Origin of the sequence: Pseudomonas sp. RGB (assembly GCF_007713445.1) — a bacterium.
Classification (GTDB): domain Bacteria; phylum Pseudomonadota; class Gammaproteobacteria; order Pseudomonadales; family Pseudomonadaceae; genus Aquipseudomonas.
The window spans coordinates 1-47650 of sequence record NZ_VMSH01000018.1 but is presented as its reverse complement, the minus strand read 5'-3'; the positions used below and the strand labels follow the sequence as shown (position 1 = coordinate 47650).

The window sequence follows — 47650 nt, the reverse complement described above, 5'->3', positions numbered from 1 at the left end:
TTTCTACCTGATGTACGCAAGGCAAAATGTGGGAGCGGGCTTGCCCGCGAAGGCGGCGGCCCCGTCGATACAGGGGTGACTGACACACCGCTATCGCAGGCAAGCCAGCTCCCACATTTGAACGGTGGCGGTCTTGACGGCTTGCGCACGACCCTAAGCCCAGCCGCCCAGCCATTGCCGCGAACCCTTACCTGGCATACGCAAGGCAAAATGTGGGAGCGGGCTTGCCCGCGAAGGCGGCGGCCCTGGCGATAAAGGGATGACTGACCCACCGCTATCGCAGGCAAACCAGCTCCCACATTTTGAACGGCGCCGCGCTTAAAGCTCGCGCACTACCCGAAAGCCAATCCAGTCGCCGCGCGTTTGCGGGTAAATATTGTTGCGGTTGCCCGAGCGTGAAAACACGGGCGCTTCGCCCCAGTCATTGCCGCGGATCTGGTAGCTCTCGCAGTTCGGTTCGACCCAGGCGCTGCCGTCGGTAGGCGCGCCGACGTAGTTGGGGTGCTCGCAGTCGGCAACCCGCTCATAGACATTGCCGTGCATGTCGTACATGCCGAACGCATTCGGCGGGTAGCTGCCCACCGGCGAGGAATAGCTGTAGCCATCCGCCGGGCCGTAAGTGTTGGCATGTTCGGCGATGCTGTAACCCTTGCCCTCATCGAAAGGAAACGGAAACGGCCCGGTGGTGCCCGCACGCGCCGCATATTCACGTTGCGCTTCGCTGACCATCTGGTACTTCTGCCCGGTCTTTTTCGACAGCCAGGCCACGTAATTTTTGATGTCGTCCATGTCCATGCACACCGCTGGCTGGCGCGGGCCTTGCGGGTAGCGTGGCTTGCTGGCGATGCATTCGCGCCCTGGGCGGGTGTCGCCGTCGGCGATCTTGACGCCGGTCTGGCGGATATAGCTGTCCCATTCACCGGCGGTGATATGGAAGCGGCTCATGGCGAAGGGTTTGGCGAAGGTCACCTCATGCATCGGGCCTTCGTCGGGCTCGCGGCCGACTTCGTCTTCCGGGGTGCCCATGGTAAAGGTGCCGGCCGGCAGCACGACCATTTCCGGGCAGTCCTTGCAGTCTTTGAATACTTTGCCCGGTTGCGCGGTGGCGGCCTGGGCCAGGCCTGGCAACAGTGCGCCGCACAGGGCGGTCAGCGCCAGGGCAGTGAGGGGCTTGAGGCGGGATGGAGTCATGTGGGCATCTCGTTCAAAGGAAAAAGGGTTCACAGCCGTTGGCTCAGCAAACTCATGAAACGCTGGATCTCATCCGAGCTGTTAAGCAGACCGGGGGAGGTGCGAATCACAGGGCCGACATCGCGGTCTACCGCATCGATCACCACGCGGTTTTTCATCATGTGGGCGACCACGGCCTCGCTGTCCTGGCCCTTGACGCGGAAGAAGGTAAAACCGGCGGAGAGATCAGGGCTGCGCGGCGTCACCAGTTCGATCTGCGAGTGAGCCAGCAAACGGCTTTTCAATTCGCTGTTGAGCGCGTGAATGCGCGCCTGCACTTGCGGCTTGCCCAACTGCAAATGCAGCTTGAACGCTTCGTCCACCGCCCAGCGATGCTCAAAAGCGTGGTAACCGCCGGGCGTCATGGTAGTGGCGAAGTTGGTGTCTTCGGAGAAGGTCGGCACCATCGGCGTCACGTATTTGTTTTCGGCGTCACGGGCGCACACCAGGCCGGTACCGCGCGGGCCGAACATCCATTTATGTGTGCCGGCGATAAAGAAGTCGCAGTGCATGTCGGGGAAGTCGAGGTTTTCCACGCCAAAACCGTGCACGCCGTCCACCACGTAGAGAATGCGGTCGTTTTCATCGCGGTGACGGTTGAGTGCATCCACCAGCCTGCCGATCTCGCCAATCGGAAGTTTCACGCCGCTGCCCGACTGCACCCAGGTCATGCCAAGCACGCGGGTGTTGGGGCGAATATTGCGCTGGATATTGCCGAGGATTTCGTCGGCAGACACGCGATTGGCGTCTTCGAACAGCCTGAACCGGCGCACCTGCGTGCCTTGCTTGAGCACGCGAAAATCCAGGACGTTCTGGGTGGCGTAATGCTCGTGCACGGTGGTGAGGATTTCCTGGTCGGGCCGCAGCTTTATCCCGCCGTAGATCATCGCCAGCCCTTCGGAGGTGCTGCCGGTGAGGGCAATTTGCGCCGGCTTGGCGTTCAAGTAGCGACCGGCCCATTCCCGTACCTGGCCTTCGCGTTTCCAGGTTTCCTCAAGACCCCAATCCATCGCCAGCCCTGGGTTACGGTCGATCTGCTGGCGGTAGCGGTCGATCGCCTCGCGCACCGGCCTGGGGTGCGAGGCCACCAGGAAGTTGGAGAAGTGCAGGTAGTTCGGGTCCTGGTTGAACAGCTGTTTCAATCCCGTCCATGGGTCGTTAGCAGCGGGTGCCGGGTTGTCGGCCAATGCTTGAGGTATCAGCGCAGCGCCCAGCGGCAGGCTGGCGGCGAAGACACCAGCCTGTTTGAGAAATGTACGGCGATCAGTCATGGACGTGCTTCTAGGTGGTTAGCGGTTAGCCAAGGGCTTGGCGGCTTTTTGTACCTGGTCCCACACCCGCAGGAAGTTGCCTCCCCACAGCTTGGCGATGTCGGCTTCGGAGTAGCCACGCTGGATCAGCTCGGCGGTGACGTTGCGCACCTCGCCGACGTTCTCCCAGCCCTGGATGCCGCCGCCGTCGTTGAAGTCCGACGAGATGCCGACGTGATCGATGCCGATCTTGCGCACGGTGTAGTCGATGGCGTCGCCCCAATCCTTGAGGGTGGCCTTGGGTTCTTCTTCGAGAATGCCGTACAGGCCCTGGGCGTACTGGCCGAACTTCTGCTCGGGCCAGGCGGCAATGATTGCGTCGCCGGGCATCAGGGCCATGGCCAGGTTGGGCAGCGGCGGCAGGTCGAACCGCGCGCGCAGGGCGTTGAGTTTGTCCTGGGTTGGCTGGCTCAGCGGACGCAAATAGGCCGGGAAGCCCACCACTTGAACCACGCCGCCGCTGTTCTTGATCAGTTGCAACTCCTTGTCGCTGAGGTTGCGCGGGATATCTACCGAGGCGCGCGGCGCCGAGTGGGACGCCACCATCGGCGTGCGGCTCAATTGCGCCACCTGCTCCAGGGCTTTGGTCGACATTTGCGACACATCGATGATCACGCCCAGGTCATTGAGGCGATGCACCGCCTGCTGGCCGATGGGCGACAGCCCTTCGAGGGCGTCGGTCGAATCATTGAAAAACGGCAATGGGCGCGACGAGTCGGACCAGGCGTTATTGCCGATATAACTGAAGCCAAACATGCGCATGCCGCGCGCCGCCCACAGGTCCAGTTGGTTCAGGTCATCGCCCAGCGGGTAGGCGTTGAGCATGCTGATAAAGATCGCGAACTTGCCTTCACCGTGCAGGCGGCGCAAATCGTCCGGGGTGTAGGCGATGCCAACCTGGTTGGGAAAGTCGCGCACCATGCCGGAGATGATCTTGTAGCGCACCTCTTGCTCGTGGCGGGCCTCCTCGACAAAACCGTCGGTGGGCTTATGCGGCGCGTTGGGGCCGTTCCAGATTTCCGGCCAGCCGAAAATCGTCAGGGCTGCGCCCGACAAGCGCCCGCGTGCTGCCTTGGCCAGGTCGAACTGGCCGCTGCCATCTTTGTCGGCCTCATTGCCGGCCGTGCCGAAATCCATCGGCACCGTGATGTGGCTGTCGAACGACAGCAGGCGGTCCTGCATTTCATTGGCTTGCTTGATCACCTCCAGCGGGTAACCGGCATTGCCGCGAAACCAGTGGTCCCAGACCAGAAAGCCGGCCCCGGCGCCGATGGCCAATGCCAGCGGCAGGCCGATCAACAGCGCCTTTTTTGAACGTGGTTTTGTCATTGCCATCTCAGTCAGTTGAGGCCTTTGCTATCAGGGAAGAACGAGCCATCGCCGGGGAAATTTAGGCCCGCGTGGCGCGGCGGTAAATTTTCGAAGGCTGCAAACGTTCTAGCTCTGATTAAGCCGTTTCCTAAGGTAGACAATGACGATCTCTCGACGTGGGTTCATCGCAGGCCTGGCGCTGACGGGCGCTGCCGTGCCGGCGGCCTTTTATGCCCATCGCGAGCTGACGCGTGAAGAAGAATTCCCCATTACCCCGGGCGAGGCCACGGTGGATTTGGCCGACACTGAAGGCCAGCACTTGGCGAACATTTTGCGCGGTGTGTGGAGCCTGCGCCTGGAAGGCCGCGACGCCGGGCTAAAGGGCTTGCCGCTGCAAGGCCTGGAACTGCTGCTGGACATCGCCCCGCGTGGCCGTGGCCTGCGCGGCTACCTGGACACTGCTGAAAACCTGCGCGCCGAAGGTGAACCGCGTTACCGCGTACTCGGTGACGTGCTGACAGGCGAGGGCGCCTTGCTTTACTGGCGCCTGATCGACCGCGAGGCGGCCGACGGCGCACCGGCCTATGAATTCAAGATGACCCTCGATGAAGTCTGGGCCGACTTCGCTAACGCCGGCAGCAGCACCCTCAGCGGGCAGATCCTCAACCTTGATCGCCCCTTGGCGTTGACCGAGCGTGACAACCGCTTTATCGCCCACAAACAATTGTTTCCCGAAGCCCGCCAACGCATCGGCCTGAACCCGACGCTGCTGGCCTGGCTGATTTCGCCGGAGCACCGCCTGTTTCACCAACTCTGGCACGCCACCCGCGACCAGTGGCACAAGCTCTCGGAAGAAAAACGCGACGCCTTGCGCGGCATCGGCTGGCAGCCCGGCCCGCGCGGCCAGGAACGCGACGCCCGTGGCAAACGCAAAGATCGCAACGGCTCGGGTATCGACTTTTTTTTCATGCACCGCCATATGCTCGGCACTGCGCGTTCCATGCAAGATTTGCCGTCGTGGCCGCAATTCCCCGAGCCGCAGCCGGCGCTGGAACGCGACCGTCTGGGCTTTGTGCGTTACTTCGATAACCACGACGGCTTCGCGTTGCCGCCCTGTTGGTCGGCGCCGGATGACAGCGAATACACCCAGTGGGTCAGCGATATCAAGGCGGCCCAGACTTACCACAGCAACTTTCAGGTCTGGGAATCCCAATACCGCGACCCGCGTTACCTGGCCAAGCTGAGCCTTGGGCAATTGGGTTCCGAGATGGAATTAGGCCTGCACGACTGGCTGCACATGCGCTGGGCCTCGGTGCCCCGTGACCCGTCCAACGGCGCGCCGGTGCCGTTCGCCCGTGACCCATCGGACTTTGCCGCGCGTTGGTATGCGGCGGAGAACGATTTTCTCGGTGATCCGTTTTCATCCCATGTAAACCCGGTGTTCTGGCATTTTCACGGCTGGATCGATGACCGCATCGAGGATTGGTTTCGCGCCCACGAGCGCTTCAACCCCGGTGAGGTCAGCCGGCTGGAAGTCAATGGCGTGAACTGGTTCGCGCAGGGGCGCTGGGTGGAGGTCGGCGATCCGTGGCTGGGGCCGGACACCCACGGCTGCAGCACCACGCCGGGTTTGCAGATGGGCAGGTCGATGGAGATGGACCCGGAGACCATGAAGCTGGCGCTGCGTATTACCTTTGCCGCTGAGGACGAAGGCTTGCAGGCATTGTTCAAGCGTGTGCCGAGGCGGCCCTGGTACGCACGGCACCTGAAGGTCAAGTAACGCCTGGGACGTTGGGCCAGAGATCGGCCACCAGGAACAGGCGTTCGGCTTCTTCCCAATCCTCGCCATTGCGAACCATGCGTACCAGAAGCTGCGCCGGCGCCATCGGGTCAAGTGCCGCCAGCCAGCCGTGCATTTGCTCCTCACTCCACACCTCGTCCTGCGGGTAATGCGCCGGCGCAAGCCAGGCATGCCTGGGCAGCGGTTGCCAGCGCCCCGGCGGGCTGGCACTGACCAGCGCCGGCCAATCACGTTGATGCAGCCAGCGCCCCCGCAGATGCTGCGGATGGGCGCCGTGAGGGGGTTCGGCCTGGCCGGGCCAGGGATAGAGCAAATACCCGCCGAGCCACAAATGCGCATCGAACTGCTGGATATCCAGCGCCGCCAATGCCTCGCGGCTTTCCGCACGCGCTGAAATCGGCAACTGATGCTGAGCGAGGTGTGCCAGTTTGCGGTCCAGCCGATCATGGCACCCCGGCCCCAGCCATTGCGCGGCGTCCAGGCCGTTGCCGTCCTGCGGCCCGAGATACAGTTTGATCGCCAGTTCCAGGTGGTGCACGCCATCGCGGTCGCGCAGCAGCATGTCCAGCTCGCCCAAGGTATGCCCGGCGCGGCGGATCGGCAGGTTGGCGGCGAGCAATTCCACGCCCGGCGCATGCTGCACGGCAAATTGCCACAGGCGCTCGTAATACAGGCCCAGGCGCCGTGTGCGGGCAAGGCTTAGCCAGTGCTGCAAGGCGCTGCTGTCTTGATCGAGCGCGCGTAACCATCGCTCCAGCAGATGCGGTGCCTGCACCCACTCGCTGCCCGCCAGCGGGTGGCGCTGCGGCCAGGGCGTTTGCGCGAGCATCGGCGGGGCAAGCATCACCCACGCCAAATCGCGCACTTCGGGGTGGCGCAGTTGGCGGGGCAGGTTGTGCAAATCCGGGAACACAGTCATGGTCCGAGCATAGCCGTTTAACGTCTGTACAGGTGGCTGAGAACCATTGTCATCAAGGGTTCGCGGCGACAAAGGATTTTGCCTGACGCGGCCTTTCGCCCATAATCGTTGTTTTTCGCCACACCCCAAACCCCGCAGGAGCCCCATGGAGCAATTTCGCAATATCGGCATTATCGGTCGCTTGGGCAGTACCCAGGTGCTGGACACCGTCCGCCGACTGAAAAAGTTTCTGCTCGAGCGCCACCTGCACGTGATCCTCGAAGACACCATCGCCGAAATCCTGCCGGGCCATGGCCTGCAAACCTCGTCGCGCAAAATGCTCGGCGAAGTCTGCGACATGGTGATTGTGGTCGGCGGTGACGGCAGCCTGCTCGGCGCAGCCCGGGCGTTGGCGCGGCATAACGTGCCGGTGCTGGGGATCAACCGCGGCAGTTTGGGGTTCCTGACCGATATCCGCCCCGATGACCTGGAAGTCGAAGTGGCCAAGGTGCTCGACGGCCATTACCTGGTCGAAAACCGCTTCCTGCTGCAGGCCGAAGTACGCCGCCACGGCGAAGCCATCGGCCAGGGCGACGCGCTCAACGACGTGGTGCTGCACCCCGGCAAGTCGACGCGGATGATCGAGTTCGAGCTGTATATCGACGGCCAGTTCGTGTGCAGCCAGAAGGCCGACGGCCTGATCGTGGCCACGCCGACCGGTTCCACGGCGTATGCGCTGTCGGCCGGCGGGCCGATCATGCACCCCAAGCTGGATGCCATTGTGATCGTGCCGATGTACCCCCATATGTTGTCCAGCCGGCCAATTGTGGTCGATGGCAACAGTGAGCTGAAAATCGTGGTGTCCAAAGACATGCAGATCTACCCGCAAGTCTCCTGTGACGGGCAGAACCATTTCACCTGCGCCCCCGGTGACACCATCACCGTGAGCAAAAAGGCGCAGAAGTTGCGGTTGATCCACCCGCTGGACCACAACTATTACGAAGTGTGCCGGACCAAGTTGGGCTGGGGCAGCCGCTTGGGGGGTGGAGGCGACTGATGCTCGATCCCGCGCGTAGCTACGACCTGATTGGTGACGTGCACGGTTGCGCTCATACCCTTGAGCACTTGCTCGACCGGTTGGGCTACCACAAACAGGGCGGCACCTGGCGCCATCCGACGCGAATGGCGGTGTTCCTCGGCGATATCATCGACCGTGGCCCACGCATTCGCGAGGCGCTGCACATCGTCCACGACATGGCCGAGGCCGGCCAGGCGCTGTGCATCATGGGTAACCACGAGTTCAATGCGCTGGGCTGGAGCACACCCGCGCCGCCGGGCAGTGGCAAGCAGTTTGTGCGCGAACACAACCCACGCCACGCGCGGTTGATCCACGAGACCCTGACCCAGTTCGAGCACCACCCGGCCGACTGGCACGACTTTCTCGGCTGGTTCTATGACATGCCGCTGTTTGTCGATGCCGGGCGTTTCCGTGTGGTGCACGCGTGTTGGGACGAGGGCTTTATCCAGCCGCTGCGCGCGACGTTCCCGGATGGCTGCATCGACCAGCACTTTCTGCAGGCCGCCGCCGTACCGGGCAGTTTTGCCTGCAACGCCTTCGACCGCCTGCTGCGCGGCACCGACATGCGCCTGCCGGATGGCCTGACGCTGACCGGTGGCGATGGGCTGACGCGCTCGTTCTTTCGCACCAAATTCTGGGAAGACGACCCGAAAACCTATGGCGACATCGTGTTCCAGCCCGATGCGCTGCCGGAGCCGGTGGCGCGTACGCCGCTGTCGTCCAGCGAAAAAAATTCCCTGCTGCGTTATGGCGTCGACGAGCCGTTGCTGTTCGTCGGCCATTACTGGCGCAGCGGCAAACCCGCGCCGATCCGCCCGAACCTGGCCTGTCTGGATTACAGCGCTGTGCTGTACGGTAAGCTGGTGGCGTATCGGCTGGACCAGGAAACCCAGCTGGATCCGCGTAAATTTGTCTGGGTCGACGTTGAGCGCCCTGAGGTTATTTCATGAGCACCGTAGCTGTTTTGCGCTTGCCGCTGAGTGTCGACCTGGCGGGTTTCGTCAAGTTGCTGCAACGCATGCAAGTGCCCCATCGTGTCAGCGAAGAGGCCGGCGAGCAGGTGCTGTGGGTGCCCGAAACCATCAGCGACGACGTGCGCGTGTTGTACCAACGCTTTCCCGACGGTGACCCGGACCAGCAACTGGACATCCCCGAGCGGGCGCCCGTTACGCGTCCCAGCTTTGTTCAGCAGGTACGCCACAGCCCGGTGACGGCGCTGGTGCTGCTGGCGAGCATCATTGTCGGCGCGGTGACGTTGCTGGGTGAAAACCTGCAAACCATGAGCTGGCTGACGTTTCTGCCGTTCCATGTGACGGGCGAGTACCTCCAGTTCACGCCATTTGCCCAGACTATGGCGTCGGGGCAATGGTGGCGGTTGGTCACGCCGATGCTGATCCACTTCGGCATCCTGCATTTGGCCATGAACGGCATGTGGTACTGGGAACTCGGCCGGCGCATTGAAGTGCGCCAGGGCAGTATCAACCTGCTGGGCCTGACCCTGCTGTTCAGCCTGGTTTCCAATTACGCGCAATACGCCTATGGCGGCCCGAGCCTGTTTGGCGGCCTGTCCGGCGTATTGTATGGCTTGCTCGGGCATTGCTGGATTTTCCAGTTGCTGTCGCCCAACCCGGCTTATCGCCTGCCTCGCGGGGTGCTGGCGATGATGCTGATATGGCTGGTGCTCTGCATGTCGGGGCTGATCTCGATGATCGGTTTCGGCGAAATCGCCAACGCGGCTCATCTGAGCGGCTTGGTCATCGGTTGCCTGACGGGTTTGCTGGGTGGGTTGTACAACCGCCGCAAAGCCTCCATTTGATAAGGAAGAGCCTTATGTCCTCTTTTGCTGAAATGATCGAAAACATCACCCCGGACATCTACGAGAGCCTCAAGCTCGCCGTGGAAATCGGCAAGTGGTCCGACGGCCGCAAGCTCACCGCCGAGCAGCGTGAGTTGTCGCTGCAAGCGGTGATCGCCTGGGAAATCCAGAACCTGCCCGAAGAGCAGCGCACCGGCTACATGGGCCCGCAGGAATGCGCATCGAAGTCGGCACCGGTGCCGAACATTCTGTTCAAGTCGGATGCGATCCATTGATTGAAATTGGTCGCGGTGCAGTCAGCAAAATGTCGGCGCAACTCGGTGAGCCGACCGTTCAATACGCGTTTCGCCTGGGCGATACCGAGGTGCCGGTCAATCCGTTGATCGGCACGCACGTGCGCCTGGAATACCTCGGCGCCATCCATTGCAGCCATTGCGGCCGCAAGACCAAAACCAGTTTCAGCCAGGGTTATTGCTACCCGTGCATGACCAAACTGGCCCAGTGCGACCTGTGCATCATGAGCCCCGAGCGTTGCCATTACGACGCCGGCACCTGCCGTGATCCGGGCTGGGGCGAGCAATTCTGCATGACCGACCACGTGGTCTACCTGGCCAATTCGTCTGGCATCAAGGTCGGCATCACCCGCGCCACCCAGCTGCCGACACGTTGGCTGGACCAGGGCGCCAGCCAGGCGCTGCCGATCATGCGCGTGGCGACCCGCCAGCAATCGGGCTTCGTCGAAGACCTGTTCCGCAGCCAGGTGGCCGACAAGACCAACTGGCGCGCGCTGCTCAAGGGCGATGCGGTGGCGGTGAACCTGACCGAAGTGCGTGATGCGCTGTTTGCCTCGTGCGCCGAAGGCCTGCTGAGTTTGCGGGAACGCTTTGGCCTGCAGGCCATCCAAACGATTGCCGACATTGAGCCGATCGAAATCCGCTACCCGGTCGAGCAGTATCCGACCAAGATCGTCAGCTTCAACCTGGACAAGAACCCGATTGCCGAAGGCACGTTGTTGGGGATCAAGGGCCAATACCTGATCTTCGACACCGGCGTTATCAACATTCGTAAGTACACGGCCTACCAGCTCGCCGTGCATCAGTAAAAGGATGCCACCCATGCGCACCGAACAACCGAAGATGATTTACCTGAAGGACTATCAGGCGCCGGACTACCTGATCGAAGAGACGCACCTGACCTTCGAGTTGTTCGAGGACCACAGCCTGGTCCACGCGCAGCTGGTGATGCGCCGCAACCCCGAGCGTGGTGCGGGCCTGCCGCCGCTGGTGCTCGATGGCCAGCAGCTTGAACTGCTGACCGTCAACCTGGGCGACCGTGAGCTGAGCGAAGCCGACTACCAGTTGACCGACAGCCACCTGACCCTGCACCCGACCCGCGAGACCTTCACGGTCGACACCAGCGTGCGCATCCACCCGGAAACCAACACCGCGCTGGAAGGCCTGTACAAATCCAGCGGCATGTTCTGCACCCAGTGCGAGGCCGAAGGCTTCCGCAAGATCACTTACTACCTCGACCGCCCTGACGTGATGAGCACCTTCACCACCACGGTGATCGCCGAGCAACACAGCTACCCGGTGCTGCTGTCCAACGGCAACCCGATTGCCAGCGGCCCGGGTGAAGATGGGCGCCACTGGGCGACCTGGGAAGACCCGTTCAAGAAACCGGCCTACCTGTTCGCGCTGGTGGCCGGTGATTTGTGGTGCGTCGAAGACACCTTCACCACCATGACCAATCGTGAAGTGGCGCTGCGCATCTACGTCGAGCCGGAAAACATCGACAAATGCCAGCACGCCATGAACAGCCTGAAAAAATCCATGCGCTGGGACGAAGAGACCTACGGCCGCGAGTACGATCTCGACATTTTCATGATCGTGGCGGTCAACGACTTCAACATGGGCGCCATGGAGAACAAGGGCCTCAATATCTTCAACTCCAGCGCCGTGCTGGCGCGCGCCGAAACCGCCACTGACGCCGCGCACCAGCGGGTTGAGGCGATCGTGGCCCACGAATACTTCCACAACTGGTCGGGTAACCGCGTGACCTGCCGCGACTGGTTCCAGCTGTCGTTGAAGGAAGGCTTCACGGTGTTCCGTGATTCCGGCTTCTCCGCCGACATGAACTCGGCCACGGTCAAGCGCATCCAGGACGTGGCGTACCTGCGCACTCACCAGTTCGCTGAAGACGCAGGCCCCATGGCCCACGCCGTGCGCCCGGACAGCTTCATCGAAATCTCCAACTTCTACACCCTGACCGTGTACGAAAAGGGCTCGGAAGTGGTCGGCATGATCCACACCTTGCTCGGCGCTGAAGGCTTCCGTAAGGGCAGTGACCTCTATTTCGAGCGCCACGACGGCCAGGCCGTGACGTGCGACGACTTCATCAAGGCCATGGAAGACGCCAACGGCGCGGACCTGAGCCAGTTCAAACGCTGGTACAGCCAGGCCGGTACACCGCGTCTGGCGGTGAGCGAGTCCTACGACGCCGCTGCCAAGACCTACAGCCTGACCTTCCGTCAAAGCTGCCCGCAAACCCCGGACAAAGTTGAAAAACTGCCGTTTGTGATCCCTGTGGCGCTGGGCCTGCTGGACGCGAAGGGCGCCGGTATTGCCTTGCGCCTGGCCGGTGAGGCCAGCGCTGGCGCCACGTCCCGAGTGATTTCGGTGACCGAAGCCGAGCAGACCTTCACTTTCGTCGATATCGCCGAACAGCCGCTGCCGTCGTTGCTGCGCGGCTTCTCGGCGCCGGTGAAACTGAGCTTCCCGTACAACCGCGACCAGCTGATGTTCCTGATGCAGCACGACAGCGACGGGTTCAATCGCTGGGATGCCGGCCAGCAACTGTCGGTGCAAGTGTTGCAGGAGCTGATCGGTCAGCATCAAGCGGGTCAGCCGCTGAAGCTGGATCAACGGCTGATCGACGCGCTGCGCACGGTGTTGAGCGATGAAAGCCTGGACCAGGCGATGGTCGCCGAGATGCTCTCGCTGCCAAGCGAGGCCTACCTGACTGAAATCAGTGAAGTGGCGGATGTGGACGCGATTCACGCCGCCCGTGAGTATGCGCGCAAGCAACTGGCCGACAACCTCTACGAGTCGCTGTGGCTGCGCTACCAGGCGAACCGCGAGCTGTCCAAGCAGACACCTTACGTGGCCGCGGCCGAGCACTTTGCCCGTCGCGCCCTGCAGAACATTGCGCTGTCGTACCTGATGCTCAGCGGCAAGCAGGAAGTGCTGGCGGCGACGCTGGACCAGTTCGACACCAGCGACAACATGACTGAGCGCCTGACGGCGCTGGCGGTGCTGGTCAACTCGCCGTTTGAGGCGGAAAAGGCGCAGGCGTTGGCGGTGTTTGCCGAGAACTTCAAGGACAACCCGCTGGTCATGGACCAATGGTTCAGCGTGCAGGCCGGCAGTACCTTGCCGGGCGGCCTGGCGCGCGTCAGGGCATTGATGGAGCACCCGGCGTTCAACATCAAGAACCCGAACAAAGTGCGGGCGCTGGTCGGCGCGTTTGCCGGGCAGAACCTGATCAACTTCCACGCCGCCGATGGCTCGGGCTATCGTTTCCTGGCCGATTTGGTGATCCAGTTGAACGGGTTCAACCCGCAGATCGCTTCGCGCCAGTTGGCGCCGTTGACGCGCTGGCGCAAATACGACGGCGCGCGCCAGGCGCTGATGAAGGCGGAACTGGAGCGCATTCGTGCCTCCGGTGAGCTGTCCAGCGACGTATTCGAGGTGGTCAGCAAGAGCCTTGCGTAAGGTCTGCGATTGAAAAAAACGGCCTGAGCAGGCCGTTTTTTTTCGCCTCAGATAACGGGTGGGCGAGGGGCGTCCAAGCCGGTGTCGGTAGGGAAACGCTCGGCAATGATTGCGTGCGGAACGCCCAGCGGCAGAGCGCTGGCGCCATCCAGGCGGGTCACTTGTTCGGCCGACAGTTGCACGTTCATCGCACCCAGGGTTGCATCGAGCTGCGCGCGGGTGCGAGAGCCGAGGATCGGGATCAGCGCTGTGGTCGAGCGGCGGGCTTTTTCGCGCAGCCAGGCAATGGCGACGTGGGTTGGGCTGGCGTTGAGTTCGCCGGCGACTGCCAGCAGGGTGTCGAGTACGGCGGTTTCGCGGGCGCTCTTTTCCGAGTGGATCAGCATGCCCAGTTTGTTGGCGCGGTTGTCGTCCTGCGTTTCACGGTATTTGCCGGTGAGGAAACCACCGCCCAACGGCGACCACAGCGTGGCGCCCAGGCCCAACGCTTCGGCCATCGGCAGCAACTCGCGGTCGGCGCTGCGCTCGGCCAGGCTGTATTCCACCTGGACGCCGATGATCGGCGCAAAGCTGCGCACTTCGGCCAACAGATCCGCGCGGGCGATACGCCAGGCTGGAAAGTTGGAGAGGCCGGCGTAGTGGATCTTGCCGGCACGCACCAAGTCATCGAAGCCGCGCAGGATCTCTTCCATCGGCGTGACGTTATCGCTCATGTGCGCCCAGAGCAGGTCGATGCGGTCGGTGTTCAAGCGCTTGAGACTCTCCTCGACGGCACGCACCATGTTTTTGCGGTTGTTACCGAGCTTGAGCGTGCCCTCATCGGACGGCTGGGTGCGCAGGCTGTATTTGGTGGCGACCACCAGGTTGTCGCGCTCGGCGGCGATAAATTCCCCCAGCAGCTTTTCGGCCTGGCCGAACTGGTAGCCGTTGGCGGTATCCAGGAAGTTGCCTCCTGCTTCGAGGTAGCCATCGAAGATCTGTTTGGCTTCGTCGCGCTCGGCGCCATGGCCCCAACCTGTGCCGAAATTACCGGTGCCCAGGGCCAGTTCCGATACCTGCAGGCCGCTGCGGCGACCAAAGACTGTATTGCGCATACAAAGACTCCTGTGGGGGTGGTTTTTTACATGTCTTGAAACATGTATTTAATATGATCCTCGTAATTTTTTCGGTCAAGGGGCTTTTTTACTGCTGACGTTTTCTGACAGGAGGCTCTGTTAAGCTTCGGTACTTGTTCCTTTCTCGATGGGTTTGACGTGTCGCGTACCACACGATTGCTGACCTTGTTGCAGGCCCTGCGGGGCAAGAAACGCCCGGTGACGGCCGCCGTACTGGCGGCGCAACTGGAGGTGTCCGAGCGCACGCTTTATCGCGATATCGCTGAATTGACAGCGCTGGGGGCACCGATTTTTGGCGAGGCCGGAGTAGGGTACGTGTTGCGCAGCGGGCTGTTTCTGCCGCCATTAATGCTGAACGCCGAGGAAACCGAAGCGATCGTGCTGGGCCTGCGTTATGTCGACCAACGTGGCGACGACGTGCTGAGCCGCGCCGCGGCCAATGCGTTGGCGAAAATCGCCGATGTGCTTGATCCCGCCGCCCAGGAGGCATTGCGCAACCCCACGCTGTTGCCCGGCCCTCCGGGGTTCGGTTACCCGGAAAATCGCGTGCCGCTGAATGTGTTTCGCGAGGCGATCCGCAACCAGGCCAAGCTGCAAATCGATTACGCCGACGCCAGCCAAACCCAGAGCCAGCGCCTGATCTGGCCGCTAGCCCTGGGTTTTCTCAATGATGTGCGCGTGATTGTGGCGTGGTGCGAGTTGCGCGGCGCTTATCGCACCTTTCGCACTGACCGAGTGGCCGCGGCCGAAGCTCAGGGTGATCGCTACCCTGGCCGACGCAGTGACCTGTTGCGAGCCTGGCGCAAGCTGATGGAGCAGAACGAGTCCGCGCCGTTTACTCCTGACAAAAACTGACACAACCCTGGCTTAGCATGGCGTCATAAATCATTAAAAAGGAGCTGCGCCATGTCCATTCCTGAGTTGGCACCCGCGATTGTGGCCTACATCGCCGCGACCAATACTCGCAACACCTCAACCATTGCCGAGTGTTTTGCCGACGATGCCAATGTGTTTGATGAGGGTGAGCATCAAGTCGGCACCGCCGCGATTGCGCGCTGGATGGAAGACACCGGGCGTCGTTATCAGCCTCGGGTTGAAGTGCTGAACGTGCAGCATCGCACCGGCAAAGTGTTGGTCAGCAATGCAGTTTCCGGTAATTTCCCCGGCAGCCCGCTGGAGCTGCGCTACACCTTTCGACTGAACGAGCAGGGCAAGATTTCGCGGCTGGATATCTCTGTGTAAGTCATACTGGCGCGCATGACTTTCGACTCGCCTCTCGCCGCTTATCAATACGCCACTACCCAGCCCGGTTTCGTGCCAGACGAGGCCCAGCGCCGGGCGGTTGAAGCCCTGCAACACTGCCACGAAGCCCTGCACCAGGGCCTTTCGCCAGTGACCGGTGTTTACCTATGGGGGCCGGTGGGGCGGGGCAAGACCTGGTTGATGGACCAGTTCTATCAAAGCCTGCGGGTGCCAGCACGCCGTCAGCATTTTCATCATTTCATGGGGTGGGTGCATCAGCGTCTGTTTCAACTCACAGGTATCCAGGACCCCCTGCAGGCGTTGGCCCGCGAGCTGAGTCAGCAAGTGCGAGTGCTGTGTTTTGACGAACTGTTCGTCAATGACATTGGCGATGCGATCATTCTCGGCCGTTTGTTCCAGGTCATGTTTGATCAGGGCGTGGTGATGGTCAGCACGTCCAATCAGCCGCCCGATCAGCTCTACGCCGACGGCTTCAACCGCGAGCGGTTTGTGCCAGGCATCGAGGCGATCAAACAGCATATGCAGGTGGTAGCGGTAGACGGTGGCGAAGATCATCGTTTGCATCCTGGCGTGGGGCTGCAGCGCTATTGGGTGAACCAGCCGGATGCGCTCGCGACGCTGTTCAAGCAATTAAGCGCAGGGCAGGCGGTGCGCAGTGGGCCAATCAGTGTCGGCTTGCGCTCGATTGTGGCGGTGCAATCCTGCGACACGGTGCTCTGGTGTCGTTACGCCGAGCTGTGCGAGCGGCCGCTGGCCGCCATGGACTTCATGCTGCTGTGTGATCGCTTCACGGCCATCCTGTTGGGCGACGTCCCCTGCTTGAGCGCACAACAACGCCCGGCAAGGATTGCCCGCGGCACCGAAGACGCGGCCCAACGTGTGGTGGCCGGTGACCGCGAGCTGCCGCAGTTGTCGGTGCACGATGACAGTGTGCGACGTTTTATCGCCCTGGTGGACGAGTGCTATGACCGCAAGGTGCCCTTGTACATCGAAGCCCAGGTGCCGCTGGAAAGCCTCTACACCGAAGGCTACCTGGAGTTTCCGTTCCGCCGCACGCTCAGTCGCTTGCAGGAGATGCAACTGCAGCGCTTCGGGACCTAGGAGTCTTTTCGGAGTCTTTTCGCGCACGGAGCATCATCGAGGAAGCAAATGGACATCCCAGACACGCTGGTGCTGCAAGCCAGCTACACCAATGCGGTGCATGCCGAGGCCTGGGCCTGAGTCAGAAAATGCTGCGAAAGGTCAGGGAAATCGCCCGGCAGCGTGGTTGCTGCAAGATCACCCTTGAAGTGCTCGAGGGTAATGACGTGGCACAGGCGGCGTATCGAGAGTTTGGTTTTGATGATTCGGATCTTTGATTCGGCACAGGGGCGCAGGCTGTTGTGGAACAAAGCGCTTTGATAAATAACGTGCAAAAAAAAAGGCGCCATTAAATGGCGCCAAGTTAACCTTTGCCAACGGAGCGGGATGGCTCAGGGTAATGCGGATTAACTAAGTATTAAATCAGCTGTTGGGTTGCGGCTCTTCACTGGATTGTTCAACCGTGTGGGTCTTTACATTCTTGCCATCGGCAATCGCTGTTTGGTCAGTGGTGCCATGAGTCTTCTGTTGCATGAAGGTGAAGTTGTTATAGAACTCCTTCGAGCGCTCTGAACCGCCTTCTGCGAAGGCGGCTACGGAAGTCAGGGTCATCAGGCTGGCAAGCATCAAGGTCGAAAGTTTCATAAGAGGTATCCCCATTAAGTGTGATCGATATCCGCCTCGTCCGTGATCAGATTCATGGGGCGATTGTGGGGCGATCTTATTAAGTGGGAATTAACGGCTTGGGGCCCGAAGTTAACGATTTTGTTAACTTCGGGTCAGCGATTTAAAGCTTCCAGTCCAGCGCAAGCGTGACGGATCGCGGGTCGCCCCAATACACACCATTATAAAAGCCGACACGTTCGTAATACTTTTTATCAAATAGATTGTTAATGTTAAGCGACGCTGAAACATGTTCGTCAAATTGGTAGCGCGACATCAGGTTGACCACGGTGTAGGCCTGTTGGGTGATTTTGGTGCTCTCGGTGTTCAGGTAGCCGTTCTCGTCGCGGCCGCCTGTCGGTCGGTCAGCGAAATCGTAAAAATCGCTCTGCCAATTAACCGCGCCGCCCACCCTCAACCCGCGCCACTCACCCGGCAGGCGATAGGCCGTCGAGATTTTCAGCAGATTGAGTGGCAGGTTGGTGTTGTTGCGCTGCTTCTCACCGTTCGTCGAGTGGGTATAGGTATAACCCGCAGACAGATTCCAGTCCGGCATGACTTCACCTGACACCTCGACTTCAAAGCCCTGCACCTTGTTGCCTTTGCCGCTGGCGGTGTAGAACTGCTCGCGGCTGACCGGGTCCGGCGCGGCGTTGTTGTCCAGTTCGGCCACGTTATCCTGGGTGCTCCAGAAATACGCCGTCGCCAGGTTCAGGCGTTCGTTCAACAGGCTGCCTTTGAGGCCTATTTCGTAGTTGCTGCCCACCACCGGCTCCAAATACTTCTTGCTGGAATCCCGCGCGGTTTGCGGGTTGAAAATATCGGTGTAGCTGGCGTACACGGTGTATTCGGGTGTGAGGTCGTAAAGCAGGCCAGCGTAAGGCGTCCACATGTCGTTGTGGGTCTGGCGGGTTTTAGTGGATTGGGTCAGTTGGTTATCGGTGTTGTATTCAGGTGAGACGCTTTCGATTTCCCAACTGCCATAGCGGCTGCCCAATACGGCATGCAGCCGGTCGGTCAGGCTCAGGCGTGTGGCGAGGTAACCCGCCTTCTGTTTTCGGTTGCTGTGCTCGCCCTTGAGGCCAGTGGTGCGGTCCGGGAACTTGGCGATGCCACTCATGTGTCGCCAATCTTTGATGTCCGTGTAGCCCTGGGGATTATTGACGCGCTGAAAAGGCGCCGTATCGCGCTGTTCGGATTCGCCATACCCGACCATCAATTCATGCTCGCGCCCCAGCAGTGAATAAGAACCGGCGATATTCAAATCCACCACGTCCATTTTCGATGTGCCGACCATCTGGTTGGTCCAGGCCGTCATGCCGCTGCCATCCGGATTGGGGAAGCCGGCGCCGCCGTAATACACCTTGCCGTCCGTGTCGCTTTGGCGATGGGTATAGGCAGCTTTCAGGTGCCAGTCTGCAGATAGCTTATGCTCGATGGAGGCAAAGGTGGTTTTGTCTTTAAGCGGCCAGGAGCTCCAGTCGGTGGCCAGGTTGGCGGAGCGCGACAGCCGAGCCTTGCTGCCATCGCTGTTCCAATAGGGCAGGGTGCCCCAGGAGCTGCCCTGCACATGCTTGTTCTGGTAGTCCAAACCCACGGCGACAACGGTGTTGTCCGTCAGGTCGGCTTCGAGGATGCCGTAGCCCACTTCCCGTTGCATCGCATAGCTGTCGCGAAAGGACTGGCTGTCACGGTACGCCAGCACGGTACGGCCACGCAGTCGCCCGTCAAACGCCAGTGGGCCGCCTACATCGATATAGCTGTAGTAGTTGTCATGGCTGGCACCGCTGACGCCGGTTTTGGCTTGCCACTCAGTGGTGGGGCGCTTGCGGATCATGTTCACGGTGGCAGAAGGGTCGCCCGCCCCGGTCGTCAGGCCGGTGGCGCCGCGCACAACCTCGATGCGGTCGTAGATGATGGTGTCGGCGTCGGACTTCATGCGGCCAAAGGTATTGAGCATGCCGTCGATCTGGAAGTTACTGATCGAGTAGCCGCGGGAAGAGTAACTCGCCCGGTCCGAATCCAGGTGCTGCACCGTAACGCCGGTGGTCTGGCGCAAGGCATCGGTGAGGGTATTGAGATTGAAGTCATCCATCTGCTGGCGGCTGATTACCGAAATGGATTGCGGAGTTTCCTTGATGGACAGGTTCAGCTTGGTGGCGGTGCTCATCGAGCCGGTGGTGTAAGCCCCGGTGTGCTCGGTGGTGGTGCCCAGGCCTTCGGCGGTAATGCTGGTCGCACCCAGTTCGTAGGCTTTGGCCGGCAGGTGTTCGGGGTCGGTATCAGCCATCAGCTCCGGGCTTGCAACGGCGCCGAACAGGCCAAAGGTGAGGGTCATGGAACGGGTAAAAGGCGCGAACATCGCAGCAGACTCCTTGTCGTCTTCGATGCCATCCCGGAAAGGGAAGGCATGGCTCAAAGACGAAAGGAGCGGGGGAACTTTAGGCTCAAACGAGAATGATTGTTATCTTTGTGTTACAAAGCCGGTGACTACTTGACCACCACTTCGGCGGCATCGACCTTCTTCGGCTTGATCAAGCTGAAATCGATAAGGCCTTTTTTCTGGCCTATATACGGGTCGCCAATCATCCGCGGGCGCGCCTTGAAGCTGTCATTGACCAGGCTTTTGCTGCGGTCCCATTCATCAAAGCTCAGCCCGGCCATGTCCGCCCAGGTGTGAATCAGTTGCGAGCTGCTGTAAGGGCGTTGCAGGTCGCTGGCGAAACTCCAGTCGTGGGTTTCGCGCCACTTCGGCGAGGCGTACGCCATGAACGGAATGGTGTACATCGGTGCCGTCGGCTTGCCTTCGTTGCGCCCCAGCGTGCCGTGGCCGGCCGAGTCGAATACGTCTTCGCCGTGGTCCGACAGGTACAGCAGGAAGCCGTTGGGGTCGGTTTTGGCGTAGTCCTTGATCAGGCTCGACACCACGAAGTCGTTATAAAGCACCGCGTTGTCGTAGCTGTTGTAGGTCGGCAACTGTTGGTCGCTGATGCCTGGCGGTACGCCCTGACGATCGGTGAATTTGTCAAAGGTCGGCGGATAACGGTACTGGTAGCTCATGTGGGTGCCCAGCAGGTGCACCACGATGAACTTACGCTCGGTGGGGTCGGCCAGGGCCTTGGCGAACGGTGCCAGCACGTCGCCGTCGTACTGGCGGGCGTTCTGGTTGCGGTTGTTATTGAGGTACACCTGCTCGTCAGCCTGTTCGGAAAAGGTCGTGAGCATGGTGTTGCGCTTGGTCATCGTCTGCTGGTTGGTGATCCAGTAGGTTTTGTAGCCAGCCTGTTTCATCACGCTGACAATCGACGGCGTTTTGAGGTACAGGTCAGGGTTTTCTTCGTCGGCGAAGGTCAGCACCTGTTGCAGCGCTTCAATCGTGTAAGGGCGCGGCGTGATGACGTTGTCGAAGACTGCCAGCTGGTCGCGCAGCTTGTCCAGTTCCGGCGTGGTATTGCGCGGGTAGCCGTAAAGGCTCATGCGCTGGCGGTTGGTGGACTCACCGATTACCAGTACCAGGGTCGACGGCTGGCCGGCCATGCTGTCCTTGAGGTTCTTCAAGGGCGGGATCTGGCTGGCGCTCGTGAGCATGCCTTGCATGCTGTTCAGCTGCTCGGTGTAACGGCGATAGGCGACGATCATCTGCCACGGCACAGCGGGCTCTACCCGCGACTCGAAGCCATCGATGGCCAGTTCCATGGTGGGGTTGGTTGCAATCTGTTTCACCAATGGATAACCGACCACCGCCAGGACAATCGCGGTGGCCGCGAGAATCGACTGACCGCGCGGCAGGTAAACCGGGCGCAGGCGGGTCCACAGGAAAATCGCCAGGGCAGTGTGGGCAATGAACGCCAGCACGATCCACCAGGCAAAGTATTGAGTGGCGTATTCGCCAGCTTCAGAGATGTTCGACTCGAACATGATGAAGATGACGCTTTGGGAAAATTCCTGCTGGTAAATGAAGAAATAACCCAGGCTGGCCATGGAGCAGGCCCACAGCACAACGCCGATCAAGGCGGCGAGCAGGCGCGTACGGCGCGGGAACAGCAGCATGGGCGCGAGCCAGAACGCACTCAGGAAGAAGGCTTGGCGAAATCCGCTGAAGCCGGAAGTGCCGGTCAGCTGGATCAGCAGTTGGGTAATACCCGAGAAATACCAGAAAAACAGAAACAACCAGCCAAGGCCGGCCCAATCAAAGCCTTTCGCAGACTTCGTGCTGCGTTTGAACATCGCCATCCAGCGCTCCAACCCGATAATTGCCAGTTGCCGCGCAGGAATACGCGCAGCAGAGGGCTACCGCATGTGGGTGGCCCTATTCGGCGGGAGTATCGGGAGGAGGATGTGAAAACTTCGTGAGTTATTCCTGAACGCTTCGTTCAGCTCACGTTCAGCAAAGTGCGGGCTGAGGCCCGGACGTTTGATTGATTTGCGCCTGAAGGTGTGAGCGCAAGCGCAGGACTTCCTGCTGCAGCTGATCGCGCTCGTCTTTCAACTGGCGCAGTTCGTCGCGACGGACGGTGACATAGAGGGTCTGTGGCGGGCGGATCGTCTGTGCTGTGCTCATTGCTTACCTCGCAAATAGCCGGTAGATCGCGGTGCCGGAACGCTTAATCGAGGTCCTCGGCAACAGTCGCAGCGATTCTGAATTCTTTTTTGAATCAATGGAACTTTTTTATTTTTGATGGTCGTTGTGACTTTTACGGCCGTGATGCTGAAACGATGGCCTTTTTTTGTCATGAAACTACAAGGATCCGCTCTGGACTAACCCTCATTAGCCTCATTGCGCTATAAACTATGTCACACATTTATTTAGCAGTTAGGAGCATCAGCACATGCAACTGGGGATTATCGGACTAGGCCGCATGGGCGGTAACATTGCGCGGCGCCTGATGCTCAATGGGCATACCACCGTTGTATACGACCGTAACGAAGCATTCGTCAAAAGCTTGAGCGAAGAGGGCGCCACAGGCGTTGCCGACTTGAAGGCCTTGGTAGCCGGGCTGCAAAAGCCTCGCGCCATCTGGGTCATGCTGCCTGCAGGCGACCCGACCGAAAACACCATCAATGAACTCAGTGAGCTGCTTGAAGACGGTGATGTGATCATCGACGGCGGCAACACCAACTATAAAGACGACGTACGTCGCGCTAAAGCCCTGTCGGAAAAAGGCCTGCACTATGTCGACGTCGGCACCTCCGGCGGCGTCTGGGGCCTGGAGCGTGGCTACTGCATGATGATCGGTGGCGACGCCGAGACTGTACAGCGCCTCGACCCGATCTTCGCCAGCCTGGCCCCGGGCCTGGGCAATATCCCTCGCACCAAGGACCGTTCCGCCTCGGCTGACAGCCGTGCCGAGCATGGCTATATCCATGCGGGTCCAGCGGGCTCCGGGCACTTTGTGAAGATGATTCACAACGGCATCGAGTACGGAATGATGCAGGCCTTCGCCGAAGGCTTCGACATCCTCAAAACCAAAAACTCGGAAAACCTGCCGGAAGATCAGCGCTTTGATCTCAACGTCGCCGACATCGCCGAAGTCTGGCGCCGTGGCAGCGTGGTCTCGTCCTGGTTGCTGGACCTGACCGCCGACGCCCTGGCCACCGATCCAAAGCTCGACGGCTACTCAGGTTCCGTGGCCGACAGTGGCGAAGGCCGCTGGACCATCGAAGCGGCCATGGAGCAAGCGGTGCCGGTACCGGTGCTGTCCACCTCGTTGTTCGCTCGCTTCCGTTCCCGTCAGCAGAGCACTTACGGTGACAAAATGCTGTCTGCCATGCGCTTCGGCTTTGGCGGCCATGTGGAGACTTCCAAAAAATGACCGTCAACGGCAAGAAACCCAAAGCCGAACCTGCTCCGCCCACCACACTCTTTCTGTTTGGCGCCCATGGCGACCTGGTCAAGCGCCTGCTCATGCCGGCGCTGTACAACCTGAGTCGTGACGGGCTGCTGGGCGAAGGCCTGCGCATTGTGGGCGTTGATCACAACGCCATCAGTGATGCCGACTTCGCCAAGAAACTCGAGGACTTCATCCGCACCGAGGCCGCAAGCAAGGTCAAGGGCAATGCCGAAAACGCCCTCGACCCAGAGTTGTGGGCTCAGTTGGCCAAGGGCATCAGCTACGTCGAGGGCGATTTCCTCGACGACAGCACCTACGCCGACATCGGCAAGAAGATCGCCGACAGCGGCACCGGTAACGCGGTGTTCTACCTGGCGACTGCGCCGCGCTTCTTCAGTGAAGTGGTGCAGCGCCTGGGCAGCGCCGGCTTGCTTAATGAAACCGACGATGGCTTCCGTCGTGTGGTGATCGAAAAACCCTTCGGTTCCGACCTCGCCACCGCCGAAGCGCTGAACGCGTGCCTGCTCAAGGTAATGAGCGAGAAGCAGATCTACCGCATCGACCATTACCTGGGCAAGGAAACGGTGCAGAACATTCTGATCAGCCGTTTCTCCAACGTGCTGTTTGAAGCGTTCTGGAACAACCATTACATCGACCACGTGCAAATCACCGCGGCCGAGACCGTCGGCGTAGAAACCCGCGGAAATTTCTTCGAAAAAACCGGCACCCTGCGCGACATGGTGCCCAACCACCTGTTCCAGTTGCTCGCAATGGTAGCCATGGAGCCGCCGGCGGCGTTTGGTGCCGATGCGGTGCGTGGTGAAAAGGCCAAGGTCGTCGGCGCCATCCGGCCCTGGTCGTTGGAAGACGCGCGGGCCAACTCGGTACGCGGCCAGTACACCGCTGGCGAGATCGCCGGCAAGGCGCTTCCCGGCTACCGCGAAGAAGCCAACGTCGCGCCCGACAGCAGCACCGAGACGTTCGTTGCCCTCAAGGTGATGATCGACAACTGGCGCTGGGTCGGTGTGCCGTTCTACTTGCGCACCGGCAAGCGCATGAGCATTCGCGACACCGAAATCGTGATCTGCTTCAAGCACGCGCCGTATGCGCAGTTCCGCGATACCGAAGTGGATGAGCTCAAGCCCACCTACCTTAAAATCCAGATCCAGCCCAATGAAGGCATGTGGTTCGACCTGCTGGCCAAAAAGCCTGGGCCAACCCTGGAGATGGCCAATATCGAATTGGGTTTTGACTACAAAGACTTTTTCGAGATGCAGCCGTCGACGGGTTACGAAACCCTGATCTACGACTGCATGACCGGTGACCAGACCCTGTTCCAGCGCGCTGACAACATCGAGAACGGCTGGCGTGCGGTGCAGCCGTTCCTTGACGCCTGGAAAGAGGACGATGGCATCCAGGCTTATAAGGCCGGTGAAGATGGTCCGGCAGCGGCCGATGCCTTGCTGGCCCGCGATGGCCGTACCTGGCATAGCCTGGGATGAATGATGCCGCGATCCATCCCATCCGATTTGTCCTGAGTGATATGGACGGGACGCTGCTGCGTCCCGACCACACGCCCAGTCAGCGCACCATTGATACAGTGCGCGCCATGCGCGACGCCGGCGTGTTCTTCAGCCTGGCCAGCGGGCGGCCGCCCAAGGCCATGATGCAGATGATCGAAACGTTCGGCATCGATGTGCCGGTGGCAGGCTTTAACGGCGGCACGTTGATCAACCCCGATGGCAGCGTGCTGCTGGCCCACCATCTGCCGGCGGAGGCGGCGCTGGTCACGTTGGCGCTGTTCTCCGGGCAGCCGGACGTCGAAGTCTGGCTGTTTGCCGATGGCGAATGGCTGCGGCGTGACCCGCCCGGGCCGATGGTGGCGGTTGAAGCCGCTGGCCTGGGGTATGGGCCACTGGTCGTGGAGAGTTTTGAGCCGTACCTGGATCGGGTCGACAAGATTGTCGCGGCCAGTCGCAACGCTGAGTTGCTGATCGCGCTGGAAGCGCAGTTGCAGCCCAAGGTTCAGGGGCTGGCCCATGTGTCGCGTTCGCAACCGATTTACCTGGACGTAACAGCGATGCAGGCCAACAAGGGTGATGCCTTGAAAGCCCTGGCTGCGCACCTGGGTGTACCGCTTGAGCAGACAGCCGCCATTGGCGACGGCGGCAACGACCCGGCGATGTTTCACGTGGCCGGTTTGTCGATCGCCATGGGCCAGGCAGAAGAGGCCGTCAAACGTCAGGCCAGCGTCGTCACCGGCAGCAATGTCGAGGATGGTGCTGCACAAGCGTTAGAGCGGTTTATTCTGGCGGCGCGATAAGCGCCATCACTGGCCAACGCGGATGGACTGAACTTCCGATCATTGTTTTTACACGAGGGCAATGATCGGAAGTTGCTGTGTTGTCTTACTTGGGCATTGCCCAGGACTGCAACTTATAACCATCTTTGTCGAGTTCGGCGCGAGCCTGTAACAACAAATCTTCCAACTGAGCCGGGTCGGTATAGGCGCTCGAGGACAGCTGTTTGCTGCCAATACGCGTGTTGGTGCGGTCGATGACGCTCAGGCTGAGGGCGCCATTGCCATCGTGCCAGGCCACGCACTGAAAGGGCTGAAAAGCACGGTCTGCGATCAAAAGAGCTTCGTTGATGCGGAGCGGGGCGTTCATGTGAGTCTTCTCTCTAATGCCCATTCAAGTGAGTGCCGTCGGTTGGGCGAGCCAGACGGCGAGTTACTTGTACTGATGCTCGACGGCGGGGTACGGGTCACATGCTAGAGCAAGAAATTTTAACTTTCCGTGATCAACGTCAGGTAAGCGGCTGTTTTGAAAGCTGAATGAACGTCTCTGTGCGCGGCGATTTTTTACTTGGAAACCTTCAGCAGTGGCTTTCTGCCAACACTTATAGCGAAATGGTACAAGGCGCGCGTCAATACCTTGCTAGTGTTAGCGCCAGGCCTCACAAACCTTTGTTTCTAAATAACTTTAATAATATTGGCGCCAAGGAATAGTCATGGTTGTTACACCTGTCCAGCGTCGTCTGCTTGTGGTCGATCCGTGTGATGACTGCCACGGACTGCTGCCCGGTCTGCGCGCCGCCGGATGGGAAGTGGACAGCTGCGCCCTTGGAACCGTCGGCGATCGGTCTTGCGACGTTGGCCTGCTGCGCTTGCAGCCCTATCACCTTGAGCGCCCGGAAGCGGTCAAGGAGTTGATCAGCCGCAGCGGTACCGAGTGGATCGCGGTGCTTAGCCAGGACGTTTTGCGCCTGCAAAATGTCGGAGATTTCGTCTGCGAGTGGTTTTTCGACTTCCACACCTTGCCGTTTGACGTGGCGCGCGTGCAGGTCACGCTGGGGCGTGCGTTCGGCATGGCCCGCCTGCGTGGTAAAGGCCAGACGCTGATCGATGAGCCCGAGCATGAATTGCTGGGTGACAGCCGGCCGATCCGTGAACTGCGCAAGCTTTTGGCCAAGCTGGCACCTACGGAATCGCCGGTGTTGATTCGCGGTGACAGCGGCACCGGTAAAGAGCTGGTGGCCAAGACCTTGCACCGCAAATCCCAGCGTCACGCCAAGCCGTTTGTGGCCATCAACTGCGGTGCAATTCCCGAACACCTGATTCAGTCCGAGCTGTTCGGCCATGAAAAAGGTGCGTTTACCGGCGCGCATCAGCGCAAGGTCGGACGCATTGAGGCGGCTCACGGTGGCACGTTGTTTCTGGATGAAATCGGTGATTTGCCGATGGAGCTGCAAGCCAACCTCTTGCGCTTTTTGCAAGAGAAGCAAATCGAACGTGTCGGTGGCAGCCAACCCATCCCCGTGGATGTAAGGGTATTGGCGGCAACCCACGTTGACCTGGAAACCGCGGTTGAGAAGGGCACCTTTCGTGAAGACCTGTATTACCGCCTGAATGTGCTGCAGGTGGTCACCGCGCCCTTGCGTGAGCGCCACGGCGATGTAGCGATGCTGGCCAACCACTTTTCACGCTTCTACAGTCAGGAAACCGGGCGCCGCCCGCGCAGCTTCAGCGAGGATGCACTGGTAGCGATGGGGCAACACCCTTGGCCGGGCAACGTGCGCGAGTTGGCCAATCGCGTGCGCCGCGGTCTGGTGCTGGCCGAAGGACGACAGATCGAAGCGGCGGACCTGGGTTTGCTGGGCGAGCAGGCAATTGCGCCACCGATGGCTACACTGGAAGATTACAAGCACCGCGCCGAACGCCAGGCGCTGTGCGATGTGCTTAATCGGCACAGCGACAACCTGAGTGTCGCAGCCCGTGTGCTGGGGGTTTCCCGGCCGACGTTCTACCGATTGCTGCACAAACACCAGATCCGCTAGGGCGGGTAAAACGAAAGCCCCGCAACGACCCTTATCGTTGCGGGGCTTTTCCTTGCGCGGCTTAAAAGTAGTACGGGAATTTCAAGCTGAAGGTAAAGTCCGGCGCATCGTCCGTCATCCCGATCGACAGGTTCGGCACGATGGTCAGGTTTTCCGAGGCGGCAATGGTCATGCCCACGTTGAAATAACCGGCGTTGGCATCGCTGGACACCACCGACTGCCAGTCCTGGCCGTTTTGCTTGATCTTGCTTTTGCGCTGCACCAGGTCCGACACGGAAAACGACATGCTCATTTTCTCGTTGAGGGCGAAGGCGACCCCCAGGCCAAGTTGGAAGCTGTCGCCCAGGCTGATTTTGCCGGGGACTTTCTGGTTGACGTTAGGGCTGATATCGCCGAATGACTCTTCGAAGTTATGCGTATACGACAGCGAGCCGAACAGCACCGCCGGATCGAAGGTTTTCACCAGGGAGATGCCTGGCGTTACCGACCACACACCGTTGCCCGTCGGCAGGCTTTCCGGCACGGCAAGGTTATTGTTATTGGCTTGCTCGATCAGCTTGATGCCGTAGGGCTCCTGGCCGGTCGGGGCCTTGACGCGCACTGACACCACTGCATCCGGCAGGTTGGCGCTTTCATCCAGGAACTTGTAAGCAATACCGAAGTTGACATCGCCGATGGTCGGGTCTCGGGTCACCGACGCTTCAGACGTGGCATTGGAGTCGCCGTTGGCACCGCCCGACTGATAAGTCGACTCGCGGTACACCACCGGCACGTTCAAGTCGAACTGCCAGCGATTGTCCAGGTTGTAGCGCCCGGTCAGGTCCAGGGTCCAACTGTCGGATTTGATTCGGTCCAGGTTAATGTTGCCCAGGAAGATGGAGTCCAGGGCCAAAAAGCCGTTGAGGGAGAGCTGGCGAGCATCGTAGCGGGCATAGGTAAGGCCGGTTTCGAAGCTGAACTTGCCGTTACCGAAAAAGCCGCTGGCTTCGTTGTACAGGTTGCTCACGCTTTGTGCCGGGGCCGAGTCGTCCTTGAGGCTTTGCCCGTAGGAACTGCCGCCGCCGGCGCCACCCGAGGCGGCCGCCGCACCTGTGCCAGGCGTATGACCGGCCACGGTGGTGCCGCCTTTCTGGAAGTCGGCGGGGGATTTGGCCAAGCGTTTGGGAGCGGGAGTTGCGGGTTGGTCTTCTACCTGCCGTACGCGTTGTTCCAGTACGGCCAGTGCTTTTTGCTGCACTTCATAGCGTTGTTTGAGTTCCAGCAGTTCCTGCTTCAAGGTCTCAATGTCGGCATCCGGCGCGGCGTATAGCATTGATGCAGGCAAGAGCGTACTCAAGCAAACCACGGCACGTAACGATAACGATCGATGCATGAAATAAGCCGTCCCTTTCTAATGCGTAAGTGTCGTGGCTCAGCGTAGTTCAATATCCGGAGGGGCGTAGGCCTTTGAGTTGATCGAGATTAAGGTTTTGCGTGAGGTTGTTCAGACCGTTGTTGCCCAGCACCACATTGAGTTGGGTCATGTTGTTCACAAAGTTGCTGTTGCCTTGGATGACCGTGCCTTGCAGGACGTTGCCGCCGCCGATTTGCTGCACCGCATTGCCCTGGTTGTTACTGGCCTGAAGCGCCATTTGCAGCCCGCCGTTATTGGCCGTGACCGTCACCTGGCCGGCAGCGGTGCCGCCGGTGATCGGCTGGCCAGCCATCAGCGCCTGCCCTGATTGCACGTAGTTGGCAGGCGCCAGGCCGTTTTGGGTGACGTTGATGTCCACGCCGTTGCTGGCGGTGTTGCCGTCGCCCGCTGCGCGCACGCTTTGCGTCACGCCCTGGCCCGTGCCCAGGCCTGCGCCGCCGATGACCGTGCCGGTGCCTTGTGGTTGCTGGGTGACGCCGGTGCCATCATTGCCGGTCACCTGCACGTAAAACTGAGGGGTCACGGTGGCTGAGCTGACCTGCATATTGGCCGTGCCGGTAACGGTTGCACCGGCGGCATTGGTCCAGGTGCTGCTCATGACGATCCCGAAGCTGATAATCCGCCCCGGCATGACATAACGCCCACGCAGCTCGGCCATTTCCGAGTCCTTGAGTTCGATCGGCTTGAACGCCGAAGAAGCATAAGCAGGTACTGAGGCTGCCAGGCACATGACCGTCAGCCAGCTTCGAGTGTTCATCGTGTGCTCCTGGAGCATCCTGCTCCTTATTGCGCTTCTAGAAGAAGTCGCTCTGGATAAAACCGAAGTCCATCAATTCACTGTCGCGTACGGGGCTGAATTCGTTCAGTTGGCTCTTGGCGGTCAGTGGGTTGGGCGGCGTGAGCAGGGCGTTGGCCTTGTCGTAGCCCTCGCCGATAACCGCGAACACAATGCCGTTCCAGCCTTTGACGAAATCGTCTTTGGCATAACGCTTGTTACCCAGCACGGGGTCGCCGATGTACACCCAGTCGTTGTCGGCCCGTTGCAACACCACGAAATGCTTGTAGCCACGAATATCCAGCAACACCACCACCGGCACTTTCACGGTGATCAGTACTTGCGGGGTGATCCGGTAGCCCTTGGCGCGCATGTGGATGCTTTCCAGGTAGCGCTTCATGTCCAGCATCGAAAAGCCCTGGGTGCGCACCAGGTTCTGGTCGGCGTTGACCAGCATGCCCTTGATGACGTGGTCTTCATCCACGTCCATCCAATAGGCTTGTCGCAGGATGGTCGCCAGTGCGGCCGCGCCGCAGCTGAAGTCGGTTTTCTGTTCCACCAGGTTGGCGAACTTGCGCTCGCGGATGCTCTCGACCTTCTTGTAGACCACCGCGCCGTTAGGCATGACCACGGCCATTTGCGCCGCCCAGGTCGGGCCGGTGAGTGCCAGCAGCAGAAGGAGGGCTCCGAAGCGCATGATCGTAGGACCTGTTGGACACTGGAAATAAAAAGGGCCTTGTTGCCAAGGCCCTGTCTGCATCAGAAGCGAGTGATTGCGACGTTGTTCTGACCTTGGTTGTTGCTGCCCGACAGAACGTTGGAGTTCGACACGCCGGAGCTGAAGTTCATCGAGTTGTTCACGCTGGCGTTGTTGACCACCGGTTTGCTGCTCCAGCCGTGGCCGCTGCTCAGGTTCTGGGTCAGGTTACCCGACACGTCCTGCACGCCGGCGACGGTTGCGGCACCGCTGTCGCCATTACCCGAGGCGATTGCAACACTGCTGCTGCCCTGGTTGGAGGTGCCCGATGCGGCGTTCAGTTGAATAACGCCCGAAGCGTGGTTACCGCTGTCGTTGAGGGATGCGTTGTTTTTGGTGCCGCTGTTGATCACCAGGTTGCCGGTGTTCGACTGTGCGGTGCCGGTGCTGGCGAATACGAAGTCGGCGTCGCCGGATACGATGGCGACATCGTTTTTGCCTTGGTTGTTGTCGCCGCTCAGCACGTTGCCGTTGGCCACGCCGCTGATGTTGTTGTAGGAGTCATTTGCCGACGCGTTGTTCTTGGTTTTGTCATTGAGCACCACGTTGCCGTGGTTGCTTTGACCGTCTTGGGTGGTCGCCGCTGCGGTCGTTGGCGCAGACTGTGGATGATGGTTGGGTTGACCCGCTTGAGCAGCAACAGCCATGAGCGCAGCGAGAGCGAAAGCCAGTGGTTTGAGGGCCATTGTAGTTTTCATGGTGTATCTCCTTGCTTCTATTAGTTGGTTAAGTGTTGGTACGTTCCAGCTACCGACTCAGCTCCATCAGTTGAGTCGTAAATTCAGGGTGTTAGCCACTCGGTTCCCCACCCCGGCGCTCTGGTTGACCTGAACCACTCCACGGCTGCCGGTGAAGGCCTGGTCGCTGGTCACGACCTGGCGGCTGCCAGTGGTAGAGGTCAATCCTGAGTCGGTTGCAAGCGCAACGTTCTGTTGCGACATGACGCTGTCGTCGATGCTCTGCGGGCCAGCGCTGATGCTGATCCGCACGGCATTGATCATTTGGTTCTGGGCCCCGGCCGACTGATTGACGCTCAGTGCACCGTTGCCATTGCTGAAAGCGTTGCCTTGGATCGTCGTCCTGGCGTTCAGCGCGCGGTCGGCCGCAGCGCCGCTGATTTTTTGCGTGACGGTCACCGTTGACTGGGCGTTGTGGCCCACAGCGATCGCAACGTTGTTGCTCAACTGTTGTTGATCGCCCGCAGCCTGGTTGATCGAGACCACGCCGTTGTACTGCGTGCCCGAGTTATCGATGCTGGCGTTGTTGTTGCTGTCGGCCATCGCCGCTGTACAACCGAGCGCCGCCAGTAGCATCCAGGTGCGATTCATTTCATCGCCCCCCCGACCATGCCGCTGATGTTGTTCAGCGGGGCGAGGCCGCTGGATATCGCACCGTTGACCGTGCCCGAAATGCCGCCGCCACTGTGGCCGGCCGCGCTGCTGGCGCCCAGGCCTGGACCGCTGCCAATCGTGTTCAAACCAGTGATGTCGCCGTTGGGCATGATGCTGCGAGTAATGCTTGAGCCGCTGCTGATGCGCCCAATGTCGTTGTCGCTGAGTTCATTGGTGGAGGCGCGCAGCACTTGCGCTGACGGATTGGCATTGACGGTGTTGGGGTAGGGGTCGACGCCGCGTGAGCGGCCGATGACATACGGTTGAACCTGGCGCTCAATCACGATCACGCCATCACCTGCCGCGAGCACTGGAAGGCTTGCGCCGGCACTCAATACGCAGCTGATCAGCAGGAGGCTCAGTGAGCCTGAAGTGTGTGTGTCCACGGCAGTGTTCCTTATTCTTAGCGCTGACCCTAAACAGCGCTGTAAGGGAGAGAGCAGAACGCGTGCCGCTTTTTATTTGTTTTTGAAATTCAGAGGGTTGGGATCAAAGCAAGGCGAAGTGATGGTCGTGCTGTATCAGCGTTGAGACAGTGCCCCCGTGGCCGCGCATAGGCGGCCCCGCCTCAAGGCTGTCTCATGGCTGAAACAGTCGGTGTGACAGAACGATGAATCCGCTCAGCACGGGCGGTTCAGGGCACACATGTGTTTCAAAAATGGACACTCAGGGCGCAAGCGGTCCCGTTGATGCAAAGGGCATCAGCCTTTGGGGGCTTTACGTGGAATTGAATTGAGCACGGGGTTGCCGTCCTGGTTCTGGGTCAGGTAGACCGGCAAAACCTTGGGCAGGGAGGGGACGAGGTTGTTGACCTCGTTGATGTTGTAGATGCCGCCGATACGAATGGTCCCGGTGGTGGTGTCTGCCAGCATCACGGGTTTATTCAGGTAGCGGTTGATCAGTGGCAATGCATCGGCCAGCGCCAGGTTGTCGAGCACCAGTTTGCCCTGGCGCCAGGCAAGCGCGGCGTCATTGGGGCTGATCGCGGCGATTTGCGGCGTAGCATCGCCTGTGTGGTAGCTCGCCTGCATGCCCGGAGTCAGCGGCACGCTGCCATGCACGGCGTCGCTGGAAATCTGTACCGAGCCCTCAAGCAGCATTACCCGCACCTGGTCCTCGTATTTCCAGACGTTGAATTGCGTGCCCGTGACGCGCACCTGGCCGTCGCCAGCCCGCACGATGAAGGGGTGATGGCTGTCGTGAGCGACCTTGAAAAACGCCTCACCCTTTTTCAAGGTCGCCCGGCGCTCGTCCTTGTAATGGCTGTAGACCAACTCGGTGCCCAGGTTCAGCTCCACCTGGCTGCCATCGCCGAGGGTGATCTTGCGCAGGCCCTGGGTGGCTTCGAAGTGTTCATACGAGCTGGGCAACCAGCCCGCTTCCCAGCCCGTGAGGGCGGCAAGCGGCAAGGCCGCCAGGCACACGGCTGCGGCAACGGCGTAGGCGCGCAGCCGCCTGCGCGGCTTAAATGTCAGCACCGCCGGCGCCGGCTCGCTGCGTGGGAGGTGATCGGCCACGTCCCAGATTTCCAGCATGGCCGCGTATTCGAAGGCGTGCAGGGGATGGGCGTCGTGCCAATCTGCAAAAGCCTGACGTTCGCCCGCCGTGCAGTCATCGGCATGCAGGCGCATGCACCAATGCGCGGCGGCGTCGGTGATGGCGTCATATTCGGCTTCTGAAAGGGACTTTTCGCTCATTAACTCATCCTGATTTCGCACATTCTAACCTCCCGAGGCGGATGGCGAGAACAGCCATCATGGCGATTGCACATCAATTGGAACTTATTCTCGTTTGAAAACATCAGAAAAACAGAGGACATGAGTCCGTCATTCCCCCCAATGGAGTACGAAAATGCTGAAGAAAACCTTAGTCGCCCTGTGTGCAACCACCGCGCTGCTCAGCGCTGGCGCAGCCCTGGCGGATAAACCGGGCGCGGGCTGGATAACCATCGAGAAGGCCATTGAAACCGCCAAGGCCAAGGCCGGGTATGTCGAAGTCTACAGCGCCGAAGCCGATGACAAAGGCTACTGGGAAGTCAAAGGGCGCAAGTCCGATGGCGTCGTCTATGAAGCGCGTATCGATGGCGCTTCGGGCAATATTCTGCGTGACCAGAAAGACTGACGTGCCGCCGGGAGCCTGCTCAGGCTCCCGCATCCAGCGCGCGGCCCAGTTGGCAGATCAAGTAAGTCACCGAGTCGGCATTCGCCAGAATGGTGTCGATGCGTTTGTCCGGGTCGCTCATGAAGATCGCCCGGGCGTCGTTGAGCGTCCTCGCACCGGTGGTGTTCAACACTTTATTCTTCAAGGCTCGGGTCCAGGGACGGTCACCAAAATCCTCCCATTGCTCGCTGAACACATCCCAGGTCTTGAACAGCATCGTCGCCGGCGTCAAGGTTGACAGCGCCGTGTCGCGCAGGTGAGCAAGGTCCATCAACATCAACGGCGCGCCGCTGACGTGTACATTGATCAGGTCTGTAAACGGTCGCATGGTGTCCAGGTAGGCCAGGTCTTCGGTCGCGGAAATCAAGTGCGTTATCTCGTGAATCAACGTCGTCGCGCGTGCGTGCGCCGAAATGTCGAACGGGACGATCAAGCGGTTCTGATAGATGTCCATGCGTGGGTCGAAGAACCGGTCCAGCAGGTAGATCTTCTTTTCGGCGTCGTTGGGCAAGACGAAGGCGAAGGTGTCGTGTGGGCTGTACCGGTGGATACCGCTGACAAAACGCATCGAGTCGGGGGCGGTCAGGGTGGGATTGACCAGTTCATCGAGCACTTCGTCGACTCGCCGTTCAACCCTGTGCATTTGTTCAGCGGTCATCGTGATGACGCCGAACAACTCACTTAAAAAACGTCCGACCCGACTGTTCGGGGCTCTCAGCACGGCAAAATTGACGATGTTGCGCTTGCAGGTGACCGCATAGTAGGTCGCAACGTTGAGCGCTTCGTCGATACAGTGCGCCTTCCAGCTGGACAGCGCGGCGATTTCCCGCAAACCCACGGCCTCGATATTGATGGCTTCCCGCTCGGCTGCACGGGTGGAAAGCCTGCCTGCGTAGCGGCTCAAGGTTTTTCCAAAGCGCGGGTGATGCCGGTCAAGGTCCAGCAACCACTCGCCCAGGGCGTTGCGCTGCAAATAAGGGCCTTGCTGTGCACCGTTGCTGATGCGCCAGTGCTCACCGGCTTTTTTCACGGGGTAGACTTTGCCCGCCAGCGGCACCAGGCCGAGGGCGCCGATGTCATCGTGGTACACGTGGCTGTAGGCGCTTTTTGTCAGGTCGGCCAAGGCAGTGTCGTGGTGTTCAAAGGTTTGCAGGTGCGTACGCAGCGGCGCTGTCAGGTCCTGCTCGGCCAGGCTGGTCGCGGTGGGGGCAGGGGCCTTGAGCCATTGCTCCAGCGTCGGTTGCTCCGCGGGGGTTGGCGCATCGGGCAAAACCCTCTCCAGGCTTTTGCGCAAGGTGGCCATTTCGGCCACGCCTAGCGCGAAAGTTTTCAAGGCGTGCGCCCAGCGGTGTTGCTGCAAGTCTTCGGCAGACAGTTTGAACAGTTTGTAGCTGCGCCACACCACCAGCGGGTACGTGAGTTTGCCCGCCATCAACTGCAGGGTCTTGGGGATATTGCTGGTCAGCAGGCGGGTGATCGCCTCCCACTGTGTTTTGCCCGCAAGCGTGAACTGGCAGCTCAGCATCCGGTTCAGCATCTCGCTGTTGTCGGCAAACAGACGGTTGAGCAGGTTACCGCTGATGGGTGATGAGCCCAGACGAATCTCCGCGTTCTGCTGACGCCCATGCGGCTGCAGCAGATGGCGGTAAGTCGCCTGATGGGCCGTTTCCAGCTGACCCACGACCCACTCCTGCAAAGCCCCGGGCGTACTGAATTCATCGAGCAGGGCGGCTTCATTCGCGTATTCCCTCAACACATGTTGGGGGCTGTAGGGCGCGTACAAAACCACTGGGGCGGAGGCGTCGGCGTGCGGGCCGATCAGGTAGCAACCCAAGGCCTTGACCAGGGCTGCACCCTCGGTGGCTATCAGTTCCAGCGGGCGAATGGTTGCCGTCACGCCGCGCACGGCGGCGCGAGCCACGGCGTCAGGCATATCCAACACCTGCCGGATAAAACTCCAGGCCGAGCCGGACAGCCGCCCATCCAGTTTTTGTTCGTGGGCGTATTGCAGCAGTTGCCAGGGCAACTGCCGACAGAACAGGTGACGGCGCTGGCGTGTGTCTTCGGTTTGACCGCCCAAGTGACTGGTCAGCAATGCTTGGTAGAGGCTTTTCAAGTCCAGCTGTCGAACCAGTTGCACCACGGCATTACCGTCCAGCGTGGACGGCAGCGGCGTGGCAGTACGTGAGGTCGGGCGGATCTGCTCGGCGCGCAACGCGGGCAGGTGCCGCAGGGCGAAGTCCGTCAGCGTTTGAATGGTGCCTTCGCGTTCGATACGCGCAGGAATCAGTATGTTGTCCGGGTTGACCACCTGCCCGGGAAAGCGCGCATTGAGCAGGGTTGAAAGCGTGCTCATGACCTGTTCGCGCAAGGGCGTGATGCTGTGCAGATAGTCACGCTCGTCCGGCGCACTGAGGCGATATTGTTCAAGCAGTTCGGCATGCAGGATCTGCTCTGACGGCTGCGCCATGCCCAGCCATACCGGCAGCGCTTGCTGGTTGACCAGGGCGCGGGTAAGCGTGACAGCCCTTTGCAGGTTGGACGGAGGCGCCCGCCGGATCAGCGCGTCCATGCAGTCCTGAAAGCGTTGTACGTTCACTGGCATCGACAGCAGGTGATCAACCTCGCCCGACAGGAACTGGTTGTAGGACTGTTGACGGTTGTTGAGCAAATGATCGTCGATGCGTTGCATCGGGCCCAATTGAAGGCGTTGATGAGGCACACGCCTCGACGCCGGCAGGTTTTCGACAAGGGGCAGGCGCGCCTGCTCATCCTGCAAGCGTTGCCCCAATTCATCGCGCAAGGCCTGGATCGAATCAAACGCCTCATAGCCGCGACTCACCGTCCATAGCAGCGCTGCACCGGAATGAAGAACGTCCAGGCCGCCGCGTTCCGACAGCACAAAACAATTGGCCAGGGGCTGCAGCGCGGTCTGCGTACCGACCTTCAAGGTCAGGCCATAGGCATCCGGTATAAAGCCGTTCAGGCCGTGGCGCGTCAGCCTGTCCATGCTGTCGGCATTGAGCACGCTGGCCAGCAGCCCGAGATGAGCCGGCGGCAAAGTCTTGGACAAGCGCCTCAGCTCAGCTTCGCCACTGAGGCCCTGAAACATCGCCTGGCCAAGATGCACAGGGTGAGTGTCCACCAGCAGGTGCGGCAGCGCGCGCAAGCCTTGCGTAAACGAGCTCAAGACCCGCTCGATGACCGCGTTGAACGTGGCCACGGTCAAACTCGGCACCTGGTAGGCGACGCCTTTGCGCCGCTGGTAAAACCCGCTCCGGCTGGAGCCGGTCAAGGCGTTGGCCTGCCGGGCGAGCCGCGCGATGAAGTGTTCAACCATGTTCAACGAGGTCTGCGGTGGGCGCTCTTCGCGCTCCAGTGCTGTGGTGGCGTAGGTGTTGATCTCAATAGCGTCGGCACTCAGGGCCAGGTGCCTGCTGGCCAACTCTGCCTCCAGGGCGTGGGCTGCCAGCTCACGAAGGGGCCTGTGTTTGCTGCGTTCGAGCACCAGTGCCGCATTGACCGCGTGCAGCCGCTGCAAGTGCGCCTTGGCCTTTTCCGCGATGACCGTGCCGGGCTGGCCACTGCCCGTGGTGATGGGGTGGACGCTCCAGCGCCCTTCGGTTTCCTGCTCCATCAGACGGCTGTCGAGCAGTGTGCGCACGTCCAGCGCACTGTCGAGCAGAGCGGCCAGGTCGATACTGCCCGCGCCGCGCCGATACAGGCCCAACGCATGTTCCAGGTTGTTGAACTGTTTGGCCGCGATGTCTTCGATCATCTCCTCGAAGACATTGCCGACCACGGGATGGCCCGTGACGTGCAACGGCTCCGTGCCGACAAACAGACTGCGCTCATCCAGCGAGACGAAGTTGAGCAGCTCATCTTCATGCCCGGCGGTCCTGAGCATGACCCGCAGCGTATCGTTAAGGGCATTCATGTCCTTGAGTACCTGCAGACCGCGCGACTGAGTGTAGAGATAAGCGTGGGTGTAGCTGATCAGCAAGGTGCTGGCCAGCTCCACCGTCTGATGATAGGGCGCGTGAACGCGCACTTTTTCCACGCTCAGGCTACTGGCGTAGGTGGCGCGGGCAGCCTGGTCCGAGAGAAACAGGGCGCGCAGCGCCTGGCTTTCTTCAGTGCTCAGGATCGTATTCTGGTGTTTGAACAACAGGTCGGCGCGAAACTTGTCACTCATCACCCGGGCAAAAAAGCGCAGGCGTGATTGCCCGCCGTCGAAGTCTTCGTTCCAGTAGGTCTGGAGCAGGCTGTGCAACAGGCTCGAAAGGAGGCTGCCGGTTTGTTCGACGAGGCTGTCCCAGCGTTGTTGGTCTTCGGCCAGTTGCGCCTCGGTAAACGCGCGGGTGTCATGGCCGATGTTGAAGAACGTGTGGGTCTGCCCAGAAGGCCAGGCTTGCTTGACGTAAAACTGCAGCAGCGCATCGCGCAGTGGCATCGAGGCGACCCAGCGACGGTCTGCTGCCGTCGAGGCCTGGCTGAAAAAATTAACCCGCGTATCGCTCTGGTTGAGGCCGGGAAAACAGGTCCGGGCCATGATGGTGAGCAATGTGTCGAGCATCCAGTGCAGGCTGGGGAGCTTGCGCAACTGCTCGAGCATCGCGGCCACATTTTTTTGTTGGCCGGCCAGGATGGCCTGCTCCTGGTCTTCCATGACCGCGCCCGGGATGACGGCGGTGCTCACCGTCAGGTGCAGATTGACCGGCAGTGCATCACGCTCGCCGATGGCCACAAACTGCAGCCACTCTTCGCGCTTGGCCGGATGTGCCAGGCGCTCCTGCACGTCAATGAGCAGGTCGGCGCGGCTGTCGAACAGCTCCAGGCCGCCATAGGGACTGTAGAGCACGGCCTTACGGGCATCGGGTGTGGGGCTCATCATAAACGCCCCGGCCAGCACGATGGCGGGCTTGCCCTCAGCGGTGGCCAGCAGCCGTTCCACCTTCATCGGGTAGCCGTGCAGCGCCTCATTCTGGCGCGCTGCATCAGTGGCGTAGTAGAGCGTGTGCAGCCAATCAAGGTCCTTGACCGAAAACCCCAGCGCGCGCTCGCGCGCAGTCGGGGCTTTGCGTTTGACGGTCCGTAGGAACTCATCGAAAAAGTACGGCGGTGTCACGTGCGTCATGGGGTGCTCTCCTTCCACGCGGCGGTCATCAAGGGCCAAAGTAGGAGGTCGCACAGCACGCTTGGCGGTAGATAACGCAAGCGCCCGTTGACAGCAGGCACAGGAGGCGTTGTTTAATCGGCGGTCTGGATTCTTGTTGTCTCTTCCAATTATAAAATCGGAGCTACAGATGTCTGCCCAGTCCCCGCTCGTTGACAGTCCTGCAGCATTCATCGGTTTCAATGACCTGGTGGGATTGCTGCAGGCGATATTCGTCAAGCACGGCACTTCGCCGCAGGTCGCCTCGATCCTGGCGCGCAATTGCGCCAGCGCCGAGCGCGACGGTGCGCACAGCCACGGCATTTTCCGCATCCCCGGTTACCTCAGCACGCTGGCCAGCGGGTGGGTCGACGGCAAGGCCACGCCCGTGGTCACGGATGTGGCGTCCGGCTTCGTGCGCGTGGATGCTGGCAACGGGTTCGCCCAGCCGGCCCTTGAAGCGGCGCGCGCGCTGTTGGTAGACAAAGCTCGCAACGCCGGCATCGCACTGCTGGCGATTCACAACTCACATCACTTTGCTGCGCTGTGGCCGGACGTCGAGCCCTTTGCCGAAGAAGGGCTGGTGGCGTTGAGCGTGGTCAACAGCATGACCTGCGTGGTGCCCCACGGCGCCGACCGGCCGCTGTTCGGCACCAACCCCATCGCCTTCGCCGCACCGCGCGCCGACGGCTCGCCCATCGTCTTCGACCTGGCCACCAGCGCCATCGCCCACGGCGACGTGCAGATTGCCGCGCGCAAGGGCGAGCGCTTGCCGCCGGGCATGGGCGTCGACAGCCTCGGCCAGCCGACCCAGGACCCCAAAGCCGTGCTCGAAGGCGGCGCGCTGTTGCCCTTTGGCGGGCACAAGGGCTCGGCCTTGTCGATGATGGTCGAGTTGCTGGCGGCGGCGCTGACGGGAGGCAATTTCTCGTTTGAATTCAACTGGGCCGATCATCCGGGCGCGCGGACACCCTGGACCGGGCAATTGCTGATCGTCATCGACCCGAGCAAGACGGCCGGGCAAAACTTCGCCGAACGCAGCCAGGAACTGGTGCGGCAGATGCATGCGGCGGGGTTGCGGCGCTTACCGGGGGATCGACGTCACCGCACACGGGCGAAATCGCAGCAACAAGGTATTGAACTGGACGCGCAAGAGCTGGCGCGCTTGCAGGCCTTGCTGGAGACGTAAAAAAGGGGCTGCGCCAACGGCGCAGCCCCCCATGCATCAGGTACGGTGTATCAGTTACGGCGACCCAGCAACAACCCCACCACCAGGCCGAAACCTGCGGAGATGGCCACGGTCTGCCATGGATGGCCACCGATGTAGGTTTCGGTCGCGTCGACCACCGGCTTGCTGCGCTCGCGCACGTTGGAGACCGACTCCAGCGCTTGCTTGAGTTTGATGGCGACCTGTTCGCGCAGGGTTTCGCCTTCTTCGCCTACCAGGGAAGCGCTGCTCTTGAGCAGTTTGTCCGACTCTTCGATCAACGCCGTCAGTTCACTGAAAGCTTGATCCTTGATTTGATCTTCGACAGCTTGGGCGGCAGATTTGCGGGCCATTGTGTGACTCCTTGCAGGTGAATGTGACAGTGAACAATGGAGTGTTGGGCGGCAGCAAAAGTTGCAGTTTTTTTGCCGGGGCCTGTTTTTGGGCAAAATCCGAATCAGGAAATTTCGACCTACAGTGTAAGATGTCGCCTATTTATGCAGCAGGTAATTCCACATGAGCTTCAATCTCGCCAATAAAACCCTCGCCGAACGCGCCGAGCTGGAAGATGAAAAGTCACGCCTCTACGACCTGTGGCAGACCAACCTGGGCAAGGCCAAGGGCGAAGCGGCGCGTTTGTTCGGCGAGCGCGCCAAGCGCAAGGGCAAGTGGGCTGAATGGGTGCGGGCAGAACTCGACGGCATGTCGCCGCCGGAGTTTTCCAACATGGTGCGCAGCGAAGTCAACAAGCTGATGGCCGCGGCGAAATAAAGCACGCCACAATCGCCTCGCGGACCTTGAGCAACAGCGGATCAAGCTGCGCCTGGGTGCGCCAGCCCAGTTCTACCGGGTAAAACGGCAGCGCCAACGGGCAGGGCAGTACCCGCAAGCCGGTCATGTGCGCAATGGCCTGGGCCGCATGCCCGGGTATCGTCGCCACCGCCGTGCTGCCCTTGAGCAGAAATGGCAGCGCGGCAAAGTGGCTGGTGGACGCGCACACCTGGCGGCTCAACCCTTGCGCCGCCAACCCTTCATCGGTGATCCCGATAAACCCGCCCGACGACACCAGCACATGTTCGCGCGCGACGAACTCATCCAGGCTGATAGCGTGCTGGCTGGGCGCCAGGCTGTCCGGGTCGACCAGGCAGCGATAATCCCCTTCGCCCACGACCTGTCGACTCAGCCTGCGCTCGGCAAACCCGCCTGCGGTGATGGCCAGGTCCAGGCTGCGGTCGAGCAGGGCCGCGGCGACGATCTGGCTGTGGGTCTGGCGGAAGATCACCCGCAGCTTGGGCGCACAGCCGGCGATGGCCTCCATCAGCCGGCGGGCGTAGGCAATCTCGAAGTCATCGGATAACCCCAGGACCACTGAACGCCCGTGATAGTCATGGTTGTCCGGGTGGACCATGGCCAGGCTTTGTCGGCAGCGGTCCAGCGCTTCGCTGATCACCGGTTTGAGCTGATTGGCGCGCAACGTCGGCGCCAGGCCACGGCCGGTGCGCACAAACAATTGGTCGCCATACACGTCGCGCAAACGCCGCAGGCCTGCGCTGATCGCCGACTGGGTAACGCCCAGGCGCAAGGCGGCGCGGCTGGCGCTCGACTCGTCGTGCAGGGCTTCGAAGGTTTTCAGCAGGTTCAAGTCAACCTGGGCGATATTCATTTGGCTCATATCATTCAGCACTGAAGTGGGCTTTATTCATGATCGCGGCTGCCCGGAGAATGGGCAACCCCCCTTACCTGGAGTGATCGTGATGCCCGTTTCTACCGTGGCTGCCTTGCAAATCGGTGCCTTGCCGGAAGGCAAAGCGCAAACCCTGGCGCAAATCCTGAGCTATGAACACGAGATTAAGCGCAGCGGTGCGCAATTGGTGGTGATGCCTGAAGCCTTGCTGGGCGGCTATCCCAAGGGCGAGAGCTTCGGCACGCAGCTGGGTTATCGCCTGCCGGAGGGGCGCGAAGCCTTTGCACGCTATTTTGCCAATGCGATCGACGTGCCGGGCGTCGAGACGCAAGCGCTGGCCGGGTTGTCTGCCCGCACCGGTGCCAGCCTGGTACTCGGCGTGATCGAGCGCAGTGGCAGCACGTTGTATTGCACGGTGCTGTATTTCGAGCCCAACGGCGGGCTGGTTGCCAAACACCGCAAGCTGATGCCCACCGGTACCGAGCGGTTGATCTGGGGCACGGGCGATGGTTCGACCTTGCCGGTGATCGACACCGCCGTAGGCCGCATCGGTGGTGCGGTGTGCTGGGAAAACATGATGCCGCTGCTGCGCACCGCGATGTATGCCAAGGGCGTGGAGGTATGGTGCGCGCCGACCGTGGATGAGCGCGAAATGTGGCAGGTGAGCATGCGCCACGTTGCCCATGAAGGGCGTTGCTTTGTGGTCAGTGCTTGCCAGGTGCAGGCCTCGCCTGCGGCGCTTGGCGTGCAGGTGGCCAATTGGCCGTCAGACCGTGCGTTGATCGCGGGCGGCAGTGTGATTATCGGGCCGATGGGCGATGTTCTGGCCGGGCCGTTGGTGGGAGAGGCCGGGTTATTGACCGCGCAGATCAACACCGATGACCTCGTCCGGGCACGTTATGACTATGACGTGGTGGGGCATTACGCGCGGCCGGATGTGTTTGAGCTGGTCGTGGATGAGCGCGCCAAACCGGGCGTGCGCACCCTCACCGACTGAAGCCGGCCAAGGCGCAGGTGCCGGCAAGCCCGGCGCCTACCGCGTGGCAGGTAGCGTGTTGAGCCACTCTTCGCGGGTTATTTCCCAAATATCGCGCGCGAAGGTGCCCTCGACAAACCGACCTTCCTGCGACCTGATCAAGCGCATGCCGGTGAGCTCGGATATCCGCCGCGAGCCTATATTGGGCGCGGCCTTGGGCACACGCAGCACCGGGCGCTTGAGTACCTCGAACCAATACTCGGTCACCGCCGCGCTGGCTTCGGTCATCAAGCCCTGGCCTTGCCATTGCGGGCCCAGCCAGAAGCCGCGGTTATCGTCCTCTTCGTCCATCAGGCTGATATTGCCGATCAACTGCTCCGGCGCACTTTTGAGGCGGATTGACCAATGCCACTGCTCGTCCCGTGCCATGGCCGGCAAGGCGACCTGTTCCAGGTAGCAGCGCGCGCCATCGGCCGGGTAGGGCCAAGGCACGTCGGCGTTGAGGTAGCGCACCACGTCCCAATGCGCGAACTGCTGCTGGATAGCCTCGGCATCCGCGAGCACCAGCGGGCGCAGGATCAGTCGTTGGGTAAACAGTACCGGTTGGCGGGCCATCACCAGGTCGCCGTGTTCGGCAGGTCCAGCGTGCCGCGCTCGACAAAACGCAGGGTGCCAAACAGGCCACCCGCCAGTTTGCCGCGCAGCACATAGGGCAGGTTGTTCAAGCTCTGGGTCTGGCTCAGGCCCAGGGTCTGGCGCAACACGGAAAACGCCGAAACACTCACCGGCACCATCAGCACGGTTTCAGAAAACCGTGGGATCGAGCCCGACTGGTCACTGACCCCCGACGCCAACGGCCGGCCATTGACGTCCAGGTCCAGGGCTACGCCGCTGTAGTCGATCGCCGTGTCATTGGGGTTTTGCACGCGCAGTTTCACGGCGAATCGTACTTCCAGGTCCTGGCTTTGCAGCGGCTCGATGCCGACCACGCTGATGTTGACCGGGTCACGATTGGGGAACAGCGCGCAGGCGCTCAAGGTCAGCAGCAGTAACGATAGAACCATGAGCTTGCGCATAAAAAGGTGCTCCTATTTCGTGACGTCCGGGTCCTGCATGACCTTGAGGGTAGAGGACTCCGGATCAAATTCATCTTCTTCCAGCTCTATGAACTCTTCGGGCAGGAAAATGTTCAGCAGAATTGCACAGAACGCGCCCACCGTGATTGGCGACTCGAAGATGTTGTGCAGCGCCTTGGGCAGGTCGCGCAGCACTTCCGGTACGGCGGCCACGCCCAGGCCCATGCCCAGGGAAATCGCCACGATCAGCACATTGCGTCGGTGCAGCCCGGCTTCGGCGAGAATCTTGATCCCGGCCACGGCCACCGTGCCGAACATGATCAGCGTGGCGCCGCCGAGCACCGGCTTGGGCATCAGTTGCAGCACTGCGCCGATCATCGGGAACAACCCCAGCAGCACCAGCAGGCCGGCGATGAAGTACGCCACATAGCGGCTGGCCACGCCGGTCAACTGGATCACCCCGTTATTCTGCGCGAAGGTCACCATCGGCAGGCTGTTGAACGTGGCGGCCATGGCCGAATTGAGGCCGTCGGCCAGCAGGCCCGACTTGATGCGTTTGATATACAGCGGGCCTTTGACCGGTTGTTGCGAAATCATCGAGTTGGCAGTCAAGTCGCCAGCGGCTTCCAAAGGCGAAATCAGGAAGATCACCGCCACCGGGATAAACGCCACCCAATCAAACGAGAACCCATACTTGAACGGCACCGGCACGCTGATCAGCGGCACATGAGGCAGTGCTGCCAGATCGACACGGCCCATGCACCAGGCCACTACAAAACCCAGCGTCAGGCCGATCACGATTGAACCCAGGCGCAGGAACGGGTTGCTGAAGCGGTTGAGCACCACAATGGTCAGCAGCACCAGCGCCGCCAGGCCCATGTTGCCGGCCGCACCCAAATCGCTGGCGCCATAACCGCCGGCCATATCGGTAACCGCCACTTTGATCAGCGACAAGCCCATCAAGGTAATGATGGTGCCGGTCACCACCGGGGTGATCAGCTTGCGCAGCTTGCCGATGAACTGGCTCAGCACCACTTCGATAAAGGCTGCGAAAAAGCAGATACCAAAGAGCGTCGAGAGAATTTCATCGGTGCCGCCGCCCCGGGCCTTGACCATAAAACCGGCGCTGAGAATCACGCTGATAAACGAAAAGCTGGTGCCCTGCAGGCACAACAGACCCGAACCGACCGGGCCGAATGTGCGCGCCTGCACAAACGTGCCGAGCCCGGACACGAACAGCGCCATGCTCACCAGGTACGGCACCTCGCTTTCAAGGCCCAGCACGCCGCCGACGATCAAGGTGGGGGTGATGATGCCGACGAAACTGGCGAGCACATGCTGCAGTGCGGCAAAAATTGCCGCGGTGAAGTGCGGGCGATCTTCCAGGCCGTAGATCAGGTCGGATTTATAGCGGGGGCGAGGGGGTTGAGCGTCAGACACAATACAGGCCCGGTAGGGAAAGGGGGGCGCAGGATGCCAGAAAGTGCCGGCCGTCAGAAGTGTGTAAAAATTTTTCGAAACACCCTGCATTAGATCCCGGCACCTGCCGATACCGTATTCAAGCCCACACAACTCTTACAACAGTGGTGCCCAAAGATCAGAGCGGTGCGTTGACGCCCACTGATCGTGTCGCGGCAGGGACGCTCGCCCACTCTTTCTCGAGAGCAACCCTATGTCCCTACGTAATCTGAATATTGCCCCGCGCGCGTTCCTCGGTTTTGCGTTCATTGCGTTGCTGGTCGTGATCCTCGGCGTATTTGCCGTTAACCGCATGACACAGATTCGCCAGTCTTCCCTGGACATGGGGACCATCCAATTACCCAGCATGAAATTTCTCGGCAACATGACGGAAAACGTCCTGCGCTTGCGCATCCTGTCGTTCCGGATATTGATCAACCGTGAGCCTGCGGCCCTTGAGGAGGCCAAGACCCGCGTAGCGGTGTTGGTCGACAAGGTCAAGCAGGCCCAGCGTGCTTACGCGGTCATGCCGGCAGGCCCGGAAGAGGCGGCCCTTTACAAAGCCTTCGCCGCGACCCTCGACAATTACTTCGCGGCGCAGGCCGAGATGATGTCGCTGTCGCAGCAGAACAAAGTCGAGGAAATGCGCAGCCTCATCAATACGCGGATCAAGGACGGTACGGATCTGATGGGCGAGCAGCTGAACAAACTGATCGCCATCAACAGCGTCGATGCCGACCAGGCCGGCCGGGACGCTGAAGGCAGCTACCAACAGGCCGTCAGCGGCATCATCATCGTTTCGGTGGTGGCGGCGTTGATGACGGTGTTACTCGCCTGGCTGCTGACCCGCAGCATCGTTGCGCCGCTGCGCAAAGCGGTGCAAGTGGCCGAAACCATCGCCAGCGGTAACCTGACCACGCTCGTCGAAGATGCTGGCAAGGATGAACCGGCCCGCCTGCTTGGCGCTTTGTCCGCGATGCAGACCCACCTGCGCCAGACCATCCAGCACATTGCCGGTTCGGCCACGCAACTGGCCTCTGCTGCCGAAGAATTGAGCGCCGTCACCGAGGAAGCCTCCAGAGGCCTGCAACAACAGAACAACGAAATCGACCAGGCCGCCACCGCCGTCAACGAAATGACCGCCGCCGTGGAAGAGGTGGCGCGCAATGCGGTGTCCACCTCCGAAGCGTCCAGCCAGTCCAACCAGGCGGCGCGCGAAGGCCGTGACCGTGTGGTGGAGACGGTCGGCGCGATTCAGACCATGACCCAGGACGTACAAACCACCTCGGTGATGATCGAAGGCCTGGCGACGCAGGGCCGTGACATCGGCAAGGTGCTGGACGTGATCCGCGCGATTGCCGAACAGACCAACCTGCTGGCGCTCAACGCAGCGATTGAGGCGGCACGCGCCGGTGAAGCCGGGCGTGGCTTTGCGGTGGTGGCCGATGAAGTGCGGGCGCTGGCGCATCGCACCGCGCAGTCGACTCAGGAAATCGAGAAAATGGTCGCCGGCATTCAGACGGGTACCGGCGAAGCGGTGCAGTCGATGCAACAAAGCAATCAGCGCACCCAAAGCACCCTGGAAATGGCCCGAGCCGCCGGTGTGGCGCTGGAGCAGATTACGCAGTCGATCAGTTTGATCAACGAGCGCAACCTGGTCATCGCCAGTGCTTCTGAAGAGCAGGCCCAAGTGTCCCGCGAGGTGGACCGCAACCTGATCAACATCCGCGACCTGGCGACTCAGTCGGCAGCCGGCGCCAACCAGACCAGCGCCGCCAGCCACGAACTATCGCGCCTGGCAGTGGATTTGAACGCGATGGTGGCGCGGTTCGTGATCTGATGATCGAGGCATGTTGGGTGTGCGTTGCTCCCTGTTTTCGCTCAGTTTTTGCCAATGCCCAGGCGCCGACCTGAGGGGGGCAAGCACAAGCAGAGCGGCTTTACGGTGGGAGCTGGCTTGCCTGCGATGCAGACACCGTGGTGTATCAGGTACACCGGGTTGATGCCATCGCAGGCAAGCCAGCTCCCACCTTTGACCGAGTACACACGCCACCCCTCTACCTGATGCACTGCGATCCAAATGTGGGAGC

The 47650-nt window shown here is 60.8% G+C and carries 41 protein-coding genes and 2 pseudogenes; 20 read left to right on the top strand and 23 right to left on the bottom strand.

Going from position 1 to position 47650, the window contains the following annotated elements; all coding sequences use genetic code 11:
- Window positions 1-318: 318 nt before the first annotated feature.
- Genes FPT15_RS26180 through pvdM form a run of 3 tightly spaced genes read right to left on the bottom strand, consistent with a single transcriptional unit; the run spans window position 319 to window position 3869 of the window.
- A complete protein-coding gene (locus FPT15_RS26180) occupies window positions 319-1191 on the bottom strand; it encodes a formylglycine-generating enzyme family protein (protein WP_145165722.1) in 873 nt (290 codons plus the stop codon).
- 29 nt (window positions 1192-1220) lie between these two features.
- The gene (locus FPT15_RS26175; RefSeq protein ID WP_145165721.1) at window positions 1221-2501 is read right to left on the bottom strand and encodes an aminotransferase class V-fold PLP-dependent enzyme; all 1281 of its coding nucleotides are present in this window, start codon (window positions 2499-2501) and stop codon (window positions 1221-1223) included.
- Between the two features lie 18 nt (window positions 2502-2519).
- The gene (gene pvdM, locus FPT15_RS26170; protein WP_145165720.1) at window positions 2520-3869 is read right to left on the bottom strand and encodes a pyoverdine-tailoring dipeptidase-like protein PvdM; all 1350 of its coding nucleotides are present in this window, start codon (window positions 3867-3869) and stop codon (window positions 2520-2522) included.
- Window positions 3870-4011: 142 nt separating this feature from the next.
- Here pvdM and FPT15_RS26165 point away from each other — a divergent pair, with 142 nt between their 5' ends.
- Window positions 4012-5631, top strand: a complete 1620-nt coding sequence (locus FPT15_RS26165; protein ID WP_145165719.1) for a PvdJ/PvdD/PvdP-like protein — start codon at window positions 4012-4014, stop codon at window positions 5629-5631.
- Here the strand turns inward: FPT15_RS26165 and FPT15_RS26160 are convergent.
- A pseudogene (locus tag FPT15_RS26160) lies at window positions 5624-6725 on the bottom strand (DUF1853 family protein). The gene FPT15_RS26165 and the pseudogene FPT15_RS26160 overlap by 8 nt on opposite strands.
- Between FPT15_RS26160 and FPT15_RS26155 the strand changes: the two are divergent.
- From FPT15_RS26155 to pepN, 6 genes are read left to right on the top strand one after another with little or no spacing between them, the layout of a single operon-like run.
- Window positions 6717-7607 (top strand): NAD(+) kinase, encoded by an 891-nt coding sequence (locus tag FPT15_RS26155; protein WP_010210870.1) that lies wholly within the window; start codon window positions 6717-6719, stop codon window positions 7605-7607. The pseudogene FPT15_RS26160 and the gene FPT15_RS26155 overlap by 9 nt on opposite strands.
- The gene (locus FPT15_RS26150) at window positions 7604-8578 is read left to right on the top strand and encodes a metallophosphoesterase (RefSeq protein ID WP_178119752.1); all 975 of its coding nucleotides are present in this window, start codon (window positions 7604-7606) and stop codon (window positions 8576-8578) included. The genes FPT15_RS26155 and FPT15_RS26150 overlap by 4 nt, the downstream gene beginning before the upstream one ends.
- Entirely contained in the window at window positions 8575-9444 is an 870-nt protein-coding gene (locus tag FPT15_RS26145; RefSeq protein ID WP_145165716.1) for a rhomboid family intramembrane serine protease, read from the top strand. The genes FPT15_RS26150 and FPT15_RS26145 overlap by 4 nt, the downstream gene beginning before the upstream one ends.
- 14 nt (window positions 9445-9458) lie before the next feature.
- A complete protein-coding gene (locus FPT15_RS26140; RefSeq protein WP_017138108.1) occupies window positions 9459-9719 on the top strand; it encodes a YeaC family protein in 261 nt (86 codons plus the stop codon).
- Window positions 9716-10546 carry a DUF2797 domain-containing protein gene (locus FPT15_RS26135; protein WP_145165715.1) on the top strand — a complete coding sequence of 277 codons (831 nt, stop codon included), beginning with the start codon at window positions 9716-9718 and terminating at the stop codon, window positions 10544-10546. The genes FPT15_RS26140 and FPT15_RS26135 overlap by 4 nt, the downstream gene beginning before the upstream one ends.
- A gap of 13 nt (window positions 10547-10559) precedes the next feature.
- Window positions 10560-13217, top strand: coding sequence for an aminopeptidase N (gene pepN / locus FPT15_RS26130; protein ID WP_145165714.1), 2658 nt, complete (start codon window positions 10560-10562; stop codon window positions 13215-13217).
- Window positions 13218-13264: 47 nt separating this feature from the next.
- Here the strand turns inward: pepN and FPT15_RS26125 are convergent, their stop codons facing one another.
- A complete protein-coding gene (locus FPT15_RS26125; protein ID WP_145165713.1) occupies window positions 13265-14311 on the bottom strand; it encodes an aldo/keto reductase in 1047 nt (348 codons plus the stop codon).
- A gap of 159 nt (window positions 14312-14470) precedes the next feature.
- On the opposite strand from FPT15_RS26125, the gene FPT15_RS26120 reads away from it, so the two are divergent.
- From FPT15_RS26120 to FPT15_RS26105, 4 genes and pseudogenes are all read left to right on the top strand, one after another.
- Window positions 14471-15187 carry a YafY family protein gene (locus FPT15_RS26120; RefSeq protein ID WP_145165712.1) on the top strand — a complete coding sequence of 239 codons (717 nt, stop codon included), beginning with the start codon at window positions 14471-14473 and terminating at the stop codon, window positions 15185-15187.
- A 51-nt stretch (window positions 15188-15238) separates the two neighbouring features.
- Window positions 15239-15574 (top strand): nuclear transport factor 2 family protein, encoded by a 336-nt coding sequence (locus FPT15_RS26115; protein ID WP_145165711.1) that lies wholly within the window; start codon window positions 15239-15241, stop codon window positions 15572-15574.
- A 15-nt stretch (window positions 15575-15589) separates the two neighbouring features.
- Window positions 15590-16696, top strand: coding sequence for a cell division protein ZapE (gene zapE / locus FPT15_RS26110; RefSeq protein WP_145165710.1), 1107 nt, complete (start codon window positions 15590-15592; stop codon window positions 16694-16696).
- Window positions 16697-16800: 104 nt separating this feature from the next.
- Window positions 16801-16996: pseudogene (locus FPT15_RS26105) on the top strand (GNAT family N-acetyltransferase); the annotation flags it as partial.
- A gap of 102 nt (window positions 16997-17098) precedes the next feature.
- Here FPT15_RS26105 and FPT15_RS26100 read toward each other — a convergent pair.
- The 4 genes from FPT15_RS26100 to FPT15_RS29870 all read right to left on the bottom strand — a co-directional run bounded on the left by FPT15_RS26100 (window position 17099) and on the right by FPT15_RS29870 (window position 21899).
- Window positions 17099-17320, bottom strand: a complete 222-nt coding sequence (locus FPT15_RS26100) for a hypothetical protein (protein WP_145165709.1) — start codon at window positions 17318-17320, stop codon at window positions 17099-17101.
- A gap of 142 nt (window positions 17321-17462) precedes the next feature.
- Window positions 17463-19700, bottom strand: a complete 2238-nt coding sequence (locus FPT15_RS26095; RefSeq protein WP_145165708.1) for a TonB-dependent siderophore receptor — start codon at window positions 19698-19700, stop codon at window positions 17463-17465.
- A gap of 128 nt (window positions 19701-19828) precedes the next feature.
- Entirely contained in the window at window positions 19829-21571 is a 1743-nt protein-coding gene (locus FPT15_RS26090) for a phosphoethanolamine transferase CptA (RefSeq protein WP_124417718.1), read from the bottom strand.
- Between the two features lie 151 nt (window positions 21572-21722).
- The gene (locus tag FPT15_RS29870) at window positions 21723-21899 is read right to left on the bottom strand and encodes a DUF6026 family protein (RefSeq protein WP_164487944.1); all 177 of its coding nucleotides are present in this window, start codon (window positions 21897-21899) and stop codon (window positions 21723-21725) included.
- Between the two features lie 268 nt (window positions 21900-22167).
- Between FPT15_RS29870 and gnd the strand changes: the two genes are divergently transcribed.
- From gnd to FPT15_RS26075, 3 genes are read left to right on the top strand one after another with little or no spacing between them, the layout of a single operon-like run.
- Window positions 22168-23151, top strand: coding sequence for a phosphogluconate dehydrogenase (NAD(+)-dependent, decarboxylating) (gene gnd / locus FPT15_RS26085; protein WP_145165707.1), 984 nt, complete (start codon window positions 22168-22170; stop codon window positions 23149-23151).
- Window positions 23148-24671, top strand: a complete 1524-nt coding sequence (zwf, locus tag FPT15_RS26080; RefSeq protein WP_145165706.1) for a glucose-6-phosphate dehydrogenase — start codon at window positions 23148-23150, stop codon at window positions 24669-24671. The genes gnd and zwf overlap by 4 nt, the downstream gene beginning before the upstream one ends.
- Window positions 24668-25492 (top strand): HAD family hydrolase, encoded by an 825-nt coding sequence (locus tag FPT15_RS26075; RefSeq protein WP_145165705.1) that lies wholly within the window; start codon window positions 24668-24670, stop codon window positions 25490-25492. The genes zwf and FPT15_RS26075 overlap by 4 nt, the downstream gene beginning before the upstream one ends.
- 85 nt (window positions 25493-25577) lie before the next feature.
- On the opposite strand, the gene FPT15_RS26070 is transcribed toward FPT15_RS26075, so the two are convergent.
- Window positions 25578-25838, bottom strand: coding sequence for a hypothetical protein (locus FPT15_RS26070; protein WP_106579746.1), 261 nt, complete (start codon window positions 25836-25838; stop codon window positions 25578-25580).
- 343 nt (window positions 25839-26181) lie between these two features.
- On the opposite strand from FPT15_RS26070, the gene FPT15_RS26065 reads away from it, so the two are divergent.
- Window positions 26182-27507, top strand: coding sequence for a sigma-54 dependent transcriptional regulator (locus FPT15_RS26065; RefSeq protein WP_145165704.1), 1326 nt, complete (start codon window positions 26182-26184; stop codon window positions 27505-27507).
- Between the two features lie 61 nt (window positions 27508-27568).
- On the opposite strand, the gene FPT15_RS26060 is transcribed toward FPT15_RS26065, so the two are convergent.
- From FPT15_RS26060 to FPT15_RS26030, 7 genes are all read right to left on the bottom strand, one after another.
- A complete protein-coding gene (locus FPT15_RS26060; RefSeq protein WP_145165703.1) occupies window positions 27569-28879 on the bottom strand; it encodes a transporter in 1311 nt (436 codons plus the stop codon).
- Window positions 28880-28928: 49 nt separating this feature from the next.
- Entirely contained in the window at window positions 28929-29678 is a 750-nt protein-coding gene (locus tag FPT15_RS26055; protein WP_145165702.1) for a hypothetical protein, read from the bottom strand.
- A gap of 37 nt (window positions 29679-29715) precedes the next feature.
- Entirely contained in the window at window positions 29716-30393 is a 678-nt protein-coding gene (locus FPT15_RS26050) for a C39 family peptidase (RefSeq protein WP_145165701.1), read from the bottom strand.
- Between the two features lie 62 nt (window positions 30394-30455).
- Window positions 30456-31151: a heme utilization protein gene (locus FPT15_RS26045; RefSeq protein ID WP_145165700.1), complete on the bottom strand. Its 696-nt coding sequence runs from the start codon at window positions 31149-31151 to the stop codon at window positions 30456-30458.
- A 66-nt stretch (window positions 31152-31217) separates the two neighbouring features.
- On the bottom strand, window positions 31218-31781 hold the full coding sequence (locus FPT15_RS26040; RefSeq protein ID WP_145165699.1) for an adhesin: 564 nt from the start codon (window positions 31779-31781) through the stop codon (window positions 31218-31220).
- On the bottom strand, window positions 31778-32230 hold the full coding sequence (locus FPT15_RS26035; RefSeq protein ID WP_145165698.1) for a hypothetical protein: 453 nt from the start codon (window positions 32228-32230) through the stop codon (window positions 31778-31780). The genes FPT15_RS26040 and FPT15_RS26035 overlap by 4 nt, the downstream gene beginning before the upstream one ends.
- A gap of 315 nt (window positions 32231-32545) precedes the next feature.
- Window positions 32546-33541, bottom strand: coding sequence for a FecR family protein (locus tag FPT15_RS26030; protein ID WP_145165697.1), 996 nt, complete (start codon window positions 33539-33541; stop codon window positions 32546-32548).
- A 154-nt stretch (window positions 33542-33695) separates the two neighbouring features.
- Between FPT15_RS26030 and FPT15_RS26025 the strand changes: the two genes are divergently transcribed.
- Window positions 33696-33965, top strand: coding sequence for a PepSY domain-containing protein (locus FPT15_RS26025; RefSeq protein WP_106579755.1), 270 nt, complete (start codon window positions 33696-33698; stop codon window positions 33963-33965).
- A gap of 19 nt (window positions 33966-33984) precedes the next feature.
- Here FPT15_RS26025 and FPT15_RS26020 read toward each other — a convergent pair whose 3' ends face one another.
- A complete protein-coding gene (locus FPT15_RS26020; RefSeq protein ID WP_145165696.1) occupies window positions 33985-39141 on the bottom strand; it encodes a dermonecrotic toxin domain-containing protein in 5157 nt (1718 codons plus the stop codon).
- A 169-nt stretch (window positions 39142-39310) separates the two neighbouring features.
- Here FPT15_RS26020 and FPT15_RS26015 point away from each other — a divergent pair, with 169 nt between their 5' ends.
- Entirely contained in the window at window positions 39311-40348 is a 1038-nt protein-coding gene (locus tag FPT15_RS26015) for an Ldh family oxidoreductase (protein ID WP_145165695.1), read from the top strand.
- Between the two features lie 50 nt (window positions 40349-40398).
- On the opposite strand, the gene FPT15_RS26010 is transcribed toward FPT15_RS26015, so the two are convergent.
- Window positions 40399-40719 carry a YqjD family protein gene (locus FPT15_RS26010; RefSeq protein ID WP_106579758.1) on the bottom strand — a complete coding sequence of 107 codons (321 nt, stop codon included), beginning with the start codon at window positions 40717-40719 and terminating at the stop codon, window positions 40399-40401.
- 163 nt (window positions 40720-40882) lie between these two features.
- Between FPT15_RS26010 and FPT15_RS26005 the strand changes: the two genes are divergently transcribed.
- Complete coding sequence (locus FPT15_RS26005; protein ID WP_003190904.1) at window positions 40883-41137, top strand: hypothetical protein; 255 nt, start codon at window positions 40883-40885, stop codon at window positions 41135-41137.
- Here the strand turns inward: FPT15_RS26005 and FPT15_RS26000 are convergent.
- The gene (locus FPT15_RS26000; RefSeq protein ID WP_145165694.1) at window positions 41109-42029 is read right to left on the bottom strand and encodes a LysR family transcriptional regulator; all 921 of its coding nucleotides are present in this window, start codon (window positions 42027-42029) and stop codon (window positions 41109-41111) included. The genes FPT15_RS26005 and FPT15_RS26000 overlap by 29 nt on opposite strands.
- 91 nt (window positions 42030-42120) lie before the next feature.
- On the opposite strand from FPT15_RS26000, the gene FPT15_RS25995 reads away from it, so the two are divergent.
- Window positions 42121-43047 (top strand): carbon-nitrogen hydrolase family protein, encoded by a 927-nt coding sequence (locus FPT15_RS25995; protein WP_145165693.1) that lies wholly within the window; start codon window positions 42121-42123, stop codon window positions 43045-43047.
- 36 nt (window positions 43048-43083) lie between these two features.
- On the opposite strand, the gene FPT15_RS25990 is transcribed toward FPT15_RS25995, so the two are convergent.
- The 3 genes from FPT15_RS25990 to FPT15_RS25980 are packed head-to-tail and all read right to left on the bottom strand — an operon-like array spanning window position 43084 to window position 45542.
- Window positions 43084-43641, bottom strand: coding sequence for a GNAT family N-acetyltransferase (locus FPT15_RS25990; RefSeq protein ID WP_145165692.1), 558 nt, complete (start codon window positions 43639-43641; stop codon window positions 43084-43086).
- A complete protein-coding gene (locus tag FPT15_RS25985) occupies window positions 43641-44102 on the bottom strand; it encodes an LEA type 2 family protein (RefSeq protein WP_145165691.1) in 462 nt (153 codons plus the stop codon). The genes FPT15_RS25990 and FPT15_RS25985 overlap by 1 nt, the downstream gene beginning before the upstream one ends.
- Before the next feature lie 12 nt (window positions 44103-44114).
- On the bottom strand, window positions 44115-45542 hold the full coding sequence (locus FPT15_RS25980; protein ID WP_145165690.1) for a nucleobase:cation symporter-2 family protein: 1428 nt from the start codon (window positions 45540-45542) through the stop codon (window positions 44115-44117).
- A 232-nt stretch (window positions 45543-45774) separates the two neighbouring features.
- On the opposite strand from FPT15_RS25980, the gene FPT15_RS25975 reads away from it, so the two are divergent.
- The gene (locus FPT15_RS25975; RefSeq protein ID WP_145165689.1) at window positions 45775-47400 is read left to right on the top strand and encodes a methyl-accepting chemotaxis protein; all 1626 of its coding nucleotides are present in this window, start codon (window positions 45775-45777) and stop codon (window positions 47398-47400) included.
- Window positions 47401-47650 lie beyond the last annotated feature (250 nt).

What these genes read in the sequence shown, in the direction of transcription:
- FPT15_RS26045 (WP_145165700.1), bottom strand. Translation starts at nt 31,151, where the DNA reads ATGAAAACTACAATGGCCCTCAAACCACTGGCTTTCGCTCTCGCTGCG.
- FPT15_RS25975 (WP_145165689.1), top strand. Translation starts at nt 45,775, where the DNA reads ATGTCCCTACGTAATCTGAATATTGCCCCGCGCGCGTTCCTCGGTTTT.
- FPT15_RS26055 (WP_145165702.1), bottom strand. Translation starts at nt 29,678, where the DNA reads ATGAACACTCGAAGCTGGCTGACGGTCATGTGCCTGGCAGCCTCAGTA.
- FPT15_RS26175 (WP_145165721.1), bottom strand. Translation starts at nt 2,501, where the DNA reads ATGACTGATCGCCGTACATTTCTCAAACAGGCTGGTGTCTTCGCCGCC.
- FPT15_RS26065 (WP_145165704.1), top strand. Translation starts at nt 26,182, where the DNA reads ATGGTTGTTACACCTGTCCAGCGTCGTCTGCTTGTGGTCGATCCGTGT.
- FPT15_RS25990 (WP_145165692.1), bottom strand. Translation starts at nt 43,641, where the DNA reads ATGGCCCGCCAACCGGTACTGTTTACCCAACGACTGATCCTGCGCCCG.
- zapE (WP_145165710.1), top strand. Translation starts at nt 15,590, where the DNA reads ATGACTTTCGACTCGCCTCTCGCCGCTTATCAATACGCCACTACCCAG.
- FPT15_RS26180 (WP_145165722.1), bottom strand. Translation starts at nt 1,191, where the DNA reads ATGACTCCATCCCGCCTCAAGCCCCTCACTGCCCTGGCGCTGACCGCC.
- FPT15_RS26125 (WP_145165713.1), bottom strand. Translation starts at nt 14,311, where the DNA reads ATGCGCAATACAGTCTTTGGTCGCCGCAGCGGCCTGCAGGTATCGGAA.
- FPT15_RS26070 (WP_106579746.1), bottom strand. Translation starts at nt 25,838, where the DNA reads ATGAACGCCCCGCTCCGCATCAACGAAGCTCTTTTGATCGCAGACCGT.
- FPT15_RS26100 (WP_145165709.1), bottom strand. Translation starts at nt 17,320, where the DNA reads ATGAAACTTTCGACCTTGATGCTTGCCAGCCTGATGACCCTGACTTCC.
- FPT15_RS26165 (WP_145165719.1), top strand. Translation starts at nt 4,012, where the DNA reads ATGACGATCTCTCGACGTGGGTTCATCGCAGGCCTGGCGCTGACGGGC.
- FPT15_RS26095 (WP_145165708.1), bottom strand. Translation starts at nt 19,700, where the DNA reads ATGTTCGCGCCTTTTACCCGTTCCATGACCCTCACCTTTGGCCTGTTC.
- FPT15_RS26060 (WP_145165703.1), bottom strand. Translation starts at nt 28,879, where the DNA reads ATGCATCGATCGTTATCGTTACGTGCCGTGGTTTGCTTGAGTACGCTC.
- zwf (WP_145165706.1), top strand. Translation starts at nt 23,148, where the DNA reads ATGACCGTCAACGGCAAGAAACCCAAAGCCGAACCTGCTCCGCCCACC.
- FPT15_RS26140 (WP_017138108.1), top strand. Translation starts at nt 9,459, where the DNA reads ATGTCCTCTTTTGCTGAAATGATCGAAAACATCACCCCGGACATCTAC.
- pepN (WP_145165714.1), top strand. Translation starts at nt 10,560, where the DNA reads ATGCGCACCGAACAACCGAAGATGATTTACCTGAAGGACTATCAGGCG.
- FPT15_RS26030 (WP_145165697.1), bottom strand. Translation starts at nt 33,541, where the DNA reads ATGAGCGAAAAGTCCCTTTCAGAAGCCGAATATGACGCCATCACCGAC.
- FPT15_RS26020 (WP_145165696.1), bottom strand. Translation starts at nt 39,141, where the DNA reads ATGACGCACGTGACACCGCCGTACTTTTTCGATGAGTTCCTACGGACC.
- FPT15_RS26115 (WP_145165711.1), top strand. Translation starts at nt 15,239, where the DNA reads ATGTCCATTCCTGAGTTGGCACCCGCGATTGTGGCCTACATCGCCGCG.
- FPT15_RS26010 (WP_106579758.1), bottom strand. Translation starts at nt 40,719, where the DNA reads ATGGCCCGCAAATCTGCCGCCCAAGCTGTCGAAGATCAAATCAAGGAT.
- FPT15_RS26000 (WP_145165694.1), bottom strand. Translation starts at nt 42,029, where the DNA reads ATGAATATCGCCCAGGTTGACTTGAACCTGCTGAAAACCTTCGAAGCC.
- FPT15_RS29870 (WP_164487944.1), bottom strand. Translation starts at nt 21,899, where the DNA reads ATGAGCACAGCACAGACGATCCGCCCGCCACAGACCCTCTATGTCACC.
- FPT15_RS26025 (WP_106579755.1), top strand. Translation starts at nt 33,696, where the DNA reads ATGCTGAAGAAAACCTTAGTCGCCCTGTGTGCAACCACCGCGCTGCTC.
- FPT15_RS26050 (WP_145165701.1), bottom strand. Translation starts at nt 30,393, where the DNA reads ATGCGCTTCGGAGCCCTCCTTCTGCTGCTGGCACTCACCGGCCCGACC.
- FPT15_RS26005 (WP_003190904.1), top strand. Translation starts at nt 40,883, where the DNA reads ATGAGCTTCAATCTCGCCAATAAAACCCTCGCCGAACGCGCCGAGCTG.
- FPT15_RS25985 (WP_145165691.1), bottom strand. Translation starts at nt 44,102, where the DNA reads ATGCGCAAGCTCATGGTTCTATCGTTACTGCTGCTGACCTTGAGCGCC.
- FPT15_RS26145 (WP_145165716.1), top strand. Translation starts at nt 8,575, where the DNA reads ATGAGCACCGTAGCTGTTTTGCGCTTGCCGCTGAGTGTCGACCTGGCG.
- FPT15_RS26075 (WP_145165705.1), top strand. Translation starts at nt 24,668, where the DNA reads ATGAATGATGCCGCGATCCATCCCATCCGATTTGTCCTGAGTGATATG.
- FPT15_RS25995 (WP_145165693.1), top strand. Translation starts at nt 42,121, where the DNA reads ATGCCCGTTTCTACCGTGGCTGCCTTGCAAATCGGTGCCTTGCCGGAA.
- gnd (WP_145165707.1), top strand. Translation starts at nt 22,168, where the DNA reads ATGCAACTGGGGATTATCGGACTAGGCCGCATGGGCGGTAACATTGCG.
- pvdM (WP_145165720.1), bottom strand. Translation starts at nt 3,869, where the DNA reads ATGACAAAACCACGTTCAAAAAAGGCGCTGTTGATCGGCCTGCCGCTG.
- FPT15_RS26040 (WP_145165699.1), bottom strand. Translation starts at nt 31,781, where the DNA reads ATGAATCGCACCTGGATGCTACTGGCGGCGCTCGGTTGTACAGCGGCG.
- FPT15_RS26090 (WP_124417718.1), bottom strand. Translation starts at nt 21,571, where the DNA reads ATGGCGATGTTCAAACGCAGCACGAAGTCTGCGAAAGGCTTTGATTGG.
- FPT15_RS26015 (WP_145165695.1), top strand. Translation starts at nt 39,311, where the DNA reads ATGTCTGCCCAGTCCCCGCTCGTTGACAGTCCTGCAGCATTCATCGGT.
- FPT15_RS26155 (WP_010210870.1), top strand. Translation starts at nt 6,717, where the DNA reads ATGGAGCAATTTCGCAATATCGGCATTATCGGTCGCTTGGGCAGTACC.